The sequence below is a fragment of the Nocardia sp. X0981 genome, from assembly GCF_977089955.1.
In genome coordinates, this window is record NZ_OZ372435.1 from 4181432 (window position 1) to 4239102 (window position 57671).

The following is a 57671-nucleotide window of genomic DNA, read 5'->3' on the forward strand; positions in this document are numbered from 1 at the left end:
TGTACTACTTCTCGAAGGATGAACAGCCGGGAGATCTGCGCGGGCAGGGCGTCGGCGGCACCTGGTTCGCCGTCGCACCCACCGGCGGCAAGGCACTCGCGAAGTAGGCTCTCAGCGGGCGGCGTGCACCAGCGCCGCCCGGTCGATCACCGTGATACGACCACGGGTCAAGGCCACGATATCGCGTTGCTGCAAGTCGCGCAGCACCCTGTTCGCCGTGGCCCGGGTGGTTCCTGCCATGGACGCCAGATCTTCCTGATTGAGCCGGATCTCCGCAACGGAATGCGATCCTCCGTAGATGGAGGCAAGGTCGACCAGACGTCGGACGACCCGGGTCTCGACCGGTAGGTACAACGCTTCGAGAACTTGAGCGGAGAGCCGCCGTACCTGAGCGGCCAACGTGGCGATCACGACCCGGTCGATCTCCGGGTAACTCCGGCGCAGTGCCGTCAACTGGGCGCGGCTGAGTGTCAGCGTCTCGGCGTTCTCGACCGCTTCGACGGTCGCGGTACGGCGAGAGCCGCTGTCGAGCACTGCCAGTTCGCCGAACGAGTAGCCGGGACCGAGCATGGTCAACGTCGCGGTGTCACCGAAGGGAGTGGCGACCCGGACGATGAGCCGGCCGGATTTGATCAAATGCAGGCAGTCACCGGGGTCGCCCTCGTGGCAGAGGATTTCTCGGCGTTTGTAACGGCGCGGTGTGCACGTGGCGAGAATTTCGCGCCGCTCCGGCTCGGGTAATCCACGGAGTATCTCGAAATCGGTGGTCACCGTAATCCATCCAACACATAGCAGGTCACCGGTTCGCTCCGGCCTCGGACAGTCACTGTGCCACGGCTGCGTACCTGCGCGCGCGAGCCGAGGTGCGCGTAGGTCGGCGAGCCGATGACCACGGTCCCGGGCTCGGCCAGGCTCTCCAGCCGGGCGGCGAGATTCGTCGTATCACCGATGGCGGTGTAGTTGCGCATCTGCGGGGCGCCGATATTGCCGACCAGCGCCGGACCGGTATTGATCCCGACCCGGAAACGCGGCCAACCGGGATACCGAACTGCCGTTTCGGCGACGACCCGCTGGAGTGCGAGCCCCGCACCGGCCGCCCGCAGCGCATGATCCGGCTGGTGGGTCGGTGCGTTGAACAGGGCCATCACCGCATCGCCGACGAACTGGACGACCGTCCCACCGTAGTCCAGAATCGTCGGCACGATTACCCCGTAATACGTGTTCAACATGTGCACCACGGCTTCCGGAGTCGAAGACTCGGAGAACGGTGTGAATCCCGACAAGTCGGCCATGAGCACACTGACCTCGGCGATCCGGCCGCCGAGTCCGGCCTCGGACGGGTCGGCGATCAGCGCGGTCGCCACCGTGGGCGACATATAGGAGCGGAACAGCCCGTCGATCTGCTGGTACAGGCGGGCATTCTCCAACATGACCGACGTCCGGTCGGCGAACGATCGCAACATCGCGAGCTCGGTATCGGTGAAGCGGCCCCCCGAACGTCGCGCTTCGAGCACACCGGCACGGCGTCCCTTGACGACCAGCGGGAACACCGACGACCGCGGATCGGCCGGACCGCCGTCGGGGAAGACCAGTTCGCGACCTCGGACCAGCCCCAGCCGGAATCGATCCTGTTCGAATGCCTGCGAAACGAGGCACAGCACCTCGTCGAGCAGATCCTGTTCGCCGCGGATCACATTCGACCGCTCACCGATCGCCGCCAGCAGGCCCAGCCGACGGACCTGCTCCCGCTCGCTGCCCAGCGCGTAGGCGCTCTGCTGCAACACCGCGACCTGACGTTCGGTGAGCCCGAATCGCTTGGACAACCGGACCCCGACTTCGCCCAACGGCTCGGTCGAGGCGACACCGCCGTCGGCGCGGGCGTGCAGCGCGTCGACCATCTCGTTCAGGGCGTATGTGTAGTCGCGTTCCAGCCCCGCGATGGTCTGGCGCAGGGTGACGCTGTCGAAGAGCCCGAGAGCCGAACCCTCGCGCCGGAACTGCAGGTGCGTACTGACGGAGATGAGTACGAAGGCAGCCAGCATCAGTACATGCCATTCCCACCACGAGGTATGCCAACTACGACTGAAACCCACGGCGAAAAGCGCCTCGGCCAGCAGTACGAAGGCGGTGAGCACACTGAGCAACACCACGCCTCGCCGGCGCATGTACTGGCGACCGTAGCGGAATGCCGCGGCGAGATAGCACGCCGACCCGGCGAAAGCCACACCGACCAGCGGTCCTCTGGCCTCCGCCGGATCGGGCGCGTGATCCAATGGCGGTAACTGGGCCATCGAGATCACTGCCCACGCCACGAGCAGCAGCGTCGGGAGTGCGGACAATATCCATCCGAAACGATGCAGCCGGCCGGCCGCGGCGGGTCCGAATTCCACCGCCGACGCGAGGGCGGCGATACCGCCGAGCCCCAGACCGACGGGTATCGAATAGACGAAGCCCGCATTAGGAGTGAGCAGTATCACGCCAGGCGTCGCCAACGCGTGCAATCCGAGGAAACCCGCGCTGAATTGGAATGTCAGGGAAACCAGGACCAACCTGGCGTCCCCACGCATCCGGGCGGCCCGGAACAACATAACGCCCAGTGCCGTCGCGATGGCGGCGGTGGTGAGCACCAGCCAGAAATGTGTCCCGTGGTGTTCGTAGTCCGTGTCGAGTTCGGGACGGGCCACCAGCAGCCACAACGCGAGCGCCGGCAGTGCGACATGCCCCAGCCACAGCAGAACCTTGACCTTCGACACCACCCGAACGCTACCGTGCGATCCACCCGAGAAAAACAAGAAGAGCCGATCGGATCGGCGGCCCGCCGGTCTCCGGTGGCAGCGTGCCGCCGCGCACGGAAACACCGACGTCCGGGCCGGGGCGCGTCGTGCGCAGGCCGGGCTCGGCGTGGGGCACCACATCCTGGGGGAACTGCCCCGCCACGTTGCGGTCCTATCCGCGGCGGAACCAGGCCCTGAGCTCGCCGCCGCGGGTGGAGTTCCGCACGATGGGCGACAACATGTCCACCTTCTTCGATCCGGTCGTCCACCTTCTCGATGGCATCGACCTATTCGAATCGCGGGGGTGGGAGCCGGGCGGTATGGTCGAACGGAGTGTCGGCAGCAGGGACACCGAGGAGTGCTGTTCGGTGCGTTCCCGCGCCGTGCTGATCGCGTGAGAGGGGTGGCTCATAGCGTGGGCAGCTACCTGGTCGTTCAGCTGTACTGTACGCCGGTGCAGGCGAACTCCGTGCGCGTAGCCGCCGCGGCCGTGATCGCCGAATACGCGGAGTTCGGTCGGGCCCGGCTCGGGCTGGAGCAGGGGGCCGAGACCGACTACGAGATGCATCTGGACTGGGTCCGGGAACATCCCGGCCGGCCTCCGGATGACCGCGCCTACTACCTAATGGAGATGACCTCATCGGTCGATATACCGGAACCGCTCTTGCGGAAAGCGGAAGACGACATCATCGACTGGATCGGCTCGACCTACAACGACGGTGGCGCCGTGGAGGTCCCCTGGGCGAGTCACGCTGGAACAGGGCTGCAGGCCCTGGACGATACCGCCACCGAACTCCACCGGCGAAACCCGAGCCCGGTCATCACCGGGTCCGGGCGGAGCGGCTCCGGTCGAGGCGAGCACCAGGTGTGATGTCCGGGCGGTATCCGGGCCGTGGCAGACGGTGTCCGGGTCGTTCCGCCGCGGCGGCACGAGTTCGCATTGCGGATCGCCGGCCGGGCTGGTAGGACATACCCGTGCGGCGCCCGGTCCGCCGCTTTCTCGCACACGAAACTTTCGCGGACACAGGGGGATCCGACATGGAACTATGCAGCCTGTTCATCACAGTGGTTATCGTGCTCATCGTCTACTCGCGCTGGGATCGAGCTGTGCACAAGTTCCAGATGCGCTGCGGTGAGTGCCGATACAGTACGGGATGGACCAAGCAGTCGGCGGCCGAGGCGACGCTGGAAGCCCACTACGCGACTCGGCATCCGGGTCTACCTTCGAGAGGATTGGTGGAGTGGCGATAGCGAGTGGACGCGCCCCGCACCTGCCGATACCTCGGACCCGCACCGCGCATGCCCCGGCGAACCGCTGTTCGATCCACCATCGGACCGTCGGATAGGAATGACCCTCTTGCCGTAGCCGGCGGCCGGATGAAACCTTACCGAGCGCGGTCCGGATCAGGGCATACTTCGATACCCGGTCGGGCGCAGTGCGCACCGTCCTGTCGCGGGCCGGGGTATCCCTCCGGAGAGCTACGGGCGAAGATCGCTCGGTAGCGGGATGTGATCGGCCGGCAGCGGAATTTACCGTCGGAAAGTGATCGAAGCACGCGGTTTGACCAAGTACTACGGCCGTCGACGTGCCGTGGAGGGATTGAGCTTCACCGTCGAGCCCGGCCGGGTGACCGGGTTTCTCGGGCCCAACGGGTCCGGTAAGTCGACCACGATGCGATTGATTCTCGGTTTGGACTCTCCTACCAGTGGCTCGGTGTCGGTGGCCGGCCGCAACTACCGAGACCACATCTACCCCTTGCACGTGGTGGGCGCGCTGCTGGACGCGTCCGATGTTCTGCCGTCCCGGACCGCGGCGCAACACCTGGCGTTTCTGGCCGCGAGCAACGGCATTCGACGGAGGCGTGTCGATCACGTACTCGACCTGGTCGGGCTGACCGACGTCGCCGGCCGGCCGGTCAAAGGCTTCTCGCTGGGGATGCGGCAGCGACTCGGGGTCGCCGCGGCGCTGCTCGGCGACCCCGCCGTGCTGATCCTGGACGAACCGGTGAACGGCCTGGACACCGAGGGGATCCGCTGGATTCGTATGATGCTTCGGTCGATGGCCGACGAAGGCCGAGCGGTACTGTTGTCCAGCCACCTGATGAGCGAGACCGAGCTGGTCGCCGATCACCTGTTGGTGCTCAGCCAGGGCAGGTTGATCGCCGACGAGCCGACAGTGCATTTTGTCGGGCGCCACACCGAACCGGTGGTGCGGGTGCGCAGCGCCGGCCTGTCGTCGCTCGCGGGGGCGCTGAACGGCCGCATCGAGATCCGTGGTGATGTCGGCACCGTGCGCGGAGTCCGATCGCGCGAGATCGGGCGCCTTGCTGCCGCACACGGGATCGCCCTGGAGGAACTCACCCCTGTCAGCGAATCGGTGGAAGACGTCTTCACCCGTCTGGTCACCGAGCAGTACCGCTCCGGCCGCGACGGAAGCCGGAAATCGTGATGACGATCCATTCGCAGACGCGCGCAGTGCTCCGTGACCAGATGTCCGCCGAGCTGATCAAGGTGAGTTCGGCTCGCACCTTGTGGGCATTGCCGGTGATGGCGGCCGCCCTCGGTCCGGTGACGGCCTTGTTCGTCGGTCTCACCAGCAGCCTCGACTCGGACGACACCCTCCTCGGCGGCGCGTTGACCGGGCTCACGTTATCGCTGGCGGTGGTCGCGGCATGGGGTGCGCTACTGGTCACCACCGAATACTCCTCCGGTACCATCCGGCCGACGCTCGCGGCGACACCGCAGCGCGCAATTGTCCTGGCGGCCAAAGCGATCGTTGCCGCAGTGATCGGTTCGATGAGCGGACTCCTGGCGACGAACCTCGCCTACCTGGTGGGGCGCATGACCATAGATGCGTCGAAATATGCCCCGGGTGACGTCTTTCCCGGTTTTCTCGGCATCTACTGTTGCTTTCCCGCGGTAGCGCTGCTCGGAGTCGCTGCCGGCTTCACGCTGCGCAGCTCGGTCGGCGCGGTCGCCGTCGTCACCGCACACGTCGTACTTCCGCAACTGTCCGCCGCGCAAGCCTTCGGCGACCTCCACAAATGGACGACGCTCATCGCCCCCAGCGCCGTGGTGGCCAAACTGTCGCAGAATTCCGATGCCGCGCCCGAACTCATGGGCTCGCTCGGCGGTTGGCCGCGATTGGCTCTCGTCCTGGTCGGCATCGCGGGTGCGCTGGTGGTGGCGCGCCGGATCGTGGTTCACCAGGATGCCTGAGAATCTGCCTCATCCGAAGAGACCGCGATGTGCGTCCATACGCTGATTTCGGGCGCGGGCCCGGCGGGCGCGACCTTGGTGATCGATCTGTTCCGCGGGCCGCACACCACCCTGCCCCGCTTCGGCTGCCCGGTTCCGGTGGACACGGTTCCGGGTGCGCGGGCCCGGCAGGTATCCCCGGCCGGATATGTGGCCGCCCGGACACACGCTGAATGCGCCGACACGATGCGATGATCAGTACCTGCGATATGAGCACAATGCCGGGCGCGACATCCACCTGCCCGCACCGCTGACGCTCTGCCACCGAGGGAAACGCATGAGACGAACGCCGCCTCGGCTCTCCGCCGACTGGTCGCGCCCGCTGGAGCGGGCACCGATGGTCGCCCTGGTGGCGACGACAGCCGCCGCCGTATTCGCCATCGTCGTGCACACGCTCGTCTCGGATACCGATCTGTCGGACCAGCAGGCGATCGGCTCGGCACTCGCCCAGGGCATCGCCGTGCTGATCGCGCTCCGCACACCGTGGACGGCATGGACCCTCTCTACCGCCGCGTCGGCTCTCACCTCCATCTGGTCCGGATCCGGCCTGTGGGTCGATGCGATGTTCAACAGCTACCTGATCGTGCTCGGGATCATCGCACTGCGTTCCACCACGCGCGACGCGACGGCGATCTGGGCTGCCACGGCCGCCACCGGGGTCGCCCTCGCGGTCCTGATCCGCCCTGCCGACTGGCTGTCCGCGCTGCCGGCCACGGCACTGCTGACCGGGCTGGTGCTGGTCGCGGGCACCGCCTTACGCGGCCTGGCCGCAGCACAGACGAACCTGCGTCGGCAGCGCGCCGCGACTCAGCGGGAACGCGACCGCAACGCGATGCTCAACGAACGCGCGCAGATCGCCCGCGAACTGCACGACGTCGTCGCCCACCACATGTCGGTCATCGCCATCGAATCCGAGGCCGCCCGATACCGTGACCCCGCCTTGGCACCACAGACCGCTGCCAGCCTGGAGACCATCCGGACCGGCGCGGTGACCGCGCTCGAGGAAATGCGCCACATCCTGGGCGTGTTGCGGTCCGGTGACACCGGTCGGCTGCCGCAACCCACGCTCGCCGACATCACCGATCTGGTCGACTCGGTACGCGCCACAGGCGCCCTCGTCGACCTCGATATCAGCGGCAGCCCCACCGCGCTCCCCGCCGGGCTCGGGCTGTCCGCCTACCGGATCGTGCAAGAAGCACTCAGCAACGCGGTCCGCCACGCACCAGGATCATCCGTGCGTATTCGCATCGACATCACCCTGGAGGAGATCGCCATCCGTATCGACAACGATGCCTCGGCCGAAGCGCGCCCTGCGCCCGGTTCCGGCCACGGGCTGCTCGGTATGCGCGAACGCGTTGCGGGGTTGGGTGGCACCCTGGATACCGGGCCCACCGCAGACGGCGGGTACCGCGTCGCCGTAGCCCTGCCGATTCGGAGCCACCACCGATGACGATCCGCGTAATCGTCGCCGACGACCAGCATCTCGTCCGTGAAGGACTCGCTGTACTCCTCGACGCACAGCACGATATCGAGGTCGTCGCGCAAGCTTCCGACGGCCACCACGCTGTCCTCGAGGTCGAGCGGCACCGACCCGATATCGTGCTGATGGACGTCCGCATGCCCCGCTGCGACGGCATCGAAGCGACCCGGCAGATCACATCCACCGTGTCCGCCACCAAGGTCATCGTGCTGACCACCTTCGACCTCGACGAGTACGTCTACGCCGCGCTGCGCGCCGGCGCATCCGGGTTCCTGCTCAAAGAGACCTCCGCCCGGGATCTCGGGGCCGCCGTCCGTGTCGTCTCCGCCGGCGATGCGCTGCTCGCCCCCTCGGTCACTCGCCGACTGCTCGCCGAATTCACTCGCCGAAGCCCCATTCCGGTTCCGGTCACCGAACGGCCCGCGGCCCTCACCGCCCGCGAAACCGAGGTGCTCACACTCATCGCCCGCGGGATGGCGAACCACGAAATCGCGCGAGCCCTCTTCATTTCCGAGGAAACCGTCAAAACCCACGTCAGCCGGATCTTGGACAAACTCCATCTCCGCGACCGCACACAAGCGGCTATCTACGCCTATGAAACGCGCCTCGTCGATCCCGGGCGAATGTCCGGATGATCCGAACCGCCGGCGTTTCGAGCACGCCGGCCGCGATAGCGGGGCGGTCGATCGCTTCGGTGCGCTATACCCGCGGCCTGTAGCGGCAGAGCGGCCCGGCCGCGGCCTCCGACATCCGTCGTGGGTGGTGCTGTCGAGAACACGCTGGTGTGCCACCTGTTTCACCGGCACTCGGACCGAGAGGCGGGTCGCGCCTGTCGTACTCGTAGGATCGGCGTTTCTGGACCGAGGCGGTACTCGCCGGCATTACGCTGAGGCGATGCGCCCACGGCTCCGTCGGTACTGTGTAGCCTCGCTCACGGTTCTCATCTCGACCGTATTGTGCTGTTCGCACTCCGCCGCCGCACCACACTCCGCCGCGGGGCTACCCCGATTGGGTGGAGAGTTCCTCTGGGGTGTGGCATCGTCCGGGTTCCAGGCCGAAGGTCATGCGCCCGACAGCAACTGGACTCGGTACATCGCGGCGAACCCCGCCTACGACCGTCTCGGGAACTCGGTGGATTTCTACGACCGCTACGAATCCGATATCCGCCTCGCCGCGGACCTGGGCGTGCGGGTGTTCCGGATCGGGGTGGAATGGGCACGCCTACAGCCCGCACCGGGAGTCTGGGACGAACAGGCTTTCCGTTTCTACGATTCGGTGATCGCCGGCATCACCCGGGCCGGTATGCGACCTATGATCACTCTCGATCACTGGGTGTATCCGGGCTGGATCGCCGACCGGGGCGGTTGGCGCAGCCCGACCATCGTCGAGGACTGGCTGGCGAATATGCGTGCCGTCGTCGACCGTTACGCCGACCGGGACCCGCTGTGGGTCACCGTGAACGAACCCGTTGCCTACATCGCCCACGAGGCCGGCCGCGGCAACGCCGACGCCGCCCAGATGCTGGACCGGGTCGCACAGGCGCACAACAGTATCTACGATCATATCCACCGCATCCGGCCGAACGCTCAGGTGACCAGCAACGTCGGCTATGTCGCCGGTGCGGAGGACCGGATCAACGGCGCGCTCGTCGACCGTATCGCAGCCCGCCTCGACTACATCGGCATCGACTACTACTGGGCCTACGACCCCGCGCGGACGATCATCGAATACCTCGGCGGCGCCCTCGGATCCGCGGTCCCGCCCGGCCCGGCGATCTGGGATCTCCCGGTTCGTCTGGAAGGAATCTACTTCGCCCTCCGGCACTATGCCGACCGTTTCCCGGGTAAACCTCTCTACATCGTCGAAAACGGTATGGCCACCGACAACGGGTATCCACGCGCCGACGGCTTCACCCGCAGTGCGCATCTCCAGGACACCGTCTACTGGATCCAGCGTGCCCGCGCCGACGGTATCGACGTGATGGGCTACAACTACTGGAGCCTCACCGATAACTACGAATGGGGCAGCTTCCGTCCCCGGTTCGGCCTCTACACCGTCGACACCACCACCGACCCGAGCCTCACCCGCCGCCCGACCGACGCGGTGGCCACATATACCCGGACCATCGCGGAAGGTGGCGTCCCAGGCGGCTATCGCCCCACCCGCGGCCTGGCGCCCTGCTTTCTCATCGATCCGCCGGCCAGTTGCCTACGCCCCGTTGCCGCACCGTGATGCCATATGGCCGCGCACCGTCTCGGTCGCCGCGGGCGGCCCGAGCGGAAGTCGGTAGGTCATCGAAGGCGCGCTGTCTCCGGTCCGCGGCCGGGCGTGGTCACATTCGCACTCCGGCGTCGCGCATCAGCGCGAGCGCGGGTTCGGGTACCGCTTCGCGGGGAATCGGGATACCGGCGCCCTCTCTCTTACGCAGGTAGATCACATGCCGGAACACGGTGATGCGTTCGATGATGGTCCACGGGGCCGGACTGTCACTTCCCGAGTGGGGCTCGGGACCACCAGTTCCGGAGGATGTCGTCGGCGGAATGCTCGAACCAGCTGACCATGATCAGATAGCGTCCGTGGTCCGGGTCGGCGGGGAACGAGAAGTAGGCCTCGTAGCCGATCGAAGCCAGTGAGCCGCCCGGCGGCACGGTCATGTGCGCCGGGGCGACGAGCGCGGGGTTGGGCGCCGGTATCGTCTCGGCTGTATGCACGATCTCCGAGCCGTTGACGATTTCCTTGTCGCGGAACCGATCCGAATCCAAGTAGCTCTGCACAGCGGTGAGGTTCGCGAAATCTTTGATGACGAACTTGATGAGGCCGTTACCCGCCAGGTAGTGGCTGCACGAGATTTCTTCGTCACCCGATGTCGCGGAGATATGGCATCTCACCCGCTTTCCCTCGGGCAGGTCGTATATACGCCTCTCCTGTTCAGGGACGAGGTCGGGAAAGTCGTCTTTCATGTATTGCAACGCCCCCCACGGTGGTCCACTGGGGACATCCCCGGCCGTCGACTCGGGCCCGGCCGCCGAGCGGACCTGTTGGGCGACCACACCGATGCCGATCAGCGCCACGACCAAGCAGATGATCACTGCCGGAGCGGTCGGGAACTTGCTTCGGAAACTCTGGTGACGGCGTCCGAGCGGATCGACTCGATTCGGGCGCGGCAGCGGGGGCATATTCGGCATCGGCCCGAGGGCGGGACCGGCCGGCCCCCGGGCGGGGCGAGAGCGCGCAGGTCCCGTCTCGGCCCCCGCCCCGTAGCCGAGCGGTGCCGAATTGTGCACGGTCGGTGCCGTACGCGCGTAGTTCACCGTTTCGGCGACATGTACGGCCTCGAGCGTGTGGCGGGCCGCGGCAATGAATTCGGTGCAGCTCGGGAAACGATTGTCGGGTTGTTTGCTCATGGCCCGTTCCAGGACCGCGTCGAGCGCCGCGGGTAGGTCCGGCCGGAGAGAGGTGAGCCGAGGAACGGGTTTGGAGAGGTGCCCCATCACGACCTGCCCCGGATTCGTCGACGCATACGGTGGCCGACCGGCCAGCAGCGCGAACAACGTACAGGCCAGCGAGTACTGGTCGCTGCGGGGGCCCACCGCCTCACCGGACAACTGTTCGGGCGAGGCGTAGGCCAGCGTCGCGGTGAACGTACCCGTGGCGGTGATCTTGGTTTCGGTGGAGTCGATGAGCCCGGCGATACCGAAATCGGTGAGCATCGCGTGGGATTCGCGGAATTCGTCGGCCTGAGCGATCAGGATGTTGGCAGGTTTCACGTCACGGTGCAGGATGCCGTGGCTGTGCGCGTAGTCCAGGGCCGAAGCGACCACGGCGAGTAGGTGCGCCACGGTGGCCGGCGGATGGGCGGCACCGTCCCAGGACGCGGCGTCGGTGCCGCGGACATAGGGCATCGCGATCCACAGATGGCCGTTATCGGAGCCCCGATCGAGCACTCCTACGATCCCGGGGTGCTCCAACCGAGCGATGACATCGGCTTCCCGCTCGAAACGCCGGGTCATATCGGGATCGGTGGACACCTCCCGGTTCAGCAGCTTCAACGCGACACTGCGTGGCAGACGTGGATGCTGTGCGAGGTATACCGTGCCCATACCGCCCTGGCCCAGGACTCCTTGGATCCGGTATCCGGCGAAGGCCGTCCCCACCCCTGGCACCGCTGCCCCTCTCGTCACCGTTCGAACGTGGTGACGCTACCGCACTGCGGCCGAATCGCCACCGGCCACCACTTGTCCGGCCGGAAGAGCGTGCGACTGGACGATATCGCCGAGCCGGCCGGAGACGCGGTGCGCGTCGTCCCCCGCACGGACGCCCGTCTCTCCTGGATACTCGGTGTGGTCACCTCCGGATCCGGCCGCCGACCCGCGCATTGCCCGCCTTCCTCGACCTCGTTCCGCATCACATCCATCGCGGCCGCGTGTTCTGAACCGCGGTGTACTCCTGTGCCCGGAATCCGGGTCTATCGTGCCCGTTGCTTGCCGTCCCGCTTCCGATCAATGGCACCCGGTCGGCGTCGCCGGCAGCTGAACTTCCTCGCGGAGAGCGGGTTTCGGACGATTCGCATTGCAGCTGAACTCGTCGAATGAGACCATATCGCTGTCCGATCGGGAATTCGAACACAGCGGTCGGACCCGTGGGTGATCCCCGGTCCCGCCGAAGGGCCGCCCGCGCCGCACGGATACGGGAGGAATCCATGCAGGACACCACCGGTACTCGCGGTATCCGGCCGTTACGGGGTCGGGCGCTGACCGCGACGACAGCGGTCTTCCTCGCGGTTCTGGGCCCCCTGACCATGGCCGCGGCCACTTTCACCTTCGGGGCGACCCAGAAATCGGCGGAGGGTCGAATCGGCCAGGCGCTGCTCGGATCAGGGGTCCTGTTCATGCTCCTGGCCTGGCCCGTGGTCGGCATATCGGTCGTATGGTGGCTGGTACGCGCGCGTACCAATGCCGGACTCCTGGCCCCTACCGGTCACCGCCTGCCCTCGTGGTGGGCGATCGTGGGCTGGCTGATCCCCGTTGTGAACTGGGTGGTTCCGGTGATCGTGGTCAGTGATGTGGTGCGGGCGAGCAACCCGGCCGGTCAGAATCTGCGTGTGGTCTTCGTGTGGTGGTTCAGCTGGCTCGTGGCGCCGGTTCCGATCATCTACGGATTCGTTCGTTTGAACGACCTCGGGTACCCAGAAGGGGCACTGGAACTCGCGAGAAGCCTGCTCGGCGGCGCGGTGTTGTACGTGGTGGCGGCTCTCTCCTTTCGGTCCATTGCTCTCACAGTGGCTCGTTGGCAAGACGAGCACGTGGCGTCCGCGCAGGGGTAGGAGACCGTTCCCCGGTACCGCAGATGCGGCCCGTCACGGGGTGAGCTGATCACCATCGAAATCGTTGCGCGACAGGGTGTTCCGTACGCTGCACGGTCTCCCTCGTTGGGCGCAACGTGCGGCAACCCGGTGATGGGTGCCGCATGGCACCCATCACCGGTGGTCCCTCGGTCATCGTGCCAGACGGAAACCGTCGTAGCCCTCGGCGGCGACCTGGTCGCATTTCTCGCGATACGCTCCGACGCCGCCGATGTAGGCGTACATCACCCTCGGCTTACCGGGCACATTCGATCCCACATACCAGGAGTCCACCTTCGGATAGAGCGTCATATCACCGACTTCGTCGACGTGGCGCGTCCATTCCCGCTCCGCATCGGTTTCGGCCTCCATGGTCGTGACGCCCTTGGAACGCATCGCTTCGATCGCGTCCGCGATCCAGTCGACATGCTGCTCGATGGACACCATCATGTTCGACAGGACCGCCGGGCTACCCGGTCCCGTGATCGTGAAGAGGTTCGGAAAGCCCGCCACGGCGAGACCGAGGTAGGTCACGGGACCGTCGGCCCACTTCTCCCGGAGCGACGCACCACCCCGGCCACGAATATCGATCGCGTCCAGCGCACCGGTCATCGCGTCGTAGCCGGTGGCGTAGATGATGTCGTCGAATTCGAAATGCTCCCGCGTCGTCGCGAGTCCGGACTCGGTGACCTCGGTGAGCGGGGTCGTGCGCACGTCCACGAGCCGGACGTTGGAACGGTTGAAGGTCTCGTAATAGTTCGTCCCCAGCACCGGGCGCTTGACGCCGAAGTAGCCGGTGGGCTGAAGGAGTTCGGCGACTTCCGGATCCGTCACGATCTCGGCGATCCGGTCGCGGATGAACTGGGCTGCGGTCTCGTTGGCGGCTCCGTCGGCGAGTAGGTCGGTGAATCCGACCAGCATGCTGACCAGTTCACTGTCCTTGTCCGACCACACTCTGCGGTAGAAGGCATTGCGCTCGTCTTCGCTCACTTCGAGCGCCCCCTTCGTGGCTTCGGGTTGCGCGATGCCGAACGACGATTCCCGGTTGGCCTTGCGCACCTCGCGGTAGCGGGCCTTGATTCCGCGTTGGAATTCGGGATCGATCGCGTGGTTGCGGGCGGGTAGTACATAGTTCGGGGTCCGCTGGAACACGGTGAGCGTATCGGCCACTTCGGCGACGAGCGGAATGACCTGCACCCCGGAGGAGCCGGTGCCGATCACCGCGACCCGCCGACCGGTGAAGTCCACCTCCTGCTCGGGCCAGTCGCCGGTGTGGAAGCTGCGACCCCGGAACCTCTCGATGCCCGGAATCTCCACCATCTTCGGCACCGACAGGCAGCCTGTCGCCATGATCGCGAACCGTGCCGAGACGACCTCGCCCTGGTCGGTCGTGATTCGCCACCGCGCGCCGGACTCGTCGTAGACCGCAGCGGTGACCCGGGTCCGCAATCGTATGTCCCTACGCAGATCGAAACGATCCGCGACGTGCTCGATATAGCGGAGCAGTTCCGGCTGCGGCGGATACTTCTCCGTCCACTCCCATTCTTGTTCGAGCTCCGGGTCGAAGGAGTAGTTGTAATACATGCTCTTCACATCGACGCGTGCGCCCGGATAACGGTTCCGGTACCACGTGCCGCCGAGTCCGCTGCCCGCTTCGTACACCCGCACCGATAGTCCGAGGCCGCGTAACTTGTGCAACATGTGGAGGCCGGCGAATCCGGCTCCGACGACGACGGCGTCGATCTCGCGAGCCTCCTGCCCGGCCGAGAATACGGAATGCTCCGAGGTCGTTGTCATCGTGGGACCTGCCTTTCGATGAGTTGCCGTGGGAGGACACAGCGGTTCGGTTCGGCTACGTGGCGAGCCGGCGACTACCGGGTCGGCGGAAGAGCCGGGCGTGATGTGACGGTCGGACGTTGCAGACGGTGACGCCCGAAGATTCCCGCCCCCTCGTATCGCTGTAGCTCGGTGGATGCGACGAGCTCATCGGTGTGCGGAAGAGGCTCGCCGAGCGTCAGTGTTCCAGAAAGGTTCTGATCGCATGCGATCGGGATGTTATTGGCTGCGTGTAGATTACGGTTCATCCGGCTCGAGTGTTCTTGTCGTACAGGAAGAATGAATACACTGCGACGCTCATTCTTCGCCGACCTCGACGGCTCAGGGCCCGTACGCCGCCATCGAGACCGGGTACGGGCCGGACGCCGTCTTCGTGACGGGGTGCGGACCGAGTGCCGGATCGCCGATCGGGTTCCGGTCGAGCAGTACCGGGGATCACCGCCGGCCCGGCACCGAGGAGTTTCGGGTCGTCCCGACCGCGCGGGGGCATCGGTCGACGCCCGAGCCTTCGCCAAGGCCCGGAACGCGGTGTTCGTGGTGGTACCCGGCGGGCCGGATCGACCACCTCTTCTGTGCCGGGCCGATTCTGCGCATGGCCGGTGCCGGTACTGGTGGATGTTCCACCGCGTTGGATACGGTGAGCACGGCGCACTCCCGCGAACCGAGGCGGAGTGCGCGGGTCCGACCGCGCTCCCGGATCGTTCGCAGGGCTTCGGGACACCGTGCGGGCTCACGCCTTCCGACTGATCGGAGTACCTGTGGCCACCGATGAGCGTCTTGCCGATTGGGTGGATGGCATCAGCCTCAACCTTCTCGGGTTGGAGGAGCTGGAGGAGCCGAACGGATTCCGGCTCGACTTCTCGCCCGCATCGCTCAACGCTCTGGAGAAGCAGCTCCTGGACTACTTCGGTGAACCCGCGGAGCTGGGCGATCCGGCGCGGCGCGCTATCGCCGACGGAGCAGCGGGATATCTGGGTGAGATGCTGCTGAGGGCGGCAGGCGGTGAATGGGGCTGGAGCGCGGAGGAACCGGTCGTTCGTGCCGGCAGGGAACTCGGTCTTCGTGAATGTTTTCCCCGCCGGGTGGTCGCGCGGGCGGTGCGGGAGCAGACCGAGCGGGTGTTCACCGACGTGTTCGCCGAGTGGGAGCAAGCCGCGGAGCGGTTGCGGGCGGTGGACCCCCGCTGGACCCCCGGCAAGAAACCGACGCCGGGTGTCGACCCGTTCGAGATGGCCGAGTCCGACGCCCGGTACATCGAGAGTTGGGTGGCCGAGCGCAGGAACGCCTTCGAGCGGTGGCGCACCACATTCGGCGCCGGTGCGGTGTGGGATTTCGGTCCGGAATCCCTGGATTCGTTGGAGGATGTGCTGGCGCAACGCGTTCCGTCGTCGCACGACCTCTACACGCCGGAACAGCGTGATCTCGTCGAAGGCGCGGTGTGGTATTTCGGCGAGGCGGTACGCCGGATCAGAGGTGGTGTGTGGGTGTACCGAAGTGAGGATCCGGAGATCGACAACGTCTACGCGGGCGATCCCTATGTACAGCAGGCCGGCTCGGACGGCGATATCGTGATGCCGATTCTCCCGATCGACGAGTTCGTTGCCACCGGCCGCCGGGGTACGTTGCGCGCCAGATACGTACGCGCCGGCGGGTGACGCGGCGACCCGGATATTCCTATACTGAGCGATAATTCGCTATCGGTCCTCGGGGGAGGAGACCAGGCCGTGATCGTTTGCCTCGTGGAGCAGCCCCGCTCGGCCGGTCTTCTGCGTCCGGTGGTCGCTGTTGTGCTGTTCGGTGCGCTGCTGGCCCTGTTGTCGTCTCCCGCGGGTATCGCGCAGCCGAGTTCCCCGCCCGAGAGTCCCGTCGTGGGGCCGAAGCATCTGCTGGGCCTGGACCCGAATGCGCCGCTACCCGAAGGCACTCCGGCACCCACGTTCACATTCCCGAGCGCGGACGATGTACTGCAACTTCCGGAACCGCCGGATCGTCGGAGGTTCCCGGCGGAATTCCGTGCTTTTCAGCGGTATCTCGATTCACTGGACGAGCCCGAGGCCTACACGGCGGGCAGTCCGGCGCATTTCTATGCCCGGTGGAAGGCGTATCAGGCGACCGGCGGGAAGAGTTCGTTCGCTCGTTACCGCGCACGATATGTCGTCATGACCAACAATCGCCACCGCGGGTGGGCGTTCGAACCGCTGGTCCGGAGCAGGGAAGCGCTGTTCTCCGGCAGCCACTGGCGGTTCGGGGAGCCGGTTCCCGGTACCGGGATCGGCCGAGAACCGGATGCGTATTCCGATACCGAGGTCGACGCTTTCGAGTTGAAGTACACCAACAATGTCCGCCGCGACCAGTTGAACGGATTCGTCACCATCGCCGAGGCGAAGGGGAAGGTTTTCCAGTATCTGTTCGGTAAGCCACCGTCGAAAAAAGCGCTGGCCCTGATCGACCAGGTCAACCGGGCCCTTCCGGAGAACGCGGGTCTCGCGCCGGGGCAGCCGCTCAACAGAGTGGTCATCGTGGCGCGCTATTACCCCTCCACCGCCGTTCCGGTGCCCATTCCGGAGGACGCCCACGCCCCGCCCCGGCCGGATTGGGGCCCACCGGGCGGGTCGAGGGCCGCGCCCGGCGGTGGTCCGGCGCCCCCTCCGGCCGGTGGTGGCTCACCTGCCCCGCTCGCCCTGCCGGGACACTACGGCCTGCCCGGCGGGCTGGAGACAGCCGTGGCGAATTCGCCGGATTCACCGGCGGAAGCGGCGGAGAACGCCGAACTCGATCGGCGGATCGTCGACGACTACGCGCGGGAGACGGGGCAGACAGCGGATGCCGATGATGCCGTCGCCGACGATCTGGGCGGGGTGGACTTCGCCACCCTCGAACTGCGCTACGTTTCGGACACCTACCACAACGGTCCCAGCGCGCAGTACGCGTTCAAGGCCGATCAGCCGGCCACCGCGGACGAGCAGTCCTTCGGTGGCCGACGTGCCGCGCAACTCGCGTCGGATTCGTTCTTCGTCTGGCTGGCGCTTCCCCCGTCGGCTTTCACCGTGAACCTCAACCCGGACGAACCGGATCGGATCATCGACTCGGAATTCGGCCGTACCGACGCGGGGCGTGTGCTCCTCGAGGCCGATCTGGCCATGAAGAGGCTGGTTGCTCGATTCATCCATCCGGATACCCCGAGTGGCCGGACCTATTGGGCGGCGCTACACGGTGAAACCAAATGCGTATCCATGCGTCAGTGGATCGTGCCGGCGACGGCAACGGTCCGTGACAGTGGCAACGAGCTCTACATTCTCGACACCCCGCTCGAGGTGAAGATGGAATCCGACGTCATAGCGACCCCGGGAGTCGGTGGTATCGGTGGATGCGGTGGTCAGGACACAGCCACCACCCGTCACAACGAGTCCGTCTACCGGACGATGATCCTGCCCCGCATCCAGGACGCGGTGAACAACGCTCCCGAATATGCCGACCTGCGGCGGGTCTATGCCAGCCGGGTCGCGGCCGAATGGTTCCGCGACCGCAGCACCACGAAGGAGACCGCGTACTCCGAGCTGATCGATTCGGGCGATATCACCCCGTGGCAGTCGCGGGAGCCGTGGTCGCCGCGGGAGGTCTTCGACCGCTACGTGGATTCGTACAGGAACGGCGAGTTCAACGTTACGCACACCTCCACCAGCGGTGACATGATCTACACCACGAACTACGTATACGGTGGCGTCGATTTCAGCCGGATCGATCGAAATCGAATCGGCGCCGACGTATTCGCCCGGGAACACCCGTCGCTGGCCGCGTCCACGGAAAACGCACTGTACGGCCCTGTCGGGGACGGCAGCGAGGTCTGGCTGGGTGGTCTGACCACCTCCCGGCCACCGGCCGCCGCATTCACCGCACCGACCCCGGCCACATCGAACCCCTGGTTCTACCCGGCCGTGGCCCTACCGGTTTTCGCCTGGATCGCCGCGGGTGGATTACTGGTGTGGCGTCGCCGGGCGAGTATCGCCTCGCCAGGACCGGGCTCATGAGCACTTTCGATGTTCGGCGGCCGTCGCGGGCTCCGAGTGTGGTTCGGCTGGCGGGCTATCTCTACACGGGGGTGGCCGCGGGTGCGCTCGTCGCCGCGATCGGCGCACTGTTCGCCCTGCCCGAGGCGAGCGCCTTCCACAGCGAACGAGCAGGTGATGGGGCGGCCGGTCGTGCCGCCATCTCCGGTTTGATCGCCTTCGTTCTCGTAGCGGTCGCGTTCGCCGCCCTCTGTGTACGGCTCGCGGTGTCGAGTGGTCTCGGTAGGCCTTCGGCCCGGGTATTGCCGTGGGCGATCGGCATCCCCGTGGTCGTTTTCGACCTCGCTCTTCTGGGCGCTGGGAAATACAGCTCCGTCGGCTGGTTCGAGACCATGGGTCGAGCGGTCGCCGCGGCGACTCTGTTGGCGACGACAGCGACACTCGTGCTCTTCGCCCGTCCGGTCTCGCGCAGCTACTTCCGCACCGCCGAGAAGATCCGGCATACCCGGATGTTCCGGCCCGGCGTGCCTCTGCCCGGTGTGCCCACCCACGTACCGGGTTCCCTCGCCGCGCCGACCGCCCCGTACGGTGTGGCGCGGCAGTGGAATCCCGCGTTCCCGCCCTCGCGGCCGGGGACACCGGCGGCACCGGCGGCACCGGTCCGGCCTTCGGCGACAACCGCCATGATCGCAGCCGTTCTCGCGCTGCTCGGCGGGGTCCGGGGCCTTGCCGGGTTGCTTGCGATCCCGTTGATCGAAGCCGATCCCTCTCTCGATGCGAGCGGTGATCTGCGCAGGATCGAGTTGCTGCTCGCGGTGACCGCGCTGTTCGCGCTTCTGCTGCTGAGCGGGGGGATACTCCTGCTCGCCCGCCGGAGGGGCGGACGTCTGCTGATCGGGGTGGGAGGTATCGGCACGCTGGTTCTGTCGCTCACCCTGAATGCCGCGCTGGACAGCCTCACCACCAGGGCCGGATCCGTGGATATCGCGCCGACCGCTTTCGGAGTGGTAGGGGCTGCGGTGAACGTGGCCGTGGTGATCCTGGTATTTCTGCCCAGCACTTCGCGCTGGTTGGCCTTTCGACCCGTCCCACGCTGATGGCCACTCGAATCGTCACGGGTCGGGGGCCTGTTCGAAAGGGTCGGGCCGATCGCCGGCGGCGGGGACGAACCGCGCAGAGAGCTGGGCGGCATCATCGAGCGCATTCCCGTGGTCCGATCCACCATGGCAGCTGGTGGGCCGGTGCGCCGGCAAGTGCGGCCTCGGCGTGACGTCGACCGAGTTCGATGGATGCTTCGATGAATTCGCGGTCGAAGTACAGATAGCTGAACAAATCGCCGCGGCGGGGTCCGTCGCCGCCCAGCGCGCGGCCCAATATCCGTAGTTCTGCCTGACGCAGCGTCGACACGATTCCGCTCTGGCGAGGGCATCGAGCGGCGACGATCTCTTCGGCCAGGTTGCCCAGGGTCGCTCGTGTGGGCGGCGTGATGGGGAGGAAGGGGATGATTCTTCGCGGTAGCCCGGTCGCGGTGGCGGATACGCTCGAGTCCACCACGGTATTGACCTCGGCCAGCGTGCGTACATCCTCGATCATCCGGTCGACCAGCGCGGCGTCCAACAACCGCACGATGACATCGTCCACGTCGGGTGGCCGGTGGTTCGCCGGTGCCGGTGGTACGGCATCGACTACAGGGTGGGTCGCCACGACCACGATCGCATCGGTGCCCAGCGCGATGGCAGGTTTGAGGGGCGCGTTGAGCCGTATCCCGCCGTCCAGGTACCAACCGGCCCACTGTGGTGGGTCGCTGACGTGTACGGGTGGGAACACGACCGGAATCGCCGCCGAGGCGAGCACATGCTCGGCCGTGATCTCGGCGGCCACGTAATCGATCGGCCGTTCCTCGTCGGACGGCGGCAGTGGTGCCGTGTCGGCGCGATCGACGAACACCACGGTGCGATTGTCCGCACCGGATGTCGCGACCACTGCCAACGTGGCCCGTCCCTCGGCGATATTGCGGCGCAGGAATTTCCAATCGATGGCGGTACGGGCCGTGCGGTGCAGGGGAGAAGTGTCGAGCAGACTGGTCAACTGCACTCCCGGAATCCCCAGCAATTGACCGGCAGCGCGGCCGACGAGATGAGGGAGGCCGATGGCCGGGGACCGGAACACATCGCGGACGGTGATGTCGCGCCACACCCGTAGCGCCTGCTGAGCCTGCTCGTCCGGCGGCAGATGCGACAGGGCGGCGAAGATCGTCGCGTTGACGGCCCCGGCGCTGGTACCGATGAACCGCACCGTGTCCACTCCCGCGTTGCGCAGACGCGGCACCAGCACCGAGAGCGCGCCCGCCTCGTAGCCACCGCGGGCCCCCGCGCCCGCCACGACGACGCTCACCCGGCGCGGCTGGGTGCCAGACCGGTCGATCACCAGCGACCTCCTTCGTTCCAGTGAAGTTTCCGCTTCGTGATGCGTCGGGAGACATCCGTGGCATTCTCGAGTCGAAACCCCCGGTCGTGGGGTGTTGCCGACGCCGGAACCGGGCATGGATCGCCCGCCAGGATATGGGCAATTCGTCCTGTGCGGCGGCAACGGAAGGGCCGCGCGTCCGCGCCGGATCGATGCGGCCGGCCTCGCGCGGGGTGGGTCGGCACCTCCGGATCGTGGCGTGGCCACATCCGCAGCGCCACTGCGGTTCCCGTGCCGCCGAGGGCGGCGAGGAGCACCCGGGTCGTGGTGAAACCGGCAGCGGTGGTCAGCCATCCGGCGATCGGGTAGGTGATCAGCCACGCCAGGTGTGACAGTGCGAACTGGGCCGCGAACGGCGCGGGCCGGTCGGCCGGGAGGAGCGACGCAGTACCTGTCCCGTGGGTGTCAGTATCGCCGCGGTGCCCGCACCGATGCCGGCCCATACGGCGAGCGCGGCGGGCCGGCGCCGATCACCGGCGGTGGCGAAGGACAGAGCGATGGCTGTTCCCAGTGCGGCGAGCAGAGTGGCCGCGCCGCTGAGCACGACCGGCCGGGCATCGAGACGGTCGAGGACGTGGGGGAGGGACAGGGCGACGAGCAGGGTGCCGAGACCGTTGGCCGCCGATACCAGCGCCGAGGGTGATGGTCTTCCCGAGTGCGCGTGGGGCGATATCGGTGAAGACGCGATATGCGCCCGCTTCCGGGAGGGTTGGCCGCACCGCCCAGATCCCGTCGGCGCCCAGTTCGGGGTGTACGTGCCAGAACCCGGTCGGTTCACGCCGCACCGCTATGAGGTGCAGGTCGCGGTCGTGGACGGCGGTGTAATCGGTGACCGGCTTCCCGTCCGGGCCCAGGATCCGGAACCGGAAGTCGGCCTCGCCCGGCTCGGTGATGGGTTGCGCCGATGCCAGGGTGTACCCGTCCTGCGTGATCTGGAGTCCGCCCGGCGCTCCGCTGCCGGGCCGGCGTGTTCCCCGTGCCCGGCATGGTGGCCGTGCCCGGTGTGGCCGGTGTGAGCGGCGTGCTCGCCATGGTGGTGAGGGCGGGTCCGAGTGGTCACCGTCGCGGCCTTCCGTTCTTGCTGTAGTGGATACCGAGAATTCAATACCCCGTTGGGGTATGTGCAACCCGATGGTCGGTGACGTGACTTACTCGGGATCCTCGATTGGCGTGTCGGGGCACACCGCCACATTCCCCCGTTAACGTGCGGGTCGACCATGAAGGACTGCCCGGCGGCCGGCGGGTGAGAGTTGCCTCGGCATCCGGGCGCTGCCCAGCCCGATCGAGAGGATCTGGACTTGAGCGAACTTTCTCGCCGCGACCTGCTCAGGACGTCGGGTGCCGCCGGTGTCGGAGCCATCGTCGTTCCGGGCCTCACCGCCGCGGACACGCCGGGTATCGCGGATCCGAGCGCCCCCGGAGTGGTGGCCGGGGGTCGTCCCGGTGAAGAACCGGGATGCCCACCCGCGACGCTGACCGGCCATATCGTCCGTCCCGGCGACGCCTCGTACACGGAGGCGCGACTCGGCTGGGATCAGCTCTTTTCCCACTATCCGCTGGTCATCGTCTTCGCGCAGGAAACCCGGGATGTGGTGAACGCTCTCACGTGGGCGCGGCAGCGCAATGTCGCGGTGCGGGTGCGCAGCGGCCGTCACGCTCTCGAAGGCTGGTCGAACATCGACAACGGCATCGTGATCGATGTCAGCCGGTTGAAATCGGTCCGGATCGACCCCGGCGCTCGTATCGTGACGGTCGGCGCCGGACTGAACCAGCTGGAAGCGGTGACGACGCTCGCGAAGCGCGACCTTGCGCTCACAACCGGAAGCGAGGGCAGTGTAAGCGTGTGCGGTGCGACGCTCGGGGGTGGCCTCGGGCCGCTCGGTCGCTGGCTCGGTATGGCCTGTGACAGCCTCCTGGCCGTCGAAGTCGTCGTCCCGTCGGGCCACGACTGCGCCGAGGTGATCAACGCGGACCTACAGCACCACTCGGACCTGCTCTGGGCGCTGCGTGGAGCCGGAAACGGTAACTTCGGGATCGTCACACAACTCACCTACCGGGTGTATCCGCTCGCCCGTCTCGCCTATGTGCAGGCGGCATGGGATGGGTTCGGAGACCTGTACGGGGTCTTCGACGCATGGCAGCGCACGGTGCCGTCCGCCGACAGCCGTCTGGGATCCGAACTCGAGATCCACAAGTCCCGAATCCTGCTGTCCGCGTGGCTCGCGGAGGGGACGGCGGCGCAGGCCGAACAGATGCTGGCTCCGATCCTGTCGGTCGGCGCGCCCGAGGTCACGGTGCAGGTCGGTAACTGGGGCGATATCTTCGCGGGAGCCCAGATCCCGATCACCCGCGAGCCTGCGAATTGGAAGTTCTTCTCGCAGTTCGCCAAAGAGTGCTTTCCGAAGAAGGCGATCGATATCATCGGTGACTTCATGCGAAACGCTCCTACGGAGGAGAGCAACTACTTCGTCGATGCCTTCGGCGGGGCGATCCAGCGGCAGCCCCGTGGTGGTACGGCGTTCGCGCATCGCGACGCCCTCTTCTACGGCGAGATCGGCGCGGCCTGGGGGACCCGTTCGACGCGGCCGGGCGTCGGCGATCCGTTGACCGCACAGGCCCAGGCCTGGACCGCGGAGTTCAGCCAGGCGCTGCGGTCCTATGTGGACGGCGCCTATGTCAACGTGCCCAACGTCGGAATGCAGGAGTGGGAGACCGCCTACTGGGGGAAACAGGGCTTCGAGCGGCTACGGAGGATCAAGGCGAAGTACGACCCCCGTAATGTCTTCCGGTACGAGCAGAGCATCCCGCCGGTGACGCAGTGATCCGCCGTGCCCGCACGCGGATTCACCTCGGCTTTCTTATGTCCGGCACGACTTCCGCGGAGAGCGGGTGGTGCCGGTTGTGTGCCGAGTCCTCCGGCGGTGCGGCGCCGCGGTCCGGGTCCGACCCGTTCACCGGAGATCTCCGTCGGTTCCGGTGTGTGGAAGGTCGAAGACGTGGCGGGCGGTGCCGTGCAGGAAGCCGGCCACGGTCTCCTCGTCCCATCCCAGGTGGTCGAGGTGGCACAGCGCTCTGGTGGGACTGATCATCGGGTAGTTCGTGCCGAACATGACGCGCCCCCGGCCCAGCCCCTGCGCGTAGGTGAGGAAAGCGGCGGGGAGCCGGTCGAGTGCGTAGGCCGAGGTGTCGACGTAGAAGTTCGGGAATTTCACTGTGAGGGTGGTGACTTCGTCCAGCCACGGGAATCCGACGTGGCCGCCGACGACCACCAGGTCCGGGAAGTCGAGCATCACCCGCTCCAGATAGGGGATGAGACGACCGGTTTCGGAGGTTTTCAACGGGCCGGTGTGCCCGATCTGCGTACAGACCGGGAGGCCTGCCTCCACGCATGCGGCGTATACCGGGTAGTAGAGCCGATGGTCGGGTGGTAGTTCCCACAGCCAGGGCACGATACGAACGCCCACGAAGACTTCACCGGCCAGTTCCCGCACGGTCCGCGCGGCGCGGACCGGATCGTGCAGATCGACTCCGAGCAGGCCGCGGAACCGGGTCGGTGCCCGGTCGACGAGCGCCTGGACGTCCTGGTTGCTAATCAACGGTCCGCTCGGTGCGTACCATGCCGACATCAACGCCAGATCCACTCCCGCGGCATCCATCTCCCGCAGGGTGATGTCCACGCCGGCCGTCAGATCCGAGGGCTGTTTACCGGTCCAGCGCAGTAGCGAGGCCATCCACGGTTGTGCGGCCATCCGCGGGGTCACCTGCTGCGCCCAGACATCGATTACACCCATGGGACTCCCTTCGCGTATATACTTCACTAGTAAAGTATCGGGGTGAGGTGGCAGAGATGGCAAGGGATCCGTACCGGCTGGTCGGCCGCATTCAGCAGGTCGCACATTCCTTTCGTAAACGGTCCGATCGGATGCTGATCGAGGCCGCGGATGTCACCACCGCGCAATCCGGGATCCTGGCTGTCATCGCCGACGATCCGGGGTGTTCGCAGCGCGATATCGCCCGGCGGCTCCGCCTCGGCGAATCGGCGCTCGTCGCCGCGGTCGGGCGTCTGGTGAACGCGGACCTCGTCGAGCGGCGTATCAGCGAACACGATCCGCGGGCTGTGGCCCTTTTCCTGACACCCCGGGGAGCCGAAACCGCGGTTCGTGCGCAACAGGTCGTCGAGACGATCAACGATCTCGTCCTCGACGCGCTCGGTGAAGAGGGTCGCGCCCGGTTCGCCGAACTGCTCGCCGCCCTGGATCAGGCCCTCGCGACTCCCGGGTACCGGGGTGATGTGAAGGAAAGCGACCGCCGGGAATGACCGCGATCTCCCTCTGGGCTGTGGGCCTACTCGTGGCGCGACGTGATCCCGGCGCCGGCCACGAATCTCACTGCCCGGTCGTTCTGTGCCGATAGCATTCGCGGCACCTTTCAGAACGAGCATCTGATCACCGAAGAGGTGATCGACGAGCTCTACGCGCCGTTCTCCCGTCCCGCCAACCGCGCCGGTTTCCTCTCGCTGTGGCGCGATCCGGACTACCGGCTCATCGATGCCGGTCCGGGGCGGGTCACCACACCCACCCTCGTCCTGTGGGGCGGCGCGGATACCTGGTTGCCCGCGACCCGGGCCGGTCGTCTGGCCGCACGTATCCCTGATGCCACCGCCACGTGCTCCCGGACTGTGGGCACACCGTGCGCGAGGACTGCCCCACGCGGATCACCCCGCGGCTCACCGCATTCTTGCGCTGAGTCGCGACGATCGCCGGTCCGGTGGGCGGCTCATGGTGGTGATCCGCGTTGCTCCGGGTCGCCACCACGCGCGTCTACCCGGATGGCGGTGGCCGGGGGTATGGGGGCGAATACTTGGGTCAACAAATGTTGGCCAACATGTGTTGACAATCGCGAATCGCCCTTCTAGCTTTGAAGACAACAAGCGTTGACCTGAAGGAGTTGTCATGAACAACCACATCGCCGATGTGCTGATCGTCGGAGCCGGTCCCGTCGGCCTCACCGCCGCGGTCGTGCTGGAACAACTCGGCCACGACGTCGTGATCGTCGACCGGCAGGCCGAGGGGGTCAACACTTCCCGTGCGGCGGTGGTGCATCCGCACACCCTGGAAATACTGGAGCCCTACGGTGTGGTGCCGGCCCTGGTGGACCGTGGTGTGCACACTCCCACGTTCGCGATCCGCGACCGGGACCGGCTGCTGATGGCGGTGCCGTTCAACGAACTGCCCACCGCTTACCCGTACACGTTGATGATCTCTCAGGCCGATACCGAGAAATTCCTGCTGGACCGCCTCACCGAGCTGGGCGGGAAGGTCACCCGCCCGGCCGTGGTCACCGGCATCTCGCAGGAATCGGATGCGATCACCGCCACCCTCGCGGAGGGGGAGCCGCTGCGGGCGCGTTATCTGCTGGCGGCCGACGGTATGCACAGCCTGGTGCGGGAGCAGTCGGGGATCGGATTCACCGGGGGCGCCTATGCCGAATCGTTCACCCTCGCCGACGTCCGCCTCTCCGGTGGAGTGCCCACCGACGAGGTCATCCTGTACTTCTCGCCGGCCGGGCTCGTGGTGGTCGCGCCGCTGCCCGAGGGGATGTTCCGGATCGTGGCCACCGTGGACGAGGCGCCGCGCGACCCGGATATCGCGTTCGTACAAGGGTTGCTCGACGAACGCGGCCCGCAGGCCGACCCGGTCGTGGTGGAAGAAGTGGTGTGGGGCTCGCGTTTCCGCGTCCACCACCGTATCGCCGATACCTTCCGGCACGGCCGGGTCCTGCTCGCCGGGGATGCCGGTCACGTGCACTCACCGGCCGGTGGGCAAGGGATGAACCTCGGTATCGAGGACGCTGTGACGGCCGCGACGACCCTTTCCCGTGTGCTGGCAGGCGAACCGGAGACCCTGCTCGACGAATACGCCGACGCCCGGCACCGCACGGCCGGAGCCGTGGTCGCCATCGCGAGCCGGCTCACCGATCTGGCCACCGCGTCGGCGCGAGTCCGGCCGATGCGGAACACCGTCATGGCGCTGGCGGGTAAGGCCGCACCCGTGCGGAATCGGCTGGCCTGGCGCCTGTCCGGGCTCGACCGCCGCTGACCCCCTCCCACGAAAGGAGCCCGTCGTGAAGATCATCCGAGACCATCTGGCCGTCGAAGCACGCCTGACCGGCCCCACCGACAACGGATTCCTGCTGCTGGCCGCTGAAACAGGACGCTGGGCCGGACCGTTCCCGCTTCCCACCCGAGTACGCGGCCACATCTCGTCTCGTCTCGGTCTCCTCTGTACGCGGCTGGGCAACCGAGCCGATGTCCTCGAGGCGACAGCTTTCCGGGCGGCACTACGACCTCCCGGTGAGGGCGGCGCATTACTGCGCCGGGCCGGAGTGCGCCCGGCCCGCTACGATCTCGTCGTCCTCGTACGCACCCGCACGGTCGCCGATCTGGCGGGGGTACGAGCCGACCCGGCGTGGCAGGAACTGGTAGCACTGCTGACCGGTAAGGCCCGGCATGTGCACCGGATCGCGGCGAGCAGCCCCGCCCGGATCGCCGATGTCGACCACGATCCCGCCCATTGGTTCCTTTTCAACTACTTCCACTGCGCGGACCAGGACACCGTTTTCGCTGTCTGGCGCTACACCGCGGGCTGGTTCCAGCGCAAAACCGCCTTGCCCGACTCGGTGCCGATGCGCCCGCTGCCCGGTGAGCCCGGTGACTACACCCTCGTCAACCACGCATCCTGGCCCACGGTGCGCGCATTCCTGCCGAGCCTGTTGTTGCGGCCGAGTTTCCGCGCCTTCGTGCTGGCCAACTTCGCCGCCAACGATATCGCCGCCCAGCCGATCATCTACCGGATGATCGGTCCGGCAGCTACCACCGGGAACACGGGGAGCTGAGGTGTACGCGATACGGCAGTACAAGTCCGGCACCCCGAAACAACTGGTGCACGAACTGGTACCCGACCCGGTGCCGGGCCCGCGGCAGGCACTGATCGAGGTGCGCGCGGCCGGGGTGCACCTGATCGATACGGGGTTACGCGCCGGAGCCGTCCGGGGCCGGAGGTGGCTGTGGCCGATACCGCCGCCGGAACCACCGGGGCCTACGGGCGATCGTTCGAAGAAACCCTGCCGATTCCCGCGCCGAGGCTGCCGAACGCATCGCCGCTCATCAGGAGGCCGGTGCCCACCAGCCGGCCTTCGGCATCGGGGGCGATGACCGGCGGAATCAGCGCGCACTCCTGGCCCGGGCCGCGCTCACCGGAACGGCAGGTCGCCGAATACGCCGGCGCCCAGACCTTCGGCGCTTCCTACGGCGCCGGTGTCAGCGAGAAGACACGGCGGACGACCTCTTCGACGGCCACGGCATCCTTGCCCATGACCGTGACCGTGGGCAGGGCCGGCCCCATGTACCCCACCTCGGCGGCGTTCTCGATCGCAGAGCCGATCCGGCCGTGATACTGCACGAATTCGTCGCCGGGCTCGTCGACGCGGTAGGCCCGGTGCGCGCCTACCGTGAATGTCGGCGGCCCCGGGGTGTGGTTCTCCTCGAGGTACCGGTAGTTCAGCGAGATCTGATCGCCGTGGTAATCGAATTCGCACGACCACATCGACTGCCGGTCCGCCGGTACCGTGACGCCGAGGGCGGCGGCCGGGGCGCAGGGATCGACCCCGTCGATCACCGTGAGCGCCGTATCCGGAGAGGAGCCCATGGGCGGTTCGTCTTTCCACGCCGCGAGTGCGGCGTCCATGATTCGCTCCCCGATCGGACAGGGCTCGGTGCCGAGAGGGTTCGAATTGTGCAGCTGGAACGTCATCTGTGATCGGAATCCGGCGGTTACTGTGCAGGTGCGCTCGAGGAGCTGGTCTGCGAACTCCTCCCCGAACCGATCCAGGTCACGGACGGTCGTCACTTCCGCACCGTCGACCATCCGGACCGGCGCGCCTTCCTCATGGCTGGGGACGCCGGGATCCCGGACGAAGAAGGCGAGGCGGAACCGAGTACGTTCCCGCAGCTCGTCGGAGTCGAGGGTGGCCGTGCACGAACTGGGGGCGTCGTTGAACACGCGCAGCACCGTGCCGAATTCGGCGAGCACTTCCCGGGGCAGCAGAGCGCACGGGTCGACTGCGCGGGCGCGGCGCAGTAGCTCCAGCCGGTCGGTGTCGGTGGCCGATTCGGTGAGCCGGTACCCGCCGGCGTCGCGGACGTCGCCGGCTCCCGTGCCGCACGCGGTGAGGCATCCGAGAAGGAGGCAGAGTGCGACGAGACGTCCGAGCATACTTCCCCCTGATGTGTTCGGGCCGGGCTGTTGCCGAGGCCCGATTCAGGTTAACCCGTGGCGATCGAGACGGCGATTCGACCAGTTCGGCGGAGCGCCGGGCCGGATGCCGGCGGCGGTCGCGTGGGGATGTCGGTGTCAGGGGGCATGATCTGCCGCATGGTGTGGACAGTCCCGCTGGTATTGCCGGCGGAATTGGTGGACGAATATGCGATCGATCTCGCGGCCCCCTACTCGACAGGTTGGCGGTATACCCACAACGACGTGGCGTTTTCCAGCGATGGGGACATGTATGTGCTATCGCACCTGGGGCGGTACAAACACGGTGGAGAGGAGGCGATCGATCCGGCGGAGCAGTCGTTCGGTTTCGATCTGGTGGCTTGGTACCCGAGGGGAGAAGAGATACCCGCCGAGCCGGCGATATTCCCGCATCGCACGAAGTATTCGAAATACGGAGATACCTGTGCCGTCGGGCTCGCGGTGCTACCGGAGGGCACCGTCGCGCTCAGCGGACGATATGACGCGACCTATCTGCTGAACCCGGACCTCACCCGGATCATGGGTGAGTACACGACCGATCCGTTTCGGAGTTCGTTCGAGGAGTACGAAGTCGGGCATCAATTCGCGACCCGGATCCGGGTGGCTCCCGGCGGGCGGTTGCTCTGCCTGGTCGAGGAGTACGGGACCAACGAGTACGGGAGTTTCTCGCCCAACCTGGTGGCAGTGACGGATGACCCACTGACAGCCGGCCATCGGCCGGTGCTACGGGCGATCGCGTCCATGGACGAGCGACCGTTGCACCAGAAGACCGAACTCGATACCCGGCCGTATGTGCTGTTCCAGGGGCGACCGGTGGGGATGGACCATCGGCCGCGGGGTTTCACCGATACGGTGACGGCCCAGTGGAAGGAGTTGTACAGGAGTCGGAAGAAGCACTTTCTCGGCGTGCCGGAGCCGCTCGGGTACGACCGTTTCGTGGTGCCGATATTCGCGGGATTGTTCCGTGCCGGGAACCGGGGCAACGCATTCACGTTCGCGCTGGTGGACGATCAGGGAAAGGTACTCGGCCGGTTGGAAGGTATGGACGATTGGAAAGATAGTCCTTTCACCGGCGAATGTTATCGGCTGGCAACGGATCCCACGCGGGGGCGTGTCTACCACTTGAATCGCTACGGGCTGTACGTATGGGACGCCGACGGTTCCCTGCTGGCGAAGATCGCGACGGATGCCAAGCCGTTCAGCGTATTGAAGAACTTCACACTGCTGGGATGTTCGCCGGAGGGTGATCTCGTCCTCGTCCAGGACAAGCAGCATCTGATGGTGCGTGTCCCGGTACCGGAGCAGGGGGTGGGCGAGGGTCTCGCGGCCGCGCTCGAGGGGGCGCTGGCGGCGTTCGCGAAGCAGCGTGCGGCGATGAAGAAACAGTGGCCGCAGGTGGCCTGGCACTGGACGTACCGGACAGCAGCCGGAGCGACGTGGCTGCTGTAAGTGCCACCGCATGAGCGGCAGGCGGTGGGCGTTCCCGACATGCTCACGGAATCCGCACCTGCTCCGCGGATTGTGCGGTTGAATTTCCGGAATGCTTTCCGAAAAGCGCAGTTCGGCCCTGCCGTGGGTGGTGATCGCTGTATCGGGTGTGGCCTCTACTGTGGCGACGCGGCACGCCGAGTTCTTCCTGCACTGGATCTGGGTGCTGTACCTGCCGTTGTTCGCCTTCGGTTATCTGCTCCTGGCCGTAGTTGTCCGGTACATCGGTGTGGGTGCTCGCTCGTGGTGGCTCCCGGGGGCGGTCGGCCGCCGCCGCGGCCACGGTGGAGGTGCCCGGGCACGGCGAAGGCGATCTCTACGGTGCCGAGCTACCGAATCACCTGTGTGTCGTGACACCGAACTGCCGGATCGCGAACCTCGGCTCCAGCAACGGAGCGCCGATCCGCTACGTCGCGGACTACGCCGAAGTCACGGAGAGCGCCTACGGTTACGGGCATTTCGCCGGTACACCGGCACCGGGCCCGTGCAACGGGTTCGGAGTTCCCGCATGCCCCACCAGGGAACTGGCGGGCGGCTGGTGGTGGATCGAACCATGCGACGGTCCGGAGTACGAGCGAGTCCGGTGAACCTCGATGATCGGTCCGCCGGTCCTCCTCCTGCCGCTGATACCGGCAGAGGGTGCGGTCGCACTGCTCGCGATACGAGGTGTAACACCGGTCGACGCCCAGACCGGGGAAAGCTGCGCGGACCGGAAGGTCGCGGTGCGCTTCAAGAACCTGGGTACCGGGTATGCGGACGGGCAGCAGCACCGCGTCGTGAACGGGGTCGTCCAGAACACGGTCGACGGTGTCATCGTCGGTTTCGGCGCAGTGCCGGGCGTCGGCCGGGTAAGAGGCCCGGATCGTCGCGCTGGACTCGACGACAGGGAGATGGAACAGATTTCGGGTACGGCCACCTTCACACTGAACTGAGCGCGAGTGCTGTGTCCCGCGATCGCGGAACACAGCACTCTAGCGTTTGCGCCCCCGTGCCGGCTTCTTCCGGGCGGGGGCCGGTTTTCTCCCGGGACGCGGTCGCTTCCCCGGGGACTGCGACTTCCGTGGTTCCGGTTCGGTGCGCTTTCCGGCGGGGGATCGGGAGCTGCGTTCCGAGCGGCCGCGCACGACACCGATGAACTCCTCGACCGAGTCGGTGGTCCGGGCCGACGGCCACACCAGAGCGATTTCGGTGTCGTCGGTATCGGTGACCGTGCGGTAGACGAGGTCGCGCCGGTGGTGCAGGCGGGCGATCGAATGGGGCACGATGGCGACGCCGACTCCGGCGGCGACGAGTTCGATGGCGGCTGCGACGGTGTCGATATCGGCTGTGTCCTGTAGCCGTTCGTCCGCGAGGTCGGCCATGCCGACCTCGTCGAACAGTGCGATCTCGTGGTCCTTGGGTACCACCACGACGGGCAACTCCCGATAGAGCGGGATGACGTTCATACCGTCGCGGTCGATCGGCAAGCGGACGAAGCACATATCGACCCGGCCCTCGCGCAGCGCCGGCTCCTGGTCGGCCTGGGCAACAGCGACCAGGTCGAGCGGGATATCCGGGAACCGCCGGCCCCAGATCCGCTCCCATTTGGTGACGGTGACGCCGGGTACGAACCCGACTCGCAGCGTGGCGGGGTCGGTGGTCTCCGCGGTATCCGCCTCGTGCTCGGTCCGCGCGATGATCTCCCGCGCCTCCCGCAGCAACTCCCGTCCCGCATCGGTGAGCTGGGTCGGCTGTGCCCCCGGTACGAACAGCTTCGTGCCGAGCTCGGTCTCCAGGTCGATGACCGTGTGGCTGAGTTTCTGCCGGGAGATGCGCAACGCCTTCGCGGCGCGGGCGAAATGCAGCTCCTCCGCTACGGCGGCGAACCAGCGCAGGCGCTGCACATCGATCGAGGGGAACCGGCTCATACCGGCAAGCCTATGGCACCGCGGCGGCCGGACCGGCTCGGCGGCCCGATACGCTGCTCCGGTGAGCCTGGACAAGAAACCGCAGATGATGAAGCCGCTGACCGCGGCGAACAAGCTCGGCATCTATCTTCCGGCGGCTCCCGAAGAGTTCCGGAACAACCCCATTTCCCGAACCGAGCTGGACGAGCTCCGGGCGAACCCGCCGCAGTGGCTCACCGAGCTGCGCCGCACCGGCCCGTTCCCTCGCGATATCGTGGCCCGCAAGCTCGGTGTCTCCAACAGCGGCCTGGCCCGAGCCGGGGTGTCCGATTCGCTCACCGCCGACGAGATCGCCGCCTTCCTCGCGGACCCACCGGAGTGGCTGATCCGTGAACGTGAGAACTATGCCGCTGTGCGCGCCGAGGAGGAACGGACCCAGGCCGAGAAGGCCGAACGCCGGGCGGCGACCAACCGGCCGGCGAAGGGTAGGTAGCCGGCCGCGGACAGCTTTCGACCGCAGGGCGACGAGCTCTGCTCGGGCGTCCCTGCGGCCTGTCTCGGAACGCCGCACGCCGGCCGGTTACGGGACCGGTCGGCCGTGGTTCACCTGCCTGTGTTCCCGGCTGACCGGTGGCGAACGCCTGCACCGCCTCGCGGAACTCCGGGCCGCCCGAGAGGTATCCGCCGACCGTTCCACCGATCAGCACACCCACGGGGGTGCTGACGCCCAGATCAGGAACAGGCATGCCCCGATGAGGCCGCCCACGACGGCGCCACCGACGACGCCGGGCAATTTCTTGTCGATCTGCTCCGCGAGCCGGCTGTAGGAGCTGATGTCCTTCGGCGTCGCGCTGAACCGAGGGGCGGCCTGAGCCGATACGAGGACGTAAATCGAACTCTTGCGGGCGCTGCTCCGCCGGCGCCTCGGCCTTCAGTGCTCACCGCGTTCACCACTCGGTGGCGTGCTTCTCGACGTGTGGGACAGGAAGCGCAAGGTCAGGCGCTGAGCCGAGGAGAAGGGGGAAATACGACCGGTAGGGCCGTCAATGCGCGGTGGAACGGGCCGGGACGCCACACCAGGCGTTCCTGAGGTACTTCCAGCTGCAATTCCGGAAGGGCGTCCAGCAGTTGGTCGATGATTTCCTGTGCGAGTAGCAGTGAGAACGGCCGGGCGTGCGCGGGGCAGGCGTGCGGGCCGGTGCTCCATGCCAGATTCCATCCGTTGTCGATGAATTCGCCGGTGTTCTTCTGTGGGTCGGTATTGCAGGCGGCCATACTGATGATCACCGGTTGATTGGCCGGCAGGAATTGGCCTTCGACGTAGATGGGTTGGCGGGGGTAGGTGATGCAATAGTTGGCCATTGGCGGGTCGGTGGCCAACCGCTCCTCCAACGCGGTTTTCGTCGTCAAGTGACCGTCGCCGCCGTAGCTGGTGTACCGCTCGTCGGTGAGCATCAGTACCAGAGTGTTGGCGATCAGGTTGACGGGCGGCTCGACTCCGGCGGCGAACAGCAGGACCAGCTGGTTCACTACTTCTTCGTCGGTCAGGTTGGCGGGGTCCTGGATCATCTTGGTGGTGACGTCGTTGCCGGGGTGTACGCGCTTGAGGAGTGTGAGTTCGAGCAGGGCCTGGCCGAAAGCCATGTTGACCTGCGTGGTGTCGACGCTGTCGAACATCTGGGCGCTGGCGGCGGCGACGCGCTGGCCGATGTCCTCGGGACAGCCGAGTACCTGGCACAGCACCGAAAAGACCAGTGGAAGGGCGTATTGGTTCAGGATGTCGGCTCGGCCGGTTTCGCAGAATGTGTTGATGAGCGGGAAGGCGGATTGCTCCACCATGGAGCGCACCGAATTCAAGTCGATTCCCTGCTCGAGTGCGTCGACTACGTTTTTGCGGAGGCGCCGGTGCTGCTCGCCGCTGGTGCGAATTGCGTTGGGACGATATTCGACCATCGGTTTGATCGGACAGTTGTCGGGAATGTCCCGCTGCCAGATACTCGGGTCAGCGGGAAAGCGGTCGCCGTCGCTGAGTATACCTTTGGCGGTGTCGTAGTTGATTACCAAGGTGGCGGGCACTCCGGGCCACATCTCGACCGGTACCAGCGCGCCGTAGGCTTCGCGCATCTGGCGATAGGCCCGGTGGGGATCGGCGGCGAACTCTTCGCTGTAGATCGGGACCCGGGGGCCGTTCTCGATGTTGTAGATCGGGGCCGGAGTACCGTCCGCGATCGGTGAGCTCGTGTCGGCACCCTGGCGGGTGGACTGCGGATACACGTAATCTCCTTGTCATCGGTTTGCGGAGGAATACTAGCCGAGCCGAGAGCGGCGTGAGGGCTGCCAGGTCCTTAAGCTGTTCTCCGCCAACGGATTTATGTCTTTTGCGGTTGGCCCGAAAACATCCCGCGGACCGTCGTGACGGTCGAATCGTCCGTTTCCGATCCAAATGCGCGCCGATCGCGCCTCGTACACAGTCGCGTTCACCACACTGGTGAAGTGGTGTGGGGTGACGAACACCGCGGGCAGGGCACCCCATATGAAGTGCCCTGCCCGCGGTGTGTGCGGAGGATCAGCGACGGAGCCGATCGCCGCAGCGGTCGTCCCAGGCGGCGGCGAGATCGTCGGCCAGTACCGGGGCGCCGAGGATGTCGTCGTCGAATTCGAAGGCGGCCAGCAGGGCGGGGAGGTGGTCGGCAAGATTGTCGATGGCCTCGTAGAGCAGGCCGCCGCGGAGTTGCTGTTTGACAGCTTTCACGGCGGCCACGTCGAGTAGCCCGTGGGTGAGGTACCACGTCGCGTGTTTTTCGATCTGGTCGAGGGCGAAGACGTCGCGGACGGCCGCGATCTCCGGGTGCTCGGCGTGTTCGTCGAGTGCCCGGATAGCTTGTTCGACGCAGTAGGCTTCCGCGAGTTCCAGGGCGTCCGGGATGACCTGGAGGCGAGCTTCCAGTGTCGGGTCGCTCAGCTGGGGTCGTGTTTCCTGGGCGATGGTCAGGGTCCGGGCTTTGAACAGGCGCGCGCGGTCCGCCGGGTCGGCGGGGTCGTGGAGGACGGGTTCGGGCGGTTGTGTGCCGGCGAATTGTTTGGCCAGTACGCGTCCGGCGACCGATCCCATGACGGAGACGTCGCCTTCACCGGTCATCGCGGCGTGACAGACACCGAGGTAGCTGGCGACCCGGTTGGCGCTGAACATACCTTGGGCGGCCATTTTCACGCGGCAGTCGGTAACCGTCTGCAGTGCGTGCCGCTGGATGAAGTCCTTGGCCAGCATGACCGACACGACGGTGTCGCGGGCGGTGAGGTCGCTGCCCGCCAGCAAGGTTTTCACCGCATTGCCGTAGATGGTGCGGGCGACGGTGCCGGCCAGGTCGGTGAGCAGTGTGTCACGGACGTGGGGGACGTCGAGCATGTAGGGCTTGTCGGTCGGCGTCATCGGAACCACGCGCCTGCTCGCGTAGTTCAGGGCGATGTAGAGCGAGGCACGGGCCTCGGCGTTCAGGCACGAGGACAGTGCCAGGCGTCCGACGGTGAGCTGACTGATCGCGGAGGCGAATCCGCGCTTGCGGCTGGCTTCGTCGCGCCAGGTCAGCACGCCGTCGTCGTCGATGGTCGCAAGATCGTTGCTCAACCAGGCGGCGCGTTCGACCCGCAGGTTGTCGAAGCTGATCACCGAGTTGTCCATAATGACCAGCGGCTGGTGGTCGAGCTGGGTGATCGTCACACCGGGCGCGGCCGAGCCGTCCGGCCCTCGCAGGCGCGCGGCGAACAGGTGCACGCCCTGGTCGACTCCCGCCGCATCGATGAGCCGCGCACCGACGACGCAGACCCGCGATACCGGAATCCCGACGCTCGGCATGAATTTGCGGGCTTTCGCATCCGGGGTGTTGAGGACGAACCCCTCACCGTCCCAGGTGGCAGTCGTCCGCATGAACTGGATGTTGGAGCCGCATTCGTATTCGGTCAGCAGCATCACACCGACCGCCGTGGCGTCATCCAGGTCCAGGAGGTACGGCGTGGCGGAGTCGGAATCGGTGAGCGTCGCAAGGCTGCCCGAGGCGAGGTTGTAATGACCGGAGATCAGCGGAATCAGATCCGTCGCCAGCACTGCACACTCGTCGAACACGGCGAACAGCCTGGGCAGGTCGGTCGCGACAGCGCGAGTGCCGATCTCTTTGACGAGGTCGGCTAGCTGGTCGTATGCGTTGAGACGCCGCTGCTCCTGGCTCTGCAGCTCTGTGACGGCGTAGTCCGGTTTGCTCAGAATCTTCTGAAGCTGCTGACGGAACTCGGGGCTGCCGTGGCGAAGCACATCGGCCAGTGATGTACTTTCCAGATACTCGGCGGTAGCCATAACCTTCTCCTACTCATTCCGATCCCAGCGGTTACTCGTCCACAGCTGGGCATGCTGGACCATCGCGCCGGGCTTCCGCGCGTCTACGCCGACGGTGGCCGCACTACTACGCGAGGGGAGTCGGGTTTCGAAGCGAGGAAGCCGGCCGATGGCCTGTCAAGGCATCAATACACCACACGCCTTCATGTGGGTGCCGTTATGACCCGGCGGGTGCGGAGCGGCCGCGTCGCCGATCGAGCGGTGAGCGTAGGCACCATCCCGACGGAGGATCGCGATAACGCACCGCGGGGGAGTCCCTGGACATCGGGGAGCGAGCCGGGCTCGCCGCTGCGATGGCCGACTACCTGCTTTCGGCAGGAAGGCGGTAGAGATGCGTTCCCGGGTCACCGTTTTGGTCGCGTCATCATGCGACATCATCGTTGCCGCAGGGTTGCAGTTGACCGACCATGACACGAAAAGTATTGTGCCACAACCGGTCGAGCGATCCATGGTGAACAAATACAACATTTGGTCTAGGCCGTTGACCTGCGGTTCCCCCGGATCGTTGTTGACCAGTGAGTATTTGGTCGGGTGTAGGAGTTCGCCTATCTGTAAATTCGCCAGAAAATTTACTCTACAAAACGGTCGGTATGATGCCGAATGGTAGGCGATCGGTCTCGGTTACTACGCGGCCGAGCTGGACGAGTATCGAACCAGCGTGCCATGACCTGCGCGGCCGAGGTCGCGGTCGGGGTCTGATCGGAGGCATTCATCCTCGGACGGGCTGCTACTCATGTAGTTGGATATGAAGATATGCGTATTGAAATATGTAACGGCCGCATGTCTCGGGTGCGCAGTGCGCCGGATCCTGTGCGATCACGTTGCCGTCTCGCTGCGAGCGTATCCATAGAGTGGCCGGATAGGCACGGCAAACCTGCGGAAGTAACCGCGGGCGCACCGGGAACCGCGTATTGCAGATCGAATACGATGCCGGGCGGTCCGTTCGGATCGGGCGTCTTCCTCGAGTAGTCTCACCTCGGCCGTTCCGGCGGCGGCAGAGCTGCTTCCGGGCGCCACATCCACCTGCGCCTTTGGAGTAACACAGTTGTTTTCACCACCGCCCGACGCTCGGTCCACCGTACTTCCGCTCGTCCACGGATCACCGCAGAGCACCGACGAACCCCGGGTTCCGTTCTACGCCGCGGAGATCGCCCAGGCACCGCACAGCGCCTATCGCGAAATGCGTCGCCGATACGGAGCGTTGGTGCCGGTCGAGTTGGCTCCCGGCGTCCCGGCGACGCTCGTCGTCGGCTATCACACCGCTGTGCGCATCCTCAACGATCCTGAGCATTTCCCGGCGGATTCCCGCATGTGGCAGAAAGATATACCGCGCGATTGCCCCGTTCTCCCCCTGCTGGAGTGGCGCCCGTCGGCTGTCCGGAACTCGGGCCCCGCGCACGCCCGTTACCGGCAGGCGACCGTCGCCGGAGTGAACGGGGTCGATCTGTACTCGCTGCACAGCCGAGTGGAAAGGATCGCCGGGCCGCTCATCAACGCGTTCTGCACCACCGGTTCGGCGGAACTCATCGAGCAGTACGCGTTCCCGCTGACCTTCGCGCTCATCAACGACATACTGGGCTGTCCGGCCGAGATCAGTCGACGCGCGGCGGCGGGAATGGCCACAATGATCGAGGGATCGACAGCGGACGCCGGCGAAGGCAACGCCATGCTGGAACAGGCCATGGCCGATCTGGTGAGTCTCAAAAAGACCGAACCCGGTCAGGACATCGTCACCCGGATGGTGCACGACCCGGCGAACCTCGACGACGAGGAGATGCTGCACAACGTATACAGCTTCTACGGGGCGGGGATCGAGCCGCTGCAGAACCTGATCATCAATACGCTCCGGCTGATCCTCACCGACGAGCGTTTCGCGGGCGGCATAATCAGCGGGAGCCTGTCGACCCGGGACGCCGTGGACGAGGTGCTGTTCACCGACCCGCCGGTGGCGAACTACGCGGTCTCCTTCCCCCGCCAGCCGGTACTGATCGACGGCGTCTGGCTACCCGCCCATCAGCCGGTGATGATCAGCCTCGCCGCGTGCAACAACGATCCGGCTATCGATACCGGGGCGTATACCGACAACCGTGCCCACCTCGCATGGAGTATCGGGGCACATATGTGCCCGGCGAAAGAGGTGGCCTATCTGGTGGCGCAGGAGGCAATCGACCAGCTGCTCGACGCACTGCCCGAAATGCGCCTCGCCGTACCGGCCGAGGAGCTCACCTGGCGCCCCGGGCCTTTCCAGCGTGCGCTGACCGCACTGCCGGTGGAGTTTCCCGGATCCGCGCCGCTGACGATTTAGCCTGAAATGTGCGACCGTATCGCTTCCTGCTCCACACCCGATCCGGCCCCTGCACTCGCAACCATGAGTAGCTGGGTGCTTCCCACGTTCCTGGGACTGGGACTCGCGGCCGCGTGCGGGCTCCGAGCCTTCGTGCCGTTGCTGGCGCTCAGCGCTGCCGGGCTGAACCGGTAGGAGATGTCGTGTCACGGTGATCGTGCCTTCGCCGGGACGATTCGGCTCGATCGACTCCCGGTCGGCCAGGCCTGTGGCTCCGGTCTGCCGGATCGCCGGGTGCGGATGTTTCGACGGGCCTCGACCGATGTTTCGCAGACGATGTGCCGGTACTGTCGAACGGGTTCGGCGAATCGCCGAACTGGGAACGATGTGGCCGGTTCCGCCCGGCCGCAGGAGGTGATCAAGCGCCATGAAGAAGATTTCGGTAGCACTGTCACTCGTCTCCGCCACGGCGGCCGGACTGGTGCTCGCGGTGGTCAATTCCGGGGTTGCGAGTGCGACCATCGAGAGCAACCGGTCCATCAAGCGCGATATCGCGCCCGTGCGGTGGGAACGCTGAGATTCACCCGTCGGCTTCGGCGTATCCTGTCGAAGCCGACGACCTCGCGTCGGCCCACCGCTGACTCGGTGAACGGGTACGAGATCCTGCACCGTGTCACGGAACTGCCGATCAGCACCTGGCGTTACGAATGGGAACCCGACCATGTGCGTCATCTGGGTCCTATGGCGCAGGACTGGATGGATGCTTTCGGCTTCGGTCAGGACGATGAAGTGATCCACGCGGGAGATGCCAGTGGTGTGGCACTGGTGTGTATTCAGGCATTGCAGCGGGAAATCGGGGAGTTGCGGGCCGAGGTCGAGCGGCTTCGCGCCGAAATCGACCGGCGATGACGGTTGGGTCCGGCGGTGTGGTGGACAACCACGGCCGGGGATCAACGGCGCGGTAGCGCTGTGCGATCGGACCGTCCCGGCGGCCGGTAACGGGTCTACTCGTGCGGTGGACGAATTCGCCCGCCGCCTTTCGCGGCGCGATATGTCCCGATATGCCGTGGGAAGCGCTGTAAGCGGCCGGCGGAATCACTCCTGATATGTGCGGGGGCGACTGCGCATCCCATTGTCGCGCCCATCCATTGCGGTAAAACAGACCTATCAGTACGTTCACTCCATGAGCTCTACGTTTCCGCATTTGCTGTCTCCACTTCGGCTGGGCCGTACCACACTGCGCAATCGTGTGGTGATGGGTTCGATGCACACCGGCCTCGAAGATCGGCCCTGGCACACCGATCGACTGGCCGCCTTCTTCGCCGAACGCGCGCGCGGCGGCGTAGGTCTCATCGTCACCGGTGGTTACGCACCCAACCGGGAAGCGCTGATCTCGCCGTTCTCGTGCTCGATGCTCACCGAGGCCGACGCCGCACGGCATCGCGTCATCACCCGAGCCGTCCACGAGGCAGGGGCGAAGATCGCCATGCAGATCCTGCATACGGGACGCGATTCGAACACTCCGAACAATGTCGCACCGTCGGTGGTCGCCTCGCCGTTCAGTGCCTTCGAACCCCGGGAATTATCCGATTCCGAAATCGAATCGACCATCGATGACCATGTGCGCTGCGCCCGGCTGGCGAAATCGGCCGGATACGACGGTATCGAGCTGATCGGCGGCGAGGGATTCCTCATCAATCAATTCCTCGCGCCGTTGACCAACAAACGCGGTGACCGATGGGGGAGAACACCGGCGGATCGGCGCCGATTCCCGGTGGAGATCGTGACCCGGACCCGCGCCGCACTGGGCAACGAATTCCTGATCATGTTCCGTATGTCGCTGGCCGACTTCATGGAAGACGGGCAGACCTTCGAGGAGATCATCGCCCTGGCCGTAGAGCTGGAAGCCGCGGGAGTGGATATCATCAACACCGATATCGGCTGGCACGAATCCCGGGTCCCCACAATCGCCACCTCCGTGCCACGGGCGGCTTTCGTCGGATACACCGCGAAAATCAAACAGCATGTGAGTATTCCGGTATGCGCGGCGAACCGAATCAATATGCCCGAAGTCGCCGAAGAGATCCTCGAGCGTGGTGACGCCGATCTGGTCGCGCTGGCGCGCCCGATGCTCGCCGACCCGGAATGGGTGCGGAAAGCAGCCGAATCCAGGGTCGACGAGATCAACACCTGTATCGCCTGCAATCAGGCCTGTCTGGACCACACCTTCACCGGACAGCTGGTTTCGTGCCTGGTGAATCCGCGTGCCGGCCGGGAGACCATCCTGCGACTGCTGCCCACCCGTCAGGCGAAGAAGGTGGCCGTGATCGGGGCCGGCCCGGCCGGGTTGTCCGCCGCGATCGGCGCGGCCGAACGCGGGCACCGGGTGGAGCTGTTCGAGGCGGCGGATCGGATCGGCGGTCAATTCGACCTGGCCCGGCGTATTCCCGGCAAAGAGGAGTTCGACGAGTCGATCCGGTATTTCCGGCGCAAACTGGAAGTCGTCGGTGTGTCGGTGCGGTTGAACACCGAGGTCACGGCCGAGCAACTCGCCGAAGGCGACTGGGACGAGGTGGTGCTGGCCACCGGGGCCCGCCCCCGCGTCCCCGATATCGCCGGTATCGATCACCCGATGGTGCTCTCCTATCCGGAGCTGATCCGCGGCGAACGCACCGCCGGCCGCCGGGTGGCCGTGATAGGAGCGGGCGGAATCGGATTCGATGTCAGCGAACTCCTCACCGTGGCGGGCAGCAGCGCGCTCGACCTGGCCGAGTGGCAGCGGGAGTGGGGTGTCACCCACGACGAGCAGGCGCCGGGCCAGCTGACCACCCGCACCTGGTCGCCGGCGGTTCGTGAGGTCACGCTGTTGAAGCGTAAACCCGGCCCCTTCGGAACCACGCTGGGCAAGACCACGGGATGGATCCACCGCACCGCGCTGGAGGCCAGGGGGGTCGAGCAGATCGCCGGGGTGAACTACGAGCTGATCGACGACAGCGGACTGCATATCAGTTTCGGGCCGGACCACGAAGGCCGCCGCGTGCTCGAGGTCGACAATGTCGTGGTCTGCGCCGGTCAGGAACCGGTGCGCGAGCTGGTGGATCCACTCGGCGCGCGTGGGCTGCGGTGGCATGTCATCGGTGGCGCCGACGAGGCCAAGGAACTGGATGCCAAACGCGCGATCGAACAGGGCACCCACCTGGCCGCCGAGCTGTGAGCCCGGCGGTCGCGATAGGAGCGACCCGCTACGGGCCGGACGACGATATCCCGGCCGGCGATCTCGCCGGCCGGGATATCGTCGCGGCTGATCTACTCTCCCAGTTCTCGATCGAGCAATGCGAAGAGCTCGTCGGCGCTGGCGTCCGCCACCACCGTATGGGTGGGGGCCGCGGCCGGCTCCGGCTCGATCGTCGCCTCGTCGAGCATCGCCCGGATCCGGGCGGCCAATCGCTGCTTGTCCTGCGCCGACCGGAGGGTGGTGAACGTCGAGCGCAACGCCGTGAGCTGATCGTCGACCGCGGAGGTCACCGCGGTCTCCTCCCACCGCTGCCGTAACAGTTTCCCCACCGCCGCGGCAGTCGGGTGGTCGAATATCAATGTGGCGGGCAACCTCATGCCGGATGCCTCGGTCAACCTGTTGCGTAGTTCGACCCCGCCCAGCGAATCGAAGCCCAAGCTCTTGAACGGAGCATACGGTTCGATGGCGGCCGCCGTCGGGTATCCCAGCACCGCCGCCGCCTGTTCCCGGACGAATTCGACTGCCACCGCGTCGCGCTCTTCTTCGGCGGCGGCGGTCAGCCGCCGGGCCAGTCCGTCGCCGGCCGCAGCACCGGCCCGGCGCGGACGCGCGGGTACGAGACCGCTGAGCACTTCGGCCAGCAGACCCGCCCGGGACTGCGCGGCCAGGGTGGGCCGATCGAACCGGGCGCCCACGACCACCGGCTCCCCGGCCGAGAGAGCGGCATCGAACAGCGCCGTCCCGATACCCTCGCCGAGCACCTCGATACCCATCCGCTCCAGCCGTGCCACGGCCGACCGGTCGAGCTCACCGGTCATCCCGATATCCGGAGTCCACGGACCCCATGCCACCGAGACCGCGGGCAGCCCCTCGGCACGCCGGGCCCGGACCAGCGCATCGAGCGCCGAGTTCGCCGCGGCGTAGTTGCCCTGCCCGGGTGAGCCCATCGCGGCGGCCAGTGACGAGAAGACGACGAAAGTCCGTAGGTCGTGCCCACGGGTGAGTTCGTCGAGGACGAGCGCCCCGTCGACCTTCGGTGCCAGTACCCGGTCGATCTGTTCGGTGGTCAGCGTCTCGATCGTGCCGTCGTCGAGCACTCCCGCCGAGTGGATCACTCCCGTCAACGGATGCGCGGGATCGATCGAATCCAGTAGTGCCGCCGCACCGGCGCGGTCGGTGACATCGCAGGCCGCCACCCGCACCCGCGCACCCAGCCCGGACAGATCCGAGACCAGGTCCGCGACACCCGCTGCCGCCGCACCACGGCGCGAGACCAGCAGTAGGTGTTCGACACCGTGCTCAGCGACCAGATGCCGGGCCGTCACCGCTCCCAGACCGGTGGTACCTCCGGTGATCAGCACCGTGCCGGTGCCGAATACCGCGCCCGGTGCCGGTGCCGGGGTAGCGGCGGCGCCCTGGACCACCCGGGGCAGGAACATCCGCGATCCACGGATCGCCAGATCGGCCCGGCCCGTCGCCAGCGCCGTGTGTACCAGGTCGAGATGTAACTCGTCGTCGTGGTCCAGCAGGACTATCCGGCCGGGGTGTTCGGATTGCGCGCTGCGGACCAGTCCCGCCGCGGCGGCGGCCGCCAGATCGACCGGTTCGCCGTCGATGCCGGTGGCCCGCCGGGTGGCCACGACGAGGCGGGCATCGTCGGGAAGGTCCGCGGCCAGCCAGGACCGTACCGTGTGCCACGCGGCGTGCACCGCTGCCCGCACGCGTCCGGCGCGGTCACCGGCCGATGGCGTCCGCCCGGTGTGGGCGCCCGGATCAGCGGCCGGCGGCTCGGATCCCGGCGACCACACCACCAGATCCGGAACCCGGTCCATACCCGCCGGCTCGGGGTGGTGCCGTTCGATACCGGGAATACGTACTGTTCCCACGCTCGCGGTCTCCCGGACGACCGGCGACGCCGTCGGCAGCGGCAGTTCGGATTCGACCCAGCGCAGGTCCAGCACGGGTGTGGGCCGGGAAGTGCCGGTCCCGGCCAGATCGGCCGCGTCGACGGGGCGGGAGGCGACGGCGTCGATGGTGAGTACCACCGCACCGGAATCGTCGGCGATATCGATACCGACCCGGCCGTCGCCGGCGGCGACCGCGCGCACCCGCACGGTCCGGGCGCCGGGTCGCCACAGCCGCACCCCGGTGAAGGTGAACGGTAACGGCAGCCGCCCGGGTGGCAGATCACCGAGCAGCCCGGTGACGGCCACGTGCAGGCAGGCATCCAGGAGGGCGGGATGAACACCGAAACCGGCCACCGAATCGACCGCGGTGTCGTCGAGCGAGACCTCGGCGTAGGTGTGCTCGTCGCGGGTCCACAAGGCGGTCACACCTTGGAAGGCCGGCCCGTAGTCGAAACCCGCCTCCGCCAGCCGGTCATAGATCGATACCTCCTCCGGCGGCACTGCCCCGGCGGGCGGCCAGCTCGGCTCGTTCCAGCTCGGCGCGGACTCGGCACCGAGGGCCAAGACCCCGCGGGCGTGTGTCGTCCAGGGGGCCTCCTGGGCGGTGCTCCCGCCGGTGTGCGGACGGGAATGGATCGTGAAGGCCCGCCGGCCTTCTTCGTCCGGCCGGTCGAGACCGACCTGCACGTCGATATCGTCGCCGGCGGCGAGCAACAGCGGAGCCTCGAGCAGCAGTTCCTCGAGGGTGTCCAGGTGCAGGTGTGCGCCGGCACTGCACGCCAGCTCCACGAACGCCGTCCCCGGCAGCAATACCGAACCGAAGACCGCGTGATCGGCGATCCACGGATGGGTCCGCAGCGAGAAGCGGCCGGTGAACAGCCATTCGTCGCGGCCCGCGAGCGGCAACCCGGTGGTGAGCAGTGGATGGCCGAGCGAGCCGGTGGCCGGGTCCGCCCTCGGTGACAGCCAGTACCGGTGGTGCTGGAACGCGTAGGCGGGTGGGGCCACCCGGGTAACCGGGCTCCCGGCGAACAGTCGGTGCAGGCGCACCGGTATTCCCGCCGTATGCGCGCGGCCCAGCGCGGCGACGAAGCCGGCGACCTCGTCCGTCGATCGCCGCGCGGACGCCACCACCGTGGCTGCCGCCGCGATCTCCGGGCGCTCGGCCAGGCTTTCCTCGATCATCACGGTCAGTGCGGCATCGGGGCCGACTTCAACGAACCTGCGCACTCCCGATTCGATCAGCAGCTCCACACCGGGTGCGAACCGCACACAACTACGTACGTGCCGCACCCAGTAGTCCGGGTCGCACACTTCTTCGCTGACCCGGGTGGCCGACACATTGGACACGATCGGGATCGACGGAGCCCGATAGGTCAAGCTCTGGGCCACCGCGCGGAACTCGTCCAGAATCGGTTCCATCATCACCGAATGCGATGCGTGCGAAATCCGCAGCACGGTGTTCTGTACCCCGTCGGCCGTCAACCGTTCGCGGATCCGGCCGACCGCCTCGGCGAAACCGGAGAACACCACCGAACGAGGACCGTTCACCGTTCCCACCGAGACCCGATCATCGGTACCGTCCAGATACCGGTCCGCCTCCGCCTCGGAGACGGCCGCAGCCAGCATCGCCCCACCCGAGGGTGCCGCCCCCATCAACCGGCCCCGCGCCGCGACCAGTACGCACGCGTCGGTCAGCGACCACACGCCGGCCACATACGCCGCCACCAGCTCGCCCAGCGAATGCCCCGCCACCACATCGGGCTGCACCCCGAACGACTCCAGCAGCCGGAACATCGCCACCTCGAAAGCGAACAGCGCCGGCTGCATCCGATCCATCCGGTCCAGCAGACCGTCGGGATCGGTGAACATCACGGTGCGCAACGACCCGTCCAGATGCCGGTCGAATTCCGCGCACACCTCGTCCAGCGCGGTGGCGAACACCGGGAACGCCCGCGACAACTCGGCACCCATTCCCACTCGTTGCGCACCACCGCCGGTGAACAGGAACGCGGTGGAACCCGGGGTCACCCGGCCCTCGACGACAGCCGGTGACGGGGTGCCCGAGGCGAGCGCGGCCAACCCGGCCTGCAACCCCTCCCGATCACCACCGACCACGACACCGCGTCGATCGAACGAAGCTCGGCTGTCCAGCAACGACCGCCCCAGCGTCGCGGCGTCCACCTCGGGATGCGCGATCCACCATGCCCGTAACCGATCGGCCTGGGCGCGTAGCGCGGGCACCGATTTGGCCGAGACGACCAGCGGCACCACCTCGGTGGCCGGGACCGGCTCGTCGCCGGCCGGGGGCACCGGCTCGGCCGACAGCAGCGGCGCTTCCTCGAGGATCACATGAGCGTTGGTTCCGCTGATACCGAACGAGGACACGCCCGCCCGGCGGACAGCGGCACCGGCCGACCACGGTTCGGGCTCGGTGAGCACTCGTACCGCCCCGGCCGACCAATCGACATGGGGGGACAGTTCCTCGGCGTGCAACGACTTCGGCAATGTCTCGTACCGCAGCGCCTGCACCATTTTGATGACACCACCGAGACCGGACGCGGCCTGGGTGTGGCCGATATTGGATTTGAGCGACCCCACCCGCAGCGGCTCCCGGGACCGGTCCTGCCCGTACACGGCCATCAGCGCGTGCGCTTCGATCGGATCACCCAGCGCCGTACCGGTGCCGTGGGCCTCCACCGCGTCCACCTCACCGGGACGCAGACCCGCGTCGGCCAGCGCGGCGGTGATCACCCGCTCCTGCGACGGCCCGTTCGGTGCGGTCAAACCGTTGCTCGCCCCGTCCTGGTTGACGGCGCTGCCACGGACCACCGCCAGCACGTCGTGACCCAGCCGCTGGGCATCCGACAACCGTTCCACCACCAGCACGGCGGCACCCTCACCCCAGGACACGCCGTCGGCCGCGGCCGAGAACGGTTTGCACCGCCCGTCCCGGGCCAGGCCGCGCTGCCGGGAGAATTCCACGAACGGCAGCGGTGTAGCCATCACCGTGGCACCGCCGACCAGCGCCAGCGACGTTTCGCCCTGCCGCAACGCCCGGCACGCCAGATGCAGCGCCACCAGCGACGACGAGCACGCCGTATCCACGGTGAGAGCGGGTCCTTCCAGGCCCAGCGTGTATGCCACCCGGCCGGACACCACACTGCCCGCGCCGCCGGTGCCGACATAGCCTTCGGCCTCCGCGCCGGCGCGCCGGGCGAGTACCTCGTAGTCCTGGTACATCACGCCGGTGTAGACGCTGGAATCGGAACCCCGCAACGAGGCCGGGTCGATCCCGGCGTGCTCGAGGGCCTCCCAGGACACCTCGAGCAGTAACCGCTGCTGCGGATCCATCGCCACCGCTTCCCGCGGTGCGATATCGAAGAACGCGGCGTCGAAACCGGCCACATCGTCGAGGAATCCACCCCGGCCCGAGTACGAGGTGCCCGGATGATCCGGGTCCGGGTGGATCAGGCCCTCGAGGTCCCAGCCCCGGTCGGAGGGGAACTCACCGATGGCGTCGATGCCGGAGCTCACCAGATCCCACAATTCGTCCGCCGAGGAGACCCCGCCCGGATACCGGCAGGCCATCCCGACGATCGCGATCGGTTCGTCGGCCTCGGTACGGCGTTCGGCCCGGCGGACCCGGGTGGTCCCACCCTCGATCTGTGCGCGCAGGAACCGAGCGGTTGCCGTGGCGGTCGGGTAATCGAAAACCAGTATCGAGGGCAGCCGCAGGCCGGTGGCCTTGCTCAGCCGGTTCCGGAACTCGACCGCCCCGAGAGAATCGAAACCCAGTTCGCTGAAAGGCTTTTCGGGGTCGATCGAAGCACCGGAAGGATGTCCGAGCACCTCGGCTACCTGATCGCGGACGAAACCCACCAGGATTTCCTCGTGGGTATCGGGTGCGGCGGCGGCCAGCCGGCGTGCCAGGTACGCACCATCGCCACCGCTGGCCCCGGCGCGGCGCGGTGGCGGCGCCGGGGCCAGCGTTCGTAGCAGGTCGGGTAGCGCTCCGGCACGGGACCGGAGCGATAACGCCGGGAGATCGAAGTCCACCGCGGCGAGGAACGCCGGACCCCCGGACCGGTCGAACAACGCCAAACCGTCGGCTTCGGCCAGCGGCCGGAAACCCAGACGCGCGATCCGGTCGACCGCTGCTGCGGCCAGTTCGGCGGTCATCCCACTGTCCTGATTCCACGGCCCCCACGCCACGGAGACCGCGGGCAGACCGGCGTGTACCCGCCGGCGCGCCAAGGCGTCCAGTACCGAGTTCGCGGCGGCGTAATTGCCCTGCCCCGCCGCTCCGAGCACCCCCGCGATCGACGAGAACATCACGAATGCGGCGAGGTCGGCGCCGGCGGTGAGTTCGTGCAGATTCAGTGCTCCGCCGACTTTCGGCGCGAGCACCCGATCGACCTGGGCCGGGGTGAGAGTATCGATCGTGCCGTCGTCCAGGACACCGGCGGCGTGCACGACCCCGGTCAGCGGGGGGCCGCCGGCGAGGGTGCCGAGCATGGCCCGTACCGCGTCGCGGTCGGCGATATCGCAGGCCATGACGCGGGGCCGGGCTCCCAGCTCGGTCAGTTCGGCGACGAGTTCGCCGACACCCTCGCCCTGTTCACCGCGCCGGGACACCAGCACCAGATCGCGGACACCATGAGCCGTGGCCAGGTGGCGCGCCACCAGCGCCCCCAGACCGCTGGTGCCACCGGTGATCAGCACCGCGCCGGTGCCGAAGGTGAGGGCCGTGTCTTCGCCGGGGTCGAGCCGGGTGAGCCGGGGCACCAGCAGGGAACCGGCCCGCACCGCCAGCTGCGACTCGCCGGTGTCCAGCACCGCCGACACCAGATCCCCGGTCACCTCGGCGGTATCGCTGTCCACGAGCACGATCCGGCCCGGGTTCTCCGACTGCGCGCTGCGCACCAGACCCCAGATACCCGCGGCGGCCAGATCCGGATCCTCGCCGGGTAGCCCGGCCCCGTTACGGGTCACGACGACCAGCCGGGCCTCTTCTGCCTGCGCGGCCGGCCGACCCAGCCATTCGCGCACGGTCGCCAGTGCCTCCCGCACCGCCCGGTGCACCGTATCGGCGGCCTCCGCGCCCGGTGATCCGGGCCGCGGATCGGCGAACCACACCACGGCGGAGCCGCTCGCCTCGGCTGTCCCGGCTCCGGTGGCCACGGACTGCGCCCAGGTGGTCGTATTCGGCCGGGTTTCGTCGAAACCGGTCGCATGCGGCCGGCCTATCGCGACGAGCCGTCGCTCACCCGCCGATCCGGGTTCCGGTGTATCCGCCGGAACCCAGCGGATGTCGTAGCGCGCCTCGCGGGTGGTGGAGGTCGCGGGCGTCAACGCTGCGCGGTCGATCGGCCGCGCCAGTAGCGATTCGATCAGCGCCACCGGCTCACCGGTATCGTCGCGGAGCTCGACCCGGACGCTGCCGGGACCGTTGGCCCGGATCCGCGCCTGCACCGCCGCCGCCCCCGGACGGTACAACCGCACGCCGTTGAACGAGAAGGGCAGTGGGGCCTGATCGGCCCGCGCATCGGCGGCCAGGATATCGCCGGCCGCGTGCAGCGCCGCGTCCAGCAGTGCCGGATGCAGCCCGAAACCGGGAGCGTCCGCGCCGGCCGCAGCCGGTAACAGCACATCGGCCAGTACCTCGTCTCCGTCCCGGGCGGTGCGGCGCACACCCTGGAACGCCGGCCCGTACTCGAACCCCTGGGTGAACAACCGGTCGTAGAGCACCTCGGCCGCGGCCGTATCGACGTCGTCCAGCGGTCCGTCGAACCGGCCGGTGGGCAAGACATCGGCGGCCGCGCCGGGCGCGAAGACACCTCGGGCGTGCGTGATCGCGCCGGTGGCTCCGGCCGGGTCGTTCGCCGGCCGGGAGGCCACCAGGAAGCGGCGCCGTCCGTCGGGCCCGGCGGCTTCCACACTGATCTGGATATCGAACTCGCCACGCTCGGTCGGCCGCAACGGCGCCTCGAGGACCAGTTCGTCGAGTACCGCCATGCCCAGCCGGGCACCGGCGGCCAGCGCCAGCTCCACGAAACCCGTCCCGGGCAGCAGCACCGAGCCGAAGACCCTGTGATCGGCGAGCCACGCCTGCGATGCCATCGAGAGCCGGCCGGTGAACAGCCACTCGTCCCGGCCGGCGAGTGCGACGGCCGCGCCCAGCATGGGGTGATCGACAGCCAGCAGACCGGCTCGGCGCACATCACCCGAGCCGCCGGTGGGTGTCAGCCAATACCGCTGCCGCTGGAAGGCGTAGGTCGGCAACGGAACCCGGCGGGGTGAGTGCCCGGCGAACAACCGGTCCCAGTCCACTCGCAACCCTGCCGCATGCGCGCTACCGAGGAAGGTGACGAACTGCGCCACCTCGTCGACACCCCGCCGCCCGGCCGCGACCACCACCGAACGCGCCTCGGCCTCGGGGTCGGCGGCCACACAGTCCCGCGTCATCGCCGAGAGCACCGCATCCGGGCCGATCTCGACGAACCGGCGCACACCCGCGCCGATCGCGGCCGCGATCCCCGGAGCGAAACGCACCGCCGCCCGCACCTGACGCACCCAGTACTCCGGGTCGGTCGGCACCGACCCGTCCACCACCGCACCGGTCACATCGGACACGATCGGAATCGTCGGCGCCCGATAGCTCGAACCGGCCGCGATCGCGCGGAATTCGGCCAGCATCGGATCCATCCGGGCCGAATGGAAGGCATGGCTCACCCGCAGCCGGGTGGTCTCGGTGCCGCGCCCGCGTAGCTCACGTTCGACCTCCAGCACGGCGTCCGCGTCACCGGACAGCACCACCGACGCAGGGCCGTTGACCGCCGCCACCGACAAGCGGTCCGGGTATCCGGCCGACAACTCGACTGCCTCGGCTTCGGTGATCGCGACGGCCAGCATCGCCCCACCCGCCGGCAACGCGCCCATCAACCGGCCCCGCGCCGCGACCAGCGCACATGCGTCGGACAAGGTCCAGACCCCCGCCACATACGCCGCGACCAGCTCACCGATGGAATGACCCACCAGGAAATCGGGGGAGAGGCCGAACGACTCGACCAACCGGTACAGTGCCACCTCGAACGCGAACAACGCCGGCTGGGTGAACTCGGTGCGCTCCAGCAGTTCACCCGCATCGTCCCGGAACATCAGCTCGCGCAGCGACCTGCCCAGCAAGGGGTCGAAAACCGCGCACACTTCGTCCAGCGCGGCCGCGAACACCGGGAACGCGGCATACAACCCGGAACCCATGCCCGCCCGCTGCGCACCCTGACCGGTGAACAAGAAGGCGGTGCCGCCCGGCACCACGTGACCGGACACCACACCCGCGCCCGGTGCGCCCTCGGCCAGGGCGGTCAGTCCCGCCACCATTTCGGCGTGATCCCGGCCCACGACAGCCGCCCGCCACTCCAGCTGTGCCCGGGTCGTGCACAGTGAATACGCGATATCCCGGAGATCCCCGGCCTCCACCGTCCCGGGCGTGTCCGGACTCAGCCGGGCACGCAACCGGGCGGCCTGGGCCCGCAACGCCGCCTCGGAACCGGCCGATACCAGCAACGGAACGTACTCGGCGGTGACCCGGTCCCCGGTCTCCGCCGAAGGCCCGGCCGACGGCGACGTTCCTTCGGCGGACCCGGCGACCGTCGTCGCCCCGGGCTCCGGCGCTTCCTCCAGAACGACGTGCGCGTTGGTGCCGCTCACCCCGAACGAGGACACACCCGCCCGCCGTGGCCGCTGCCCTCCGCGGGGCCACGGCTCACTGTTCTCGAGCAGTCGTACCGTCCCGGCCGACCAATCCACCAACGGGGTGGGTTCGTCCACATGCAGCGTTTTCGGCAGTATGCCGTGCCGCATGGCCTGAACCATCTTGATCACACCGCCGACCCCGGCCGCGGCCGAGGTGTGGCCGATATTGGACTTGAGCGAACCCAGCCGCAGGGGAGTCTCCACCGGCCGCGCGCCGTACACACCGATCAGTGCCCGCGCCTCGATCGGGTCACCGAGTTTCGTACCCGTCCCGTGTGCTTCGACCGCGTCGACATCCGCGGGCCGCAGACCGGCGTCGGCCAGCGCCTGGCGGATGACCCCCTCCTGCGACAGACCGTTCGGTGCGGTCAACCCGTTGCTCGCGCCGTCCTGATTGATCGCGCTACCACGCACCACTGCCAGCACCGGATGGCCCAGCCGCCGCGCGTCCGACAACCGCTCGAGTACCAGGACACCCAGTCCCTCGGCGAAACCGGTCCCCGCGGCCGCCGCCGCGAACGCCCGGCACCGGCCGTCGGGCGACAGCGCGCGCTGCCGGGCGAACGCGATCAGCAACGACGGATCCGACATCACCGTGACCCCACCGGCCAGCGCCAGCGAGGTCTCTCCCTGCCGCAGCGCTCGACAGGCCAGATGCAGGGCGACCAGCGAAGACGAGCACGCCGTGTCCACCGAGATCGCCGGTCCCTTGAAACCGAGGGTGTAGGCGACCCGGCCCGACAGCACACTGTTGGACACACCCAGGTAGACGTGGCCCTCGGTCTCGGCGGTGATCTGCGCCGAACCGACCCGGGGCCCGTAATCCTGGTGCGCGACGCCGGCGAACACGCTGGTATCGCTGTCGCGGAGCGAAAGCGGATCGATTCCGGCGTCCTCCAGCGCCTCCCACGACGCCTCGAGCATCAACCGTTGTTGCGGGTCCATCGCGGCGGCCTCACGCGGGCTGATCCCGAAGAAGCCCGCGTCGAAACCGGCGGCGTCGTCGACGAAACCGCCCTGGCGCGTGTAGATCGTGCCCGGCACACCCGGATCGGGATCGAACAACCGATCCAGATCCCAGCCCCGGTCCGCCGGGTAGTCCCCGACCGCGTCCACCCCCTCGGCCACGACCCGCCACAGATCGTCGGGTGAGGAGACTCCGCCCGGGTACCGGCAGGCCATCCCGACGATCGCGATCGGTTCCCGGGCCCGGTCGGTGACCTCGCGCAGTTGCTGTTTGGTGTCGTAGAGCTCCTTGGCGGTCTTCTTGAGATACCGGCGAAGCTCGTCGTTGTCGGCCATCGGTGGGGCTCCTGATCGTGCCAGTTCAGCTGAGGTTGTCGATGAAATCGAAAAGCTCGCGATCATCTGCGTCGTCGAGGTTTTCGGCGTTTTCGGCCAGATCGGCCGCACTCCGGTCACTGCCTTCCAGTTGCTGTTGCAACACGGCCAGCAGGCTCGCGAGCTCCGATCGTTGCGCCGGTGAGAGTTCGGCCTCGGCGCAGCGGCGTGTCAAGGAATCGAACTCCATCGTGATCGCCGGCATCGGGTCGTTGTCCGGGGCGATTTCCCGGCGGAGGAAACCCGCCAGGGCCGCCGGGGTGGGGTAGTCGAACATGGTGGTCGCGGCGAGCCGCACACCCGCCGATGCCTCGAGCCGGTTGCGGAACTCCATAATTCCCAGCGAATCGAAACCGGTATCGCTGAACTGTTTGTCCGCGCTGATCTCCGCCGCGCTGTGGTAGCCCAGCACCGCCGCGGCCTGCGCCCGGATCACCTCCAGCAGGAGCTGCTCCTGCTCGGCCGGCGCGCGGCCGGCCAGCTGTCCGGCCAGCCCGGTCGGCGACCCGTCCGCCGGCCCTGCCGCCCGGCGCCGCGCCGGGCGGATCAGACCCCGCATCACCGCCCGCAGCTCGTCCGGCGCCCGCTCGGCCAGAACGGTCCGATCCAGTCGGGCGGCCACGGAAACGGCCCGCCCGGCCGCGAGGGCGGCGTCGAACAACGCCATACCGTCCGAATCCTCCAGAGGTATCAGTCCCTCTCGGCGCAGCCGCGCCAGATCGGTATCCGACAGCGTGCTGGTCATACCACCGCCCTGCCGCCATGGACCCCACGCCAGTGAGGTGGCGGGTAATCCACTGAGCCGTCGGTGGTGCGCCAGGCTGTCCAGGAAGACGTTCGCGGCGGCGTAGTTGGCCTGTCCCGAACTGCCGATGACCCCGGCGATCGACGAGTACAGGACGAACGCCGCGAGATCGAGATCGGCGGTGGCCTCGTGCAGATTCCACGCGGCATCTACTTTGGCCGCCAGCACCGCGCCGATCTGTTCCTCGGTCAGCTGCTCGAACACCCCATCGGCCAGCACACCCGCGGCGTGCACGACGGCGGTGAGCGGCCGGTCCGGGGGGATACTCGCCAGCACCGCGTCCACCGCCGCTCGATCGGCGGCATCACACGCCACCACCTCGACTTCCGCACCCGCGGCGACCAGTTCGTCCCGGAGTTCGACCGCGCCGGGAGCGGCCGGTCCGCGGCGGCCGGCCAGGATCAACCGCCGCACGGCGTAGGTCCGGACCAGGTGCCGGGCCAGTGCCGCCCCCAGCGCACCGGTGCCACCGGTGATGAGGACGGTCCCGTCGGTTCGTAACGGGGTGGGCACGGTGAGCACGTTCTTACCGATGTGCTGGGCCTGGCTCAGGTACCGGAAAGCATCGGGTCCGTGGCGCACATCCCAGGCGGTGAGCGGCGACGGCTCCAGTGTTCCGGCCTCGAAGAGCTCCACCAGGGTCGCCAGGATCTCCTGTAACCGGCCGGGATCGGCGTCCAGCAGGATGAAGCTCCGATACCGGACACCCGGATGTTCGGTCGCCACCTCCGCCGGATCACGACGGTCGATCATGCCCATCTCGATGAACCGGCCGCCGCGCGGCAACAGCCGCAACGACGCGTCCACGAACTCACCGGCCAGGGAATCCAGCACGATGTCCACACCCCGGCCGTCGGTGACCTCCAGGAACTTCCGCTCGAAGTCCAGCGTCCGCGAATCCCCGATCAGCTCTTCGGGGAATCCGAGTTCCCGCAGCACATCCCACTTCGGCGTACTGGCCGTGACCAGCGAGCGCAAGCCGAGATGCCGGGCCACCTGGATCGCCGCCATTCCGACCCCACCGGTCGCCGCGTGCAGCAGCAATGTCTCGCCCGGCGCGGCCGCGGCCAGGTCCACCAGCGCGTAGTAGGCGGTGGCGTACGCGATCGGCACCGAGGCCGCTCGGGCGAACGACCAGCCACGCGGTATCCGGGCGAGCAGACGGCGATCGGTCACGGCCGTCGAACCCACGCCGGTGACGAACCCGAACACGCGGTCCCCGGGGACGAATTCGGTGACGTCCGCGGCGACCTCGAGCACCACGCCGGCGCCTTCACCGCCTATCGCGGCGCTCGGGTCCGGATAGGTGCCGAGCGCGATCAGCACATCGCGGAAGTTGAGACCGACCGCGCGCATACTCACCCGAACCCGACCCGGCGCCAGTGGCGCCGCCGCGGCGGAGTTCTCGGCGACCGCGAAGTTGTCCCCGCTCAAAGTGCCCGTTCCGCGCAGTGCCAGCGACCACGCGGACGGGGTGCCGGCCATATCGACGACCAGCTCGTCGCCGGTCCGGCGCAGCCGTGGCACATGGATCGCACCCCGCCGGATCGCCAGCTGCGGCTCCTGGTGCGCCGACAACGCCGTCGCGATTCCGTGCCGGCAATCGGCCCACTCGTCGATATCGAGGAGCACCAGCCGATCCGGATACTCGCTCTGCACCGAGCGTGCCAGACCCCATACCGCCGCCGCCGGCAGATCCACCGGCTCACCCGCATGCACCGCGACCGCTCGTCGTGTCACCACCACGATCGGCACCTCCCGGGCCAGCAGACGCTTGATCCGGGCGGAAACGTCGATCACCACATCGCGGACTGTTTCCGGTAGATCACCGGCGACCACCCGCCGATCTACCCGGATCACCGCCGCGACCCGGCCGGCGCCGGTGACGATCTCACCGCTATCACCGGCGTCGGCCACGGTATCGGCGGTGGTGAGTTCCGCGGCGTGCTCCTCGCCGGCCCCGGGTACACGTACCCAGTCCAGTTCGTAACCCGCTCCCGCCGAGCGCCGGCCGGCCGGCGCGAGCGCCGCGACGGAGATCGGACGCAGTGCCAGCGTCCCGATCCGGGCCACCGGAACACCCGAGGTGTCCGCCAGCCATACCGTCACCTGACCGGAGGAAGCGCTCGCCACCGCACGCACCCGTACCGACGACGCACCCGCCGCGGTGAGGGTGACGTCCTCCCAGGAGAACGGCACGGCCACCGCACCGGCGCCCGCGGCGGGCACCAACCCACCCACGACCACCGCGTGCAACGCGGCATCCAGCAGAGCCGGGTGTATGCCGAACTCACCGGCCGGGCCCGCGGCCTCCGGCAGGGTCACCTCGGCGTACACCGCATCGTCGCCACGCCACAACGCCCGCAGGCCACGGAACGCGGGACCGTACTCGTAGCCGCGTGCGGCGAGGTCCGCGTACGCGCCACCCGTATCGACGGCCACCGCCCGCCCCGGCGGCCAGCTCATCGGCCCGGTATCACCGGCAGCGGTACTCGCGGCCGCTGAATCCGGCGCGACCGTCGCCGATACGTGCCGGATCCACCGGCCGGGCCGGTCGTCGTCCTCCGTGCCGGAGCCGCTGCCGGATCGCGAGTACACCGTCACCGTCCGCGTACCGGAATCGTCCGGCCCGCTCGCGATTCCCCGCAACTCGACCGCCGTATCGCCGGTCAGCGGCAACGGTGCCTCGACCACCAGTTCCGCCACCCGCGGACAGTCCACCGTCGTCCCGATATGCAGGACCAGGTCGACGAACGCCGCACCCGGGATCAGTGTCGTCCCGGCGACGGTGTGGTCGGCCAGCCACGGATGCCCGGCCACCGTCAACCGTCCGGTGAACACGGCCCCCTCGCTATCCGGCAGCCGCACCATCGCACCCCACAGCGGATGACCCGCCCGATCCATACCCGACTGCCGGATATCGGAGGTGGTGACCGGTGCCGGCCAGTAGCGCCGGTGCTGGAACGCATAAGTCGGCAACGACACCCGGCTCGGCGCGCGGCCCGCGAACAACGGCCGCCAATCCACCGCGACACCGGCGGTATGAGCCCACGCCAGTGCCGACAGCAACTGCGTCGGCTCGTCGGCCGAACGCCTGGCCGCCGCC

General features: G+C 67.5%; 38 protein-coding genes and 1 pseudogene (2 of these 39 running past the window's edge). 26 read left to right on the forward strand and 13 right to left on the reverse strand.

Translation table 11 applies throughout. From position 1 onward, the window contains the following. A protein-coding gene (locus ACYR7D_RS18780; protein ID WP_459545827.1) for a hypothetical protein crosses the window boundary here: on the forward strand, positions 1-107 show its 3' end. Its footprint begins 445 nt before the window's first position; 107 of the gene's 552 nt are visible here — the last part of the coding sequence; its start codon lies off the left edge, out of view; its stop codon occupies positions 105-107. Positions 108-111: 4 nt separating this feature from the next. Here ACYR7D_RS18780 and ACYR7D_RS18785 read toward each other — a convergent pair whose 3' ends face one another. Further along, the gene (locus tag ACYR7D_RS18785; protein ID WP_459545828.1) at positions 112-771 is read right to left on the reverse strand and encodes a Crp/Fnr family transcriptional regulator; all 660 of its coding nucleotides are present in this window, start codon (positions 769-771) and stop codon (positions 112-114) included. Continuing rightward, positions 768-2753 (reverse strand): adenylate/guanylate cyclase domain-containing protein, encoded by a 1986-nt coding sequence (locus ACYR7D_RS18790; protein WP_459545829.1) that lies wholly within the window; start codon positions 2751-2753, stop codon positions 768-770. Before ACYR7D_RS18790 ends, ACYR7D_RS18785 begins: the two co-directional genes overlap by 4 nt. A gap of 248 nt (positions 2754-3001) precedes the next feature. Between ACYR7D_RS18790 and ACYR7D_RS18795 the strand changes: the two genes are divergently transcribed. From ACYR7D_RS18795 to ACYR7D_RS18835, 9 genes are all read left to right on the forward strand, one after another. Beyond that, positions 3002-3172 carry a hypothetical protein gene (locus tag ACYR7D_RS18795; RefSeq protein ID WP_459545830.1) on the forward strand — a complete coding sequence of 57 codons (171 nt, stop codon included), beginning with the start codon at positions 3002-3004 and terminating at the stop codon, positions 3170-3172. A gap of 56 nt (positions 3173-3228) precedes the next feature. Next, positions 3229-3645 carry a hypothetical protein gene (locus tag ACYR7D_RS18800; protein WP_459545831.1) on the forward strand — a complete coding sequence of 139 codons (417 nt, stop codon included), beginning with the start codon at positions 3229-3231 and terminating at the stop codon, positions 3643-3645. Positions 3646-3812: 167 nt separating this feature from the next. Then, entirely contained in the window at positions 3813-4025 is a 213-nt protein-coding gene (locus ACYR7D_RS18805; RefSeq protein ID WP_459545832.1) for a hypothetical protein, read from the forward strand. Positions 4026-4317: 292 nt separating this feature from the next. Beyond that, a complete protein-coding gene (locus tag ACYR7D_RS18810; RefSeq protein ID WP_459545833.1) occupies positions 4318-5223 on the forward strand; it encodes an ABC transporter ATP-binding protein in 906 nt (301 codons plus the stop codon). Beyond that, on the forward strand, positions 5223-5993 hold the full coding sequence (locus ACYR7D_RS18815; RefSeq protein WP_459545834.1) for a hypothetical protein: 771 nt from the start codon (positions 5223-5225) through the stop codon (positions 5991-5993). The genes ACYR7D_RS18810 and ACYR7D_RS18815 overlap by 1 nt, the downstream gene beginning before the upstream one ends. A 27-nt stretch (positions 5994-6020) precedes the next feature. Next, a complete protein-coding gene (locus tag ACYR7D_RS18820) occupies positions 6021-6227 on the forward strand; it encodes a hypothetical protein (protein ID WP_459545835.1) in 207 nt (68 codons plus the stop codon). An 82-nt stretch (positions 6228-6309) separates the two neighbouring features. Next, entirely contained in the window at positions 6310-7482 is a 1173-nt protein-coding gene (locus ACYR7D_RS18825) for a sensor histidine kinase (protein ID WP_459545836.1), read from the forward strand. Beyond that, the gene (locus ACYR7D_RS18830) at positions 7479-8147 is read left to right on the forward strand and encodes a response regulator (protein WP_459545837.1); all 669 of its coding nucleotides are present in this window, start codon (positions 7479-7481) and stop codon (positions 8145-8147) included. Before ACYR7D_RS18825 ends, ACYR7D_RS18830 begins: the two co-directional genes overlap by 4 nt. Positions 8148-8406: 259 nt before the next feature. After that, positions 8407-9744: a family 1 glycosylhydrolase gene (locus ACYR7D_RS18835; RefSeq protein ID WP_459545838.1), complete on the forward strand. Its 1338-nt coding sequence runs from the start codon at positions 8407-8409 to the stop codon at positions 9742-9744. Between the two features lie 254 nt (positions 9745-9998). Here ACYR7D_RS18835 and ACYR7D_RS18840 read toward each other — a convergent pair whose 3' ends face one another. Next, positions 9999-11693 carry a serine/threonine-protein kinase gene (locus ACYR7D_RS18840; protein ID WP_459545839.1) on the reverse strand — a complete coding sequence of 565 codons (1695 nt, stop codon included), beginning with the start codon at positions 11691-11693 and terminating at the stop codon, positions 9999-10001. Between the two features lie 518 nt (positions 11694-12211). Here ACYR7D_RS18840 and ACYR7D_RS18845 point away from each other — a divergent pair. Continuing rightward, complete coding sequence (locus tag ACYR7D_RS18845) at positions 12212-12835, forward strand: DUF4328 domain-containing protein (protein ID WP_459545840.1); 624 nt, start codon at positions 12212-12214, stop codon at positions 12833-12835. Positions 12836-13006: 171 nt separating this feature from the next. Here ACYR7D_RS18845 and ACYR7D_RS18850 read toward each other — a convergent pair whose 3' ends face one another. Then, positions 13007-14650, reverse strand: a complete 1644-nt coding sequence (locus ACYR7D_RS18850) for a flavin-containing monooxygenase (RefSeq protein WP_459545841.1) — start codon at positions 14648-14650, stop codon at positions 13007-13009. A gap of 797 nt (positions 14651-15447) precedes the next feature. Here ACYR7D_RS18850 and ACYR7D_RS18855 point away from each other — a divergent pair. From ACYR7D_RS18855 to ACYR7D_RS18865, 3 genes are all read left to right on the forward strand, one after another. Then, positions 15448-16344 carry a hypothetical protein gene (locus ACYR7D_RS18855; protein ID WP_459545842.1) on the forward strand — a complete coding sequence of 299 codons (897 nt, stop codon included), beginning with the start codon at positions 15448-15450 and terminating at the stop codon, positions 16342-16344. A gap of 69 nt (positions 16345-16413) precedes the next feature. Then, positions 16414-18717 carry a hypothetical protein gene (locus tag ACYR7D_RS18860; protein WP_459545843.1) on the forward strand — a complete coding sequence of 768 codons (2304 nt, stop codon included), beginning with the start codon at positions 16414-16416 and terminating at the stop codon, positions 18715-18717. Continuing rightward, positions 18714-19793, forward strand: coding sequence for a hypothetical protein (locus ACYR7D_RS18865; RefSeq protein WP_459545844.1), 1080 nt, complete (start codon positions 18714-18716; stop codon positions 19791-19793). The genes ACYR7D_RS18860 and ACYR7D_RS18865 overlap by 4 nt, the downstream gene beginning before the upstream one ends. A gap of 94 nt (positions 19794-19887) precedes the next feature. On the opposite strand, the gene ACYR7D_RS18870 is transcribed toward ACYR7D_RS18865, so the two are convergent. Further along, positions 19888-21123: a patatin-like phospholipase family protein gene (locus ACYR7D_RS18870; RefSeq protein ID WP_459545845.1), complete on the reverse strand. Its 1236-nt coding sequence runs from the start codon at positions 21121-21123 to the stop codon at positions 19888-19890. A 352-nt stretch (positions 21124-21475) separates the two neighbouring features. Further along, positions 21476-21706 (reverse strand): hypothetical protein, encoded by a 231-nt coding sequence (locus ACYR7D_RS18875; RefSeq protein WP_459545846.1) that lies wholly within the window; start codon positions 21704-21706, stop codon positions 21476-21478. Between the two features lie 754 nt (positions 21707-22460). Between ACYR7D_RS18875 and ACYR7D_RS18880 the strand changes: the two genes are divergently transcribed. Continuing rightward, positions 22461-23984, forward strand: a complete 1524-nt coding sequence (locus tag ACYR7D_RS18880) for an FAD-binding oxidoreductase (protein WP_459545847.1) — start codon at positions 22461-22463, stop codon at positions 23982-23984. Between the two features lie 129 nt (positions 23985-24113). Here ACYR7D_RS18880 and ACYR7D_RS18885 read toward each other — a convergent pair whose 3' ends face one another. After that, the gene (locus ACYR7D_RS18885; protein ID WP_459545848.1) at positions 24114-24953 is read right to left on the reverse strand and encodes an amidohydrolase family protein; all 840 of its coding nucleotides are present in this window, start codon (positions 24951-24953) and stop codon (positions 24114-24116) included. 56 nt (positions 24954-25009) lie between these two features. Between ACYR7D_RS18885 and ACYR7D_RS18890 the strand changes: the two genes are divergently transcribed. From ACYR7D_RS18890 to ACYR7D_RS18900, 3 genes are all read left to right on the forward strand, one after another. After that, entirely contained in the window at positions 25010-25480 is a 471-nt protein-coding gene (locus ACYR7D_RS18890) for a MarR family winged helix-turn-helix transcriptional regulator (RefSeq protein WP_459545849.1), read from the forward strand. Positions 25481-26114: 634 nt separating this feature from the next. Further along, positions 26115-27260 (forward strand): FAD-dependent oxidoreductase, encoded by a 1146-nt coding sequence (locus ACYR7D_RS18895; RefSeq protein WP_459545850.1) that lies wholly within the window; start codon positions 26115-26117, stop codon positions 27258-27260. Positions 27261-27285: 25 nt separating this feature from the next. Further along, complete coding sequence (locus ACYR7D_RS18900; RefSeq protein ID WP_459545851.1) at positions 27286-28056, forward strand: hypothetical protein; 771 nt, start codon at positions 27286-27288, stop codon at positions 28054-28056. Between the two features lie 410 nt (positions 28057-28466). On the opposite strand, the gene ACYR7D_RS18905 is transcribed toward ACYR7D_RS18900, so the two are convergent. Next, on the reverse strand, positions 28467-29435 hold the full coding sequence (locus tag ACYR7D_RS18905) for a hypothetical protein (protein ID WP_459545852.1): 969 nt from the start codon (positions 29433-29435) through the stop codon (positions 28467-28469). 159 nt (positions 29436-29594) lie between these two features. On the opposite strand from ACYR7D_RS18905, the gene ACYR7D_RS18910 reads away from it, so the two are divergent. The 3 genes from ACYR7D_RS18910 to ACYR7D_RS18920 all read left to right on the forward strand — a co-directional run bounded on the left by ACYR7D_RS18910 (position 29595) and on the right by ACYR7D_RS18920 (position 31894). Beyond that, positions 29595-30923 (forward strand): hypothetical protein, encoded by a 1329-nt coding sequence (locus tag ACYR7D_RS18910; protein WP_459545853.1) that lies wholly within the window; start codon positions 29595-29597, stop codon positions 30921-30923. Between the two features lie 272 nt (positions 30924-31195). Next, positions 31196-31549, forward strand: coding sequence for a hypothetical protein (locus tag ACYR7D_RS18915; protein WP_459545854.1), 354 nt, complete (start codon positions 31196-31198; stop codon positions 31547-31549). A 6-nt stretch (positions 31550-31555) separates the two neighbouring features. Then, positions 31556-31894, forward strand: a complete 339-nt coding sequence (locus ACYR7D_RS18920) for a hypothetical protein (RefSeq protein ID WP_459545855.1) — start codon at positions 31556-31558, stop codon at positions 31892-31894. Between the two features lie 39 nt (positions 31895-31933). On the opposite strand, the gene ACYR7D_RS18925 is transcribed toward ACYR7D_RS18920, so the two are convergent. Then, positions 31934-32869, reverse strand: a complete 936-nt coding sequence (locus ACYR7D_RS18925) for a LysR family transcriptional regulator (protein WP_459545856.1) — start codon at positions 32867-32869, stop codon at positions 31934-31936. Between the two features lie 61 nt (positions 32870-32930). Between ACYR7D_RS18925 and ACYR7D_RS18930 the strand changes: the two genes are divergently transcribed. After that, entirely contained in the window at positions 32931-33341 is a 411-nt protein-coding gene (locus tag ACYR7D_RS18930; RefSeq protein WP_459545857.1) for a DUF5997 family protein, read from the forward strand. Between the two features lie 503 nt (positions 33342-33844). On the opposite strand, the gene ACYR7D_RS18935 is transcribed toward ACYR7D_RS18930, so the two are convergent. Continuing rightward, positions 33845-34972: a cytochrome P450 family protein gene (locus ACYR7D_RS18935; RefSeq protein ID WP_459545858.1), complete on the reverse strand. Its 1128-nt coding sequence runs from the start codon at positions 34970-34972 to the stop codon at positions 33845-33847. A gap of 442 nt (positions 34973-35414) precedes the next feature. Beyond that, positions 35415-37196, reverse strand: a complete 1782-nt coding sequence (locus ACYR7D_RS18940; protein ID WP_459545859.1) for an acyl-CoA dehydrogenase family protein — start codon at positions 37194-37196, stop codon at positions 35415-35417. 1084 nt (positions 37197-38280) lie between these two features. Between ACYR7D_RS18940 and ACYR7D_RS18945 the strand changes: the two genes are divergently transcribed. The 4 genes from ACYR7D_RS18945 to ACYR7D_RS18960 all read left to right on the forward strand — a co-directional run bounded on the left by ACYR7D_RS18945 (position 38281) and on the right by ACYR7D_RS18960 (position 42733). Further along, positions 38281-39540 carry a cytochrome P450 family protein gene (locus ACYR7D_RS18945; RefSeq protein ID WP_459545860.1) on the forward strand — a complete coding sequence of 420 codons (1260 nt, stop codon included), beginning with the start codon at positions 38281-38283 and terminating at the stop codon, positions 39538-39540. A 406-nt stretch (positions 39541-39946) separates the two neighbouring features. Further along, positions 39947-40096, forward strand: coding sequence for a hypothetical protein (locus ACYR7D_RS18950; RefSeq protein WP_459545861.1), 150 nt, complete (start codon positions 39947-39949; stop codon positions 40094-40096). A 68-nt stretch (positions 40097-40164) separates the two neighbouring features. Continuing rightward, positions 40165-40428 (forward strand): tail fiber domain-containing protein, encoded by a 264-nt coding sequence (locus tag ACYR7D_RS18955; RefSeq protein WP_459545862.1) that lies wholly within the window; start codon positions 40165-40167, stop codon positions 40426-40428. Between the two features lie 274 nt (positions 40429-40702). Further along, complete coding sequence (locus tag ACYR7D_RS18960) at positions 40703-42733, forward strand: oxidoreductase (RefSeq protein WP_459545863.1); 2031 nt, start codon at positions 40703-40705, stop codon at positions 42731-42733. A gap of 92 nt (positions 42734-42825) precedes the next feature. Here ACYR7D_RS18960 and ACYR7D_RS18965 read toward each other — a convergent pair. Next, positions 42826-53709, reverse strand: a pseudogene (locus ACYR7D_RS18965) (type I polyketide synthase); the annotation flags it as partial. Between the two features lie 37 nt (positions 53710-53746). Further along, positions 53747-57671: the final stretch of a type I polyketide synthase gene (locus ACYR7D_RS18970; RefSeq protein WP_459545864.1), read on the reverse strand. Its footprint extends 12608 nt past the window's final position; the window shows 3925 of its 16533 coding nt (coding positions 12609-16533); its start codon lies off the right edge, out of view; it ends in the stop codon at positions 53747-53749.

Excerpts from the sequence above, each read along its gene's own strand:
- ACYR7D_RS18795 (WP_459545830.1), top strand. The coding sequence starts at position 3,002 with ATGGGCGACAACATGTCCACCTTCTTCGATCCGGTCGTCCACCTTCTC.
- ACYR7D_RS18805 (WP_459545832.1), top strand. The coding sequence starts at position 3,813 with ATGGAACTATGCAGCCTGTTCATCACAGTGGTTATCGTGCTCATCGTC.
- ACYR7D_RS18815 (WP_459545834.1), top strand. The coding sequence starts at position 5,223 with ATGACGATCCATTCGCAGACGCGCGCAGTGCTCCGTGACCAGATGTCC.
- ACYR7D_RS18820 (WP_459545835.1), top strand. The coding sequence starts at position 6,021 with ATGTGCGTCCATACGCTGATTTCGGGCGCGGGCCCGGCGGGCGCGACC.
- ACYR7D_RS18825 (WP_459545836.1), top strand. The coding sequence starts at position 6,310 with ATGAGACGAACGCCGCCTCGGCTCTCCGCCGACTGGTCGCGCCCGCTG.
- ACYR7D_RS18830 (WP_459545837.1), top strand. The coding sequence starts at position 7,479 with ATGACGATCCGCGTAATCGTCGCCGACGACCAGCATCTCGTCCGTGAA.
- ACYR7D_RS18835 (WP_459545838.1), top strand. The coding sequence starts at position 8,407 with ATGCGCCCACGGCTCCGTCGGTACTGTGTAGCCTCGCTCACGGTTCTC.
- ACYR7D_RS18845 (WP_459545840.1), top strand. The coding sequence starts at position 12,212 with ATGCAGGACACCACCGGTACTCGCGGTATCCGGCCGTTACGGGGTCGG.
- ACYR7D_RS18850 (WP_459545841.1), bottom strand. The coding sequence starts at position 14,650 with ATGACAACGACCTCGGAGCATTCCGTATTCTCGGCCGGGCAGGAGGCT.
- ACYR7D_RS18865 (WP_459545844.1), top strand. The coding sequence starts at position 18,714 with ATGAGCACTTTCGATGTTCGGCGGCCGTCGCGGGCTCCGAGTGTGGTT.
- ACYR7D_RS18885 (WP_459545848.1), bottom strand. The coding sequence starts at position 24,953 with ATGGGTGTAATCGATGTCTGGGCGCAGCAGGTGACCCCGCGGATGGCC.
- ACYR7D_RS18890 (WP_459545849.1), top strand. The coding sequence starts at position 25,010 with ATGGCAAGGGATCCGTACCGGCTGGTCGGCCGCATTCAGCAGGTCGCA.
- ACYR7D_RS18895 (WP_459545850.1), top strand. The coding sequence starts at position 26,115 with ATGAACAACCACATCGCCGATGTGCTGATCGTCGGAGCCGGTCCCGTC.
- ACYR7D_RS18905 (WP_459545852.1), bottom strand. The coding sequence starts at position 29,435 with ATGCTCGGACGTCTCGTCGCACTCTGCCTCCTTCTCGGATGCCTCACC.
- ACYR7D_RS18910 (WP_459545853.1), top strand. The coding sequence starts at position 29,595 with ATGGTGTGGACAGTCCCGCTGGTATTGCCGGCGGAATTGGTGGACGAA.
- ACYR7D_RS18920 (WP_459545855.1), top strand. The coding sequence starts at position 31,556 with ATGATCGGTCCGCCGGTCCTCCTCCTGCCGCTGATACCGGCAGAGGGT.
- ACYR7D_RS18925 (WP_459545856.1), bottom strand. The coding sequence starts at position 32,869 with ATGAGCCGGTTCCCCTCGATCGATGTGCAGCGCCTGCGCTGGTTCGCC.
- ACYR7D_RS18935 (WP_459545858.1), bottom strand. The coding sequence starts at position 34,972 with ATGCGCGAAGCCTACGGCGCGCTGGTACCGGTCGAGATGTGGCCCGGA.
- ACYR7D_RS18940 (WP_459545859.1), bottom strand. The coding sequence starts at position 37,196 with ATGGCTACCGCCGAGTATCTGGAAAGTACATCACTGGCCGATGTGCTT.
- ACYR7D_RS18950 (WP_459545861.1), top strand. The coding sequence starts at position 39,947 with ATGAAGAAGATTTCGGTAGCACTGTCACTCGTCTCCGCCACGGCGGCC.
- ACYR7D_RS18960 (WP_459545863.1), top strand. The coding sequence starts at position 40,703 with ATGAGCTCTACGTTTCCGCATTTGCTGTCTCCACTTCGGCTGGGCCGT.